64 protein-coding genes, 2 pseudogenes and 1 riboswitch (1 of these 67 running past the window's edge) are annotated in these 57671 nt (G+C 34.8%); of the genes and pseudogenes, 16 read left to right on the forward strand and 50 right to left on the reverse strand.

Annotation, left to right across the window (positions count from 1 at the left end):
* Positions 1-65: 65 nt before the first annotated feature.
* The 3 genes from K5S59_RS25050 to K5S59_RS25060 are packed head-to-tail and all read right to left on the reverse strand — an operon-like array spanning position 66 to position 1489.
* Positions 66-359 (reverse strand): putative quinol monooxygenase, encoded by a 294-nt coding sequence (locus tag K5S59_RS25050; protein ID WP_000583826.1) that lies wholly within the window; start codon positions 357-359, stop codon positions 66-68.
* 44 nt (positions 360-403) lie between these two features.
* The gene (locus K5S59_RS25055; RefSeq protein ID WP_000185376.1) at positions 404-1042 is read right to left on the reverse strand and encodes a nitroreductase family protein; all 639 of its coding nucleotides are present in this window, start codon (positions 1040-1042) and stop codon (positions 404-406) included.
* Between the two features lie 18 nt (positions 1043-1060).
* On the reverse strand, positions 1061-1489 hold the full coding sequence (locus K5S59_RS25060) for a MarR family winged helix-turn-helix transcriptional regulator (RefSeq protein WP_061676916.1): 429 nt from the start codon (positions 1487-1489) through the stop codon (positions 1061-1063).
* A gap of 264 nt (positions 1490-1753) precedes the next feature.
* Between K5S59_RS25060 and K5S59_RS25065 the strand changes: the two genes are divergently transcribed.
* Positions 1754-3697 carry an elongation factor G gene (locus K5S59_RS25065; RefSeq protein WP_212982174.1) on the forward strand — a complete coding sequence of 648 codons (1944 nt, stop codon included), beginning with the start codon at positions 1754-1756 and terminating at the stop codon, positions 3695-3697.
* A 31-nt stretch (positions 3698-3728) separates the two neighbouring features.
* On the opposite strand, the gene K5S59_RS25070 is transcribed toward K5S59_RS25065, so the two are convergent.
* The 8 genes and pseudogenes from K5S59_RS25070 to K5S59_RS25105 all read right to left on the reverse strand — a co-directional run bounded on the left by K5S59_RS25070 (position 3729) and on the right by K5S59_RS25105 (position 9013).
* A complete protein-coding gene (locus K5S59_RS25070) occupies positions 3729-4388 on the reverse strand; it encodes a hypothetical protein (RefSeq protein ID WP_000679141.1) in 660 nt (219 codons plus the stop codon).
* A complete protein-coding gene (locus K5S59_RS25075; protein WP_120450405.1) occupies positions 4375-4881 on the reverse strand; it encodes an NUDIX hydrolase in 507 nt (168 codons plus the stop codon). Before K5S59_RS25075 ends, K5S59_RS25070 begins: the two co-directional genes overlap by 14 nt.
* Positions 4882-5241: 360 nt before the next feature.
* Positions 5242-5535 carry a YfzA family protein gene (locus tag K5S59_RS25080; RefSeq protein WP_000202111.1) on the reverse strand — a complete coding sequence of 98 codons (294 nt, stop codon included), beginning with the start codon at positions 5533-5535 and terminating at the stop codon, positions 5242-5244.
* A gap of 29 nt (positions 5536-5564) precedes the next feature.
* A complete protein-coding gene (locus K5S59_RS25085; RefSeq protein WP_000933342.1) occupies positions 5565-6182 on the reverse strand; it encodes an ABC-2 transporter permease in 618 nt (205 codons plus the stop codon).
* Entirely contained in the window at positions 6170-7042 is an 873-nt protein-coding gene (locus K5S59_RS25090; RefSeq protein ID WP_000432454.1) for an ABC transporter ATP-binding protein, read from the reverse strand. Before K5S59_RS25090 ends, K5S59_RS25085 begins: the two co-directional genes overlap by 13 nt.
* Positions 7030-7419, reverse strand: a complete 390-nt coding sequence (locus tag K5S59_RS25095; RefSeq protein ID WP_120450407.1) for a GntR family transcriptional regulator — start codon at positions 7417-7419, stop codon at positions 7030-7032. The genes K5S59_RS25090 and K5S59_RS25095 overlap by 13 nt, the downstream gene beginning before the upstream one ends.
* A 437-nt stretch (positions 7420-7856) precedes the next feature.
* A pseudogene (locus K5S59_RS25100) lies at positions 7857-7946 on the reverse strand (SMI1/KNR4 family protein); the annotation flags it as partial.
* A gap of 41 nt (positions 7947-7987) precedes the next feature.
* Positions 7988-9013, reverse strand: a complete 1026-nt coding sequence (locus K5S59_RS25105) for an SDR family oxidoreductase (protein WP_000697706.1) — start codon at positions 9011-9013, stop codon at positions 7988-7990.
* Between the two features lie 169 nt (positions 9014-9182).
* On the opposite strand from K5S59_RS25105, the gene K5S59_RS25110 reads away from it, so the two are divergent.
* On the forward strand, positions 9183-9938 hold the full coding sequence (locus K5S59_RS25110; RefSeq protein WP_220784098.1) for a CPBP family intramembrane glutamic endopeptidase: 756 nt from the start codon (positions 9183-9185) through the stop codon (positions 9936-9938).
* 183 nt (positions 9939-10121) lie between these two features.
* Here K5S59_RS25110 and K5S59_RS25115 read toward each other — a convergent pair whose 3' ends face one another.
* From K5S59_RS25115 to K5S59_RS25140, 6 genes are all read right to left on the reverse strand, one after another.
* On the reverse strand, positions 10122-11063 hold the full coding sequence (locus tag K5S59_RS25115) for a serine hydrolase domain-containing protein (RefSeq protein ID WP_098257724.1): 942 nt from the start codon (positions 11061-11063) through the stop codon (positions 10122-10124).
* A 23-nt stretch (positions 11064-11086) separates the two neighbouring features.
* The gene (locus K5S59_RS25120; protein WP_120450409.1) at positions 11087-11977 is read right to left on the reverse strand and encodes an AraC family transcriptional regulator; all 891 of its coding nucleotides are present in this window, start codon (positions 11975-11977) and stop codon (positions 11087-11089) included.
* A 161-nt stretch (positions 11978-12138) separates the two neighbouring features.
* Positions 12139-12648, reverse strand: a complete 510-nt coding sequence (locus tag K5S59_RS25125) for a nucleoside deaminase (RefSeq protein WP_098257726.1) — start codon at positions 12646-12648, stop codon at positions 12139-12141.
* Positions 12649-12888: 240 nt separating this feature from the next.
* Positions 12889-13062, reverse strand: coding sequence for a hypothetical protein (locus K5S59_RS25130; RefSeq protein WP_000367555.1), 174 nt, complete (start codon positions 13060-13062; stop codon positions 12889-12891).
* A gap of 19 nt (positions 13063-13081) precedes the next feature.
* Positions 13082-13552, reverse strand: a complete 471-nt coding sequence (locus K5S59_RS25135) for a GNAT family N-acetyltransferase (RefSeq protein WP_098257727.1) — start codon at positions 13550-13552, stop codon at positions 13082-13084.
* 17 nt (positions 13553-13569) lie between these two features.
* Entirely contained in the window at positions 13570-13971 is a 402-nt protein-coding gene (locus K5S59_RS25140; protein WP_002072183.1) for a DUF3980 domain-containing protein, read from the reverse strand.
* A 96-nt stretch (positions 13972-14067) separates the two neighbouring features.
* Between K5S59_RS25140 and K5S59_RS25145 the strand changes: the two genes are divergently transcribed.
* A complete protein-coding gene (locus K5S59_RS25145) occupies positions 14068-14520 on the forward strand; it encodes an NUDIX hydrolase (RefSeq protein WP_000624010.1) in 453 nt (150 codons plus the stop codon).
* Positions 14521-14553: 33 nt separating this feature from the next.
* Here the strand turns inward: K5S59_RS25145 and K5S59_RS25150 are convergent, their stop codons facing one another.
* Positions 14554-15465 (reverse strand): DMT family transporter, encoded by a 912-nt coding sequence (locus K5S59_RS25150; protein ID WP_000832901.1) that lies wholly within the window; start codon positions 15463-15465, stop codon positions 14554-14556.
* Between the two features lie 124 nt (positions 15466-15589).
* Here K5S59_RS25150 and pdxR point away from each other — a divergent pair, with 124 nt between their 5' ends.
* Entirely contained in the window at positions 15590-17032 is a 1443-nt protein-coding gene (gene pdxR / locus K5S59_RS25155) for a MocR-like pyridoxine biosynthesis transcription factor PdxR (protein ID WP_098257728.1), read from the forward strand.
* Positions 17033-17113: 81 nt separating this feature from the next.
* Positions 17114-17554, forward strand: a complete 441-nt coding sequence (locus tag K5S59_RS25160; protein ID WP_000708776.1) for a YaiI/YqxD family protein — start codon at positions 17114-17116, stop codon at positions 17552-17554.
* 86 nt (positions 17555-17640) lie between these two features.
* Here K5S59_RS25160 and K5S59_RS25165 read toward each other — a convergent pair whose 3' ends face one another.
* Positions 17641-17955, reverse strand: a complete 315-nt coding sequence (locus K5S59_RS25165; protein ID WP_120450411.1) for a DUF3892 domain-containing protein — start codon at positions 17953-17955, stop codon at positions 17641-17643.
* A 241-nt stretch (positions 17956-18196) separates the two neighbouring features.
* Here K5S59_RS25165 and K5S59_RS25170 point away from each other — a divergent pair, with 241 nt between their 5' ends.
* The gene (locus K5S59_RS25170) at positions 18197-19069 is read left to right on the forward strand and encodes a hypothetical protein (protein WP_098257729.1); all 873 of its coding nucleotides are present in this window, start codon (positions 18197-18199) and stop codon (positions 19067-19069) included.
* Positions 19070-19187: 118 nt separating this feature from the next.
* Here the strand turns inward: K5S59_RS25170 and K5S59_RS25175 are convergent, their stop codons facing one another.
* The 6 genes from K5S59_RS25175 to K5S59_RS25200 form a co-directional block, all read right to left on the reverse strand.
* Entirely contained in the window at positions 19188-20012 is an 825-nt protein-coding gene (locus tag K5S59_RS25175) for a DUF2785 domain-containing protein (RefSeq protein WP_098257730.1), read from the reverse strand.
* A 276-nt stretch (positions 20013-20288) separates the two neighbouring features.
* Positions 20289-20831: a GrpB family protein gene (locus tag K5S59_RS25180; RefSeq protein ID WP_120450413.1), complete on the reverse strand. Its 543-nt coding sequence runs from the start codon at positions 20829-20831 to the stop codon at positions 20289-20291.
* A 43-nt stretch (positions 20832-20874) separates the two neighbouring features.
* Positions 20875-21543 carry a nucleoside/nucleotide kinase family protein gene (locus tag K5S59_RS25185; protein WP_001080547.1) on the reverse strand — a complete coding sequence of 223 codons (669 nt, stop codon included), beginning with the start codon at positions 21541-21543 and terminating at the stop codon, positions 20875-20877.
* 133 nt (positions 21544-21676) lie between these two features.
* Positions 21677-22420: a metallophosphoesterase family protein gene (locus tag K5S59_RS25190; RefSeq protein WP_098257731.1), complete on the reverse strand. Its 744-nt coding sequence runs from the start codon at positions 22418-22420 to the stop codon at positions 21677-21679.
* 13 nt (positions 22421-22433) lie between these two features.
* Positions 22434-23372, reverse strand: a complete 939-nt coding sequence (locus K5S59_RS25195; protein ID WP_098257732.1) for an aminoglycoside phosphotransferase family protein — start codon at positions 23370-23372, stop codon at positions 22434-22436.
* 14 nt (positions 23373-23386) lie between these two features.
* A complete protein-coding gene (locus K5S59_RS25200) occupies positions 23387-24184 on the reverse strand; it encodes a VOC family protein (RefSeq protein ID WP_097843644.1) in 798 nt (265 codons plus the stop codon).
* Between the two features lie 97 nt (positions 24185-24281).
* On the opposite strand from K5S59_RS25200, the gene K5S59_RS25205 reads away from it, so the two are divergent.
* On the forward strand, positions 24282-25292 hold the full coding sequence (locus K5S59_RS25205; RefSeq protein WP_120450414.1) for a sulfite exporter TauE/SafE family protein: 1011 nt from the start codon (positions 24282-24284) through the stop codon (positions 25290-25292).
* 39 nt (positions 25293-25331) lie between these two features.
* On the opposite strand, the gene K5S59_RS25210 is transcribed toward K5S59_RS25205, so the two are convergent.
* Positions 25332-25781, reverse strand: coding sequence for a GNAT family N-acetyltransferase (locus K5S59_RS25210; RefSeq protein WP_000764635.1), 450 nt, complete (start codon positions 25779-25781; stop codon positions 25332-25334).
* Positions 25782-26167: 386 nt separating this feature from the next.
* A riboswitch (Lysine riboswitch) is annotated at positions 26168-26360 on the forward strand.
* A gap of 112 nt (positions 26361-26472) precedes the next feature.
* Here K5S59_RS25210 and K5S59_RS25215 point away from each other — a divergent pair.
* The 3 genes from K5S59_RS25215 to K5S59_RS25225 all read left to right on the forward strand — a co-directional run bounded on the left by K5S59_RS25215 (position 26473) and on the right by K5S59_RS25225 (position 29162).
* Entirely contained in the window at positions 26473-27939 is a 1467-nt protein-coding gene (locus K5S59_RS25215) for an amino acid permease (RefSeq protein ID WP_120450416.1), read from the forward strand.
* Positions 27940-28052: 113 nt separating this feature from the next.
* Entirely contained in the window at positions 28053-28358 is a 306-nt protein-coding gene (locus K5S59_RS25220) for an iron-sulfur cluster biosynthesis family protein (protein WP_001026174.1), read from the forward strand.
* 33 nt (positions 28359-28391) lie between these two features.
* Entirely contained in the window at positions 28392-29162 is a 771-nt protein-coding gene (locus K5S59_RS25225; protein ID WP_098257735.1) for a DNA alkylation repair protein, read from the forward strand.
* 63 nt (positions 29163-29225) lie between these two features.
* On the opposite strand, the pseudogene K5S59_RS25230 reads toward K5S59_RS25225, so the two are convergent.
* Positions 29226-29712 (reverse strand): annotated as a pseudogene (locus tag K5S59_RS25230) (DUF2716 domain-containing protein).
* A gap of 197 nt (positions 29713-29909) precedes the next feature.
* Between K5S59_RS25230 and K5S59_RS25235 the strand changes: the two are divergent.
* Complete coding sequence (locus tag K5S59_RS25235) at positions 29910-30671, forward strand: class I SAM-dependent methyltransferase (protein WP_000817582.1); 762 nt, start codon at positions 29910-29912, stop codon at positions 30669-30671.
* A gap of 55 nt (positions 30672-30726) precedes the next feature.
* On the opposite strand, the gene K5S59_RS25240 is transcribed toward K5S59_RS25235, so the two are convergent.
* Together K5S59_RS25240 and K5S59_RS25245 are read right to left on the reverse strand one after the other, a co-directional pair.
* Positions 30727-31584 carry a PhzF family phenazine biosynthesis protein gene (locus K5S59_RS25240; RefSeq protein ID WP_098257736.1) on the reverse strand — a complete coding sequence of 286 codons (858 nt, stop codon included), beginning with the start codon at positions 31582-31584 and terminating at the stop codon, positions 30727-30729.
* Between the two features lie 370 nt (positions 31585-31954).
* The gene (locus K5S59_RS25245; protein WP_120450418.1) at positions 31955-32479 is read right to left on the reverse strand and encodes an NUDIX hydrolase; all 525 of its coding nucleotides are present in this window, start codon (positions 32477-32479) and stop codon (positions 31955-31957) included.
* Positions 32480-32661: 182 nt separating this feature from the next.
* On the opposite strand from K5S59_RS25245, the gene K5S59_RS25250 reads away from it, so the two are divergent.
* Complete coding sequence (locus tag K5S59_RS25250; protein ID WP_098257737.1) at positions 32662-33294, forward strand: cephalosporin hydroxylase family protein; 633 nt, start codon at positions 32662-32664, stop codon at positions 33292-33294.
* Between the two features lie 33 nt (positions 33295-33327).
* On the opposite strand, the gene lepB (K5S59_RS25255) is transcribed toward K5S59_RS25250, so the two are convergent.
* The 15 genes from lepB (K5S59_RS25255) to K5S59_RS25325 form a co-directional block, all read right to left on the reverse strand.
* Entirely contained in the window at positions 33328-33849 is a 522-nt protein-coding gene (gene lepB, locus K5S59_RS25255; protein WP_098257738.1) for a signal peptidase I, read from the reverse strand.
* An 82-nt stretch (positions 33850-33931) separates the two neighbouring features.
* Positions 33932-36085 (reverse strand): peptidoglycan D,D-transpeptidase FtsI family protein, encoded by a 2154-nt coding sequence (locus K5S59_RS25260; protein WP_120450420.1) that lies wholly within the window; start codon positions 36083-36085, stop codon positions 33932-33934.
* A gap of 241 nt (positions 36086-36326) precedes the next feature.
* Positions 36327-37055 (reverse strand): NAD-dependent protein deacylase, encoded by a 729-nt coding sequence (locus K5S59_RS25265; protein WP_120450422.1) that lies wholly within the window; start codon positions 37053-37055, stop codon positions 36327-36329.
* Between the two features lie 89 nt (positions 37056-37144).
* Positions 37145-37339 carry a hypothetical protein gene (locus K5S59_RS25270; protein WP_048547791.1) on the reverse strand — a complete coding sequence of 65 codons (195 nt, stop codon included), beginning with the start codon at positions 37337-37339 and terminating at the stop codon, positions 37145-37147.
* A 168-nt stretch (positions 37340-37507) separates the two neighbouring features.
* Positions 37508-38155, reverse strand: a complete 648-nt coding sequence (gene pcp / locus K5S59_RS25275; RefSeq protein WP_000859727.1) for a pyroglutamyl-peptidase I — start codon at positions 38153-38155, stop codon at positions 37508-37510.
* Between the two features lie 15 nt (positions 38156-38170).
* On the reverse strand, positions 38171-39133 hold the full coding sequence (locus K5S59_RS25280; RefSeq protein WP_001021646.1) for a DUF979 domain-containing protein: 963 nt from the start codon (positions 39131-39133) through the stop codon (positions 38171-38173).
* Between the two features lies 1 nt (position 39134).
* Positions 39135-39830 (reverse strand): DUF969 domain-containing protein, encoded by a 696-nt coding sequence (locus tag K5S59_RS25285; protein ID WP_000593387.1) that lies wholly within the window; start codon positions 39828-39830, stop codon positions 39135-39137.
* A gap of 21 nt (positions 39831-39851) precedes the next feature.
* On the reverse strand, positions 39852-40613 hold the full coding sequence (pxpA, locus tag K5S59_RS25290; protein ID WP_120450424.1) for a 5-oxoprolinase subunit PxpA: 762 nt from the start codon (positions 40611-40613) through the stop codon (positions 39852-39854).
* A gap of 18 nt (positions 40614-40631) precedes the next feature.
* Entirely contained in the window at positions 40632-41621 is a 990-nt protein-coding gene (locus K5S59_RS25295) for a 5-oxoprolinase subunit C family protein (protein ID WP_000451535.1), read from the reverse strand.
* Positions 41612-42325: a 5-oxoprolinase subunit PxpB gene (gene pxpB, locus K5S59_RS25300; protein ID WP_120450426.1), complete on the reverse strand. Its 714-nt coding sequence runs from the start codon at positions 42323-42325 to the stop codon at positions 41612-41614. The genes K5S59_RS25295 and pxpB overlap by 10 nt, the downstream gene beginning before the upstream one ends.
* Positions 42326-42339: 14 nt before the next feature.
* Complete coding sequence (locus K5S59_RS25305) at positions 42340-43092, reverse strand: IclR family transcriptional regulator (RefSeq protein ID WP_000026384.1); 753 nt, start codon at positions 43090-43092, stop codon at positions 42340-42342.
* A gap of 257 nt (positions 43093-43349) precedes the next feature.
* Positions 43350-43901, reverse strand: coding sequence for a signal peptidase I (gene lepB, locus K5S59_RS25310; RefSeq protein ID WP_000662492.1), 552 nt, complete (start codon positions 43899-43901; stop codon positions 43350-43352).
* A 23-nt stretch (positions 43902-43924) separates the two neighbouring features.
* Positions 43925-44602: a copper homeostasis protein CutC gene (locus K5S59_RS25315; RefSeq protein WP_000895076.1), complete on the reverse strand. Its 678-nt coding sequence runs from the start codon at positions 44600-44602 to the stop codon at positions 43925-43927.
* 196 nt (positions 44603-44798) lie between these two features.
* Positions 44799-45944, reverse strand: coding sequence for a stage II sporulation protein P (locus K5S59_RS25320; RefSeq protein ID WP_098257743.1), 1146 nt, complete (start codon positions 45942-45944; stop codon positions 44799-44801).
* 218 nt (positions 45945-46162) lie between these two features.
* Entirely contained in the window at positions 46163-46891 is a 729-nt protein-coding gene (locus K5S59_RS25325; protein WP_001103790.1) for an ArsR/SmtB family transcription factor, read from the reverse strand.
* A 69-nt stretch (positions 46892-46960) separates the two neighbouring features.
* Here K5S59_RS25325 and K5S59_RS25330 point away from each other — a divergent pair, with 69 nt between their 5' ends.
* Positions 46961-47431, forward strand: a complete 471-nt coding sequence (locus K5S59_RS25330) for a DinB family protein (protein WP_098257744.1) — start codon at positions 46961-46963, stop codon at positions 47429-47431.
* A 694-nt stretch (positions 47432-48125) separates the two neighbouring features.
* Here K5S59_RS25330 and K5S59_RS25335 read toward each other — a convergent pair.
* Both K5S59_RS25335 and K5S59_RS25340 read right to left on the reverse strand, forming a co-directional pair.
* Positions 48126-49337, reverse strand: coding sequence for an aminotransferase class I/II-fold pyridoxal phosphate-dependent enzyme (locus K5S59_RS25335; RefSeq protein ID WP_000350842.1), 1212 nt, complete (start codon positions 49335-49337; stop codon positions 48126-48128).
* Positions 49338-49435: 98 nt separating this feature from the next.
* Positions 49436-50638: an MFS transporter gene (locus tag K5S59_RS25340; protein ID WP_000160056.1), complete on the reverse strand. Its 1203-nt coding sequence runs from the start codon at positions 50636-50638 to the stop codon at positions 49436-49438.
* 379 nt (positions 50639-51017) lie between these two features.
* Between K5S59_RS25340 and K5S59_RS25345 the strand changes: the two genes are divergently transcribed.
* Genes K5S59_RS25345 through K5S59_RS25355 form a run of 3 tightly spaced genes read left to right on the forward strand, consistent with a single transcriptional unit; the run spans position 51018 to position 53455 of the window.
* The gene (locus tag K5S59_RS25345; protein ID WP_098257746.1) at positions 51018-51896 is read left to right on the forward strand and encodes a class I SAM-dependent methyltransferase; all 879 of its coding nucleotides are present in this window, start codon (positions 51018-51020) and stop codon (positions 51894-51896) included.
* A gap of 18 nt (positions 51897-51914) precedes the next feature.
* Positions 51915-52979, forward strand: coding sequence for an acyltransferase family protein (locus tag K5S59_RS25350; protein ID WP_098872209.1), 1065 nt, complete (start codon positions 51915-51917; stop codon positions 52977-52979).
* A 50-nt stretch (positions 52980-53029) separates the two neighbouring features.
* Positions 53030-53455 carry a YvaD family protein gene (locus K5S59_RS25355; protein ID WP_001269762.1) on the forward strand — a complete coding sequence of 142 codons (426 nt, stop codon included), beginning with the start codon at positions 53030-53032 and terminating at the stop codon, positions 53453-53455.
* Between the two features lie 516 nt (positions 53456-53971).
* On the opposite strand, the gene K5S59_RS25360 is transcribed toward K5S59_RS25355, so the two are convergent.
* From K5S59_RS25360 to K5S59_RS25375, 4 genes are all read right to left on the reverse strand, one after another.
* On the reverse strand, positions 53972-55120 hold the full coding sequence (locus K5S59_RS25360) for an acyl-CoA dehydrogenase family protein (RefSeq protein WP_120450428.1): 1149 nt from the start codon (positions 55118-55120) through the stop codon (positions 53972-53974).
* A 154-nt stretch (positions 55121-55274) separates the two neighbouring features.
* Positions 55275-55907 carry a YdcF family protein gene (locus K5S59_RS25365; RefSeq protein ID WP_000662230.1) on the reverse strand — a complete coding sequence of 211 codons (633 nt, stop codon included), beginning with the start codon at positions 55905-55907 and terminating at the stop codon, positions 55275-55277.
* A gap of 330 nt (positions 55908-56237) precedes the next feature.
* The gene (locus K5S59_RS25370) at positions 56238-56825 is read right to left on the reverse strand and encodes a GNAT family N-acetyltransferase (protein WP_000402565.1); all 588 of its coding nucleotides are present in this window, start codon (positions 56823-56825) and stop codon (positions 56238-56240) included.
* 463 nt (positions 56826-57288) lie between these two features.
* Positions 57289-57671, reverse strand: the final stretch of a protein-coding gene (locus K5S59_RS25375; protein ID WP_001289386.1) for a YjiH family protein. The gene runs 946 nt beyond the window's last position; only the last 383 of its 1329 coding nucleotides appear in the window; the start codon falls outside the window, past its right edge; it ends in the stop codon at positions 57289-57291.

Here is a 57671-nt window from a genome sequence, read left to right on the forward strand (position 1 = left end):
ATTTTATAGGGTTCAGTTCACTATAAGCTAAAGTCATCTTTTTTATTATATTATATTATATTATATTATTTTACTAACTCTCCATTATAAGCTTTTATATCAAGAGGAGCAGTTAAAAATTGTTTTACTTTACTAACGAAAGATGTGAAGTGTTCACTCGTATTATGACTCGCAACTGCCTCTGCATCTTTCCATACTTCTACCATCGTATATACATTTTCTTTTTCTGTATCTTTATAAAGGTCATAAGATACATTTCCACTTTCTTCTCTTGAACTATGAATAAGCGGACGAATTTCTTCTAAAAATGATTGTTGTTTTGCTGGATCTACTTGAAATATTGCGTGAATAATAATCATGGTGTTTCCCCTCTCATATCTCACTTATTTCTGTATTTATAAAATTACTTCCACTCAGCAACTTTTTCAATTGGAAGGCGTACGGATTGGTAACCACTGTCAGCAGCTTTTCCGATTGAAATTAACATTACTGGTACGTGACGTTCTTTATCTAATCCGAATGCTTCTGCGATTTGGTCTTTTTCAAATCCACCAATTGGGCAAGTGTCATAACCGTGAGCACGAGCTGCTAGCATAAATTGCATTGCTACAAGACCACCGTCAATTAGTACTGTATCTTTCATTACGTCTGGTGTAACCATTGAGAAGTAACCTGAAAGTTTTTTCATTTGATCTTCTTTTACTTCAGCTGGCATTAAACCGCGCTCTACTGCTGTACCGTAAATTTCTTCTGCGTTATCAAAGTTGTTTAAATCACCAAATACAGCAATCATCGCTGAAGATGTTTCTACTTGAGATTGATTAAATTTCGCAAGTGGCGCAAGTGTTGCTTTCGCTTCGTCACTTTCAATCACTAAAAATCTCCATGGTTGCATGTTTACTGAAGATGGTGCAAGTGTTGCTTCTGTAAGAATTTCTGTCATTTCTTCTTTGCTAATTTTCACGGAAGGATCGTACTTACGAATTGAACGGCGTCCTGTTAAAATTTCGTTAAAATCATTTGTTTTTACTGAGTTAGTCATAGTTGTATTCTCCCTTTTTTAAAGTTCTTTTATATTTTCTTGAATGTGATTTAACACATTTAAAAGATTATCGCGCTGTTCTTCACTTAATCCTTTAAATGCTGAAGCTGCAAAACGTTCTTTTTCCTCTTGAAACGCCTGAATTTTATTTCGTCCCTCTTCAGTAAGAGACACTAACGTAATTCTGTTATCGTCTGGATTTTTACGTCTTACTATCATTTCATTTGCCTCTAGCTGCTTTAAATGTCTTGTAATCGCAGCATTGTCAATATTCACTTCTTGTTGAAGTGCTTTTTGACTTATTTCACCTACTTCATATAACTGAAGTATAAGCTCTAATCGAGACTGGCTCATACCCGTACACCCTTCAAACTTCGAACTTACTTCTTTATTTAGAAAGTGTAATTTATATAAAATAATCGCTTCTTTTGAGCATGAACTTGTCAAACTACCCCTCCTTTACATACAAAACAAAGATGTTTGATGTATCAATAGTTGATATGTCAATTAATATAATCTATATCGATTTAGAATGCAAGCATTTTGTTTTCATTTATATTTTTCCAAATTAAGGCGCTTTGTCGCGTTACAAATAATGTTAATTGCACTATAATAGTACTAATTCAAATGACTGGAGAGTGATTGTAATGCGGCAATACACAAATAGAAATGAGGAATTAAAAATGGAAAATGAAATGAGGATATTCACATATGACAACAATAAATATAGGGATTGTCGCGCACGTAGACGCTGGCAAGACGAGTTTGACTGAGCGTATTCTTTATGAAACGAATGTGATTAATGAAATTGGCCGAGTAGATAGTGGTAATACGCAAACTGACTCAATGGATTTAGAAAGACAGCGCGGAATTACGATTAAAGCATCTGTCGTTTCTTTCTGTATCAATGACTTAAAAGTAAATGTTATAGATACACCTGGACACGCTGATTTTATCGCTGAAGTGGAGCGATCATTCCGCGTTCTAGACGGTGCAATCTTAGTTATTTCTGCTGTTGAAGGTGTGCAAGCACAAACAAAAATTTTAATGCGGACATTACAGAAACTAAACATACCAACAATATTATTCGTAAATAAAATTGATCGTAGCGGTGCAAATACTGAAAAAGTTATGAAGCAAATAAAAGAGATTCTTTCAAATGAAGCATTCCCCTTCTACTCTGCCCTAAACGAAGGAACGAAAGAAGCCCGTATCATTGCATACAAATCATATGACGATTGTATAGAACTGCTAGCACCATATAATGAATCTTTACTTGAGTCATACGTAAATAACGAAATTGTACCGGAAACACTATTAAGAGAAGAACTCATTAAACAAATAACGCAAGCAAATGTGTTCCCTATCTTTTTCGGTTCAGCTATGACAGGTATGGGAGTAACTGAACTGCTCGAAAATATTTCAGACTTAATTCCAGCTAAAAATCCGGCAGAACATGAAATATTATCCGGTGTTGTTTTTAAAATTGAACGTGAACCTTCTGGGGAAAAGATTGCATATATAAGAGTTTTTTCTGGTCGTTTACATGTTAGAAAATATGTTTATATACAGCGCGGGGAAGCTCTAGCACATAAAGAAAAGATTAAGAAAATATGTATGTTTCATAACGGAAATGCCGTTCAAGCTTCTATCGTTCCTAGCGGAGAATTTTCCAAAGTGTGGGGACTAAATGATATTAAAATTGGTGATATTATCGGTGAACGGACTCTTTATATAAGAGACATTCACTTTGCCGAACCACAAATGGAAGCTGTTATTGAAGCATTACCAAAAGAACGAATCCATGATCTATACGCTGCGCTTATGGAGCTATGTGAAGAAGATCCGCTCATTAAAGTGTGGAAAGATGATGTTCATAATGAACTATATATTCGCCTTTTCGGTGAAGTACAAAAAGAGGTAATTGAAACAACTCTTTTTGAGAAATATAATTTGCAAGTTACTTTCTCAAATACGCGTGTCGTATGTATTGAGAAACCCATTGGCATAGGGAATAGCATTGAAGTAATGGGCGAAAAAGCGAATCCATTTTACGCAACAATTGGTTTTAAAATCAAACGTGGTGAGCTTAACTCTGGCATAACATATAACTTAGGCGTTGAACTTGGATCATTGCCTTTAGCATTTCATAAAGCGATTGAAGATACTGTATTTCAAACGTTAAATCAAGGTTTGTACGGATGGGAAGTTACGGACATTATCGTCACGTTAACCCATACAGGTTATGCTAGTCCTGTTACTACAGCGAGTGACTTTAGAAACTTAACACCACTCGTTTTAATGAATGCTTTAAAGCAAGCTGAAACATGTGTATATGAACCTGTAAACGAATTTGAATTAACTGTACCGGAACATACAATTAGTACTGCAATGTATAAACTAGCTGCTATTCCAGCAACTTTTGCAGAGCCTATATTCAATAATGATTCTTACCAGTTAACTGGGTCATTACCTGTTGCGAAAACAGAGAATTTTAAACGAATGCTTCATTCATTCACTGAAGGAGAAGGTATATTTACAACGAAGCCAGCTGGTTTTATAAAACTGACGGGTCCCTTTCCTATTCGAAAACGCGTTGATTATAATCCGCTGAATCGTAAGGATTATTTGCTCCATGTTTTGAAGGCTTATTAAAGTAAAAGAGGTGCAAATTGCACCTCTTTTTTTATGTATTGATAGGTTGGTTTGTCCTAATAACTTCTTTAAGTTTTTTTATTATATTTGCTATCGCCTCAATTGAATTCTCTGTTTCATATTCCCCAACATTTACAGAATGAGTTGCATTTTTGACAACTTGGATCTGTAAATTTGTTTTATATAACGGATCGATTTGATCTGCATTATATTGGTGATCTTTATCTCCAATTACTAATAACCCTTCATGACGACTATGTAAAATCGAATCAAAAATTGAATCAAAAGTAAGCAAAGGTGTAAGTAGTATCATCTTTGACTTTGCAAACTCTTCTCTCTTCATTAAATCATTTGCAATCGGAATTGTTCCTAGTGACTTCCCTAAAAACATCGTCTCGTTGTATTGCTCACCTTTTAATACTTCCTTCATTATAGGATTAATATCATCCATCATTACTTTCGTTATTTCTTCCATTGGTTTATTCATTACTTGTTCGTCATAAGAATAATGAATATGTACTACATCTATTTTATTTTCGAGCATAAGCATCGTCGCATAATAAAATAACGGTTTATCGTAATTGTATCCCGAGCCTGAAAACATAAAGCATACTGTATTAGAACCTTTTTCAATATGTGTATACGGAATTACTTTTCCTTCTATAAGAATTTCTTTTTTAGTCCCTTTCATCCTTTTCCCCTCCCATACATTTACTTTTGTAAAATGATATGATATGTTCTGTATGAACTAATACATCCTTTACTTTCTCTTTTATAAATGATGGCTGTAAGTTATATGTATCTAACTCTTCTACCGGCACCCACTTAAAGAAATACGTTCTACCTTCTTCTTCCAAAACATATTGCTCCGCTCCATTCGCAGGTAATTGTTTCAGCTCTACTTCATAGTAAAAACTAATTTCATGAAACTTTCGTTCAGAAAGTGTAAAGAAATTTTCTACCGACCATATTAATCTCTTCACCTCAATAGGAACCGCTAACTCTTCCGCAAGTTCTCGTGTTAACGCGTCTTCACTATTTTCTAGCATTTTCACTCTTCCGCCTGGTACATACCAAAAATCTTCACCGTCACCTTGCAGAATGAGTATTTTATTATTCTGTTTACAAATTGCTCCGACTCGGTAATTAAAACATGTTTCCTCTACTTTAAATGTTAGATCCACACCATTTCCCCTTATATTTCATTTGAAAATCGCTATAAAACTATTATGTATGTACTGCACAAATAAGATTACTGATTTTTTCCATTTCTTTCAATGATTTTTTAACTTTCCAAAAACAATACACATCATTTATCATCACAAGTATAAATACATATGTCACAATCACTGCATACACTAGAGAAGCATTATGGGGGACGAATGGAAACATTGTCAATATACAAAACTGAAAAATCAAATAATTCCTAAGGAATCATTATAAAAGATAAAGTAAAACTTCAATAAATGGAGTTTTATCTTTCCTCTGTTGTTTTTAAATATTGTTAAGACATTATTAAAAAAGATGCAAGGTCAACTTATGTGCTAATTAATTTTTTTTCTAGAAAAAGCGTCTTTTATTACACTTGTTAATACATTTAGGAATAGTAAAATAGCCATAACTACCGTTAATACGTTAAATTGCTTTGTTTTATAAGGAGCGAACCATTCCGTAAAGAACTCTGAATTAACGAGACGATCCCCAACTCCTCCTTCCTTGAAGTTCGGTATCCACGAATTCATATCAAGGATGATAAAAATTAGTTGCATAACGAAAAATGCTCCAAGAGTTTTTAGCCAATTTCGTATTCGAATAGGACGCCATTTTTTTGATGTCATGTAAATGATCCTCCTTTTAGAACTTGCTATTAAAGGGCCTTGTTCTGATAGATACGAATAGATAATATCCATGAAACCCCATAGCACCCTACTGCTATGACAGCAAATATAAGAAATAATTTCAAATCTGAAATCTCTTTTAAAAAGGTCAGTACGCCATTAGCATATTTATTTAATAAATATGGAGTATTTCGCATTAAATATATAACTCCAATAGATAAAAATATAAAAACTGGTACCAGTGTTTTCACTTTAAATGCAACAAAAAATGGGATGTAAAATGCAGTAATCAGCATGACTGCCAAGAAGCCTAGGATGTAACTTTCTAAGGAAAGTTGAAATTCCATGCTGTCTAAAATGAAATATTTCCCAACCAAACAAAATGGAATGATTACTATTGTAAAAAATAAGGTTCCAACGTATTTTGAACTTATAATTTCCTTCCTAGTATACGGTAATGAGTTTACTAAAATATTAGCATTATCTTTATCATCAGATTGATATGTGTTAATTACAAAAACGGCACTACAAATGATTATGACATATGCAACATCCATGCCGGCCCACAAATAGGTAACTAAAAATAAGAGATAAGCAGGTAAAAAAGTTTTTTGTAAAATCAAATCCTTTTTAATTAAATTAAGCATCTTGACTCCCCCTTTTTCATGAAATACATAATATCCTCTAAACTTGGTTTTTCAATCACCACTTCTTTATTAAATAAAGTTTCGATAGAATTTACATTTTCAATCAATCCCTCGAAACCTGTATTTGCCTTACATACAGATATAAATTCACGCTCAGTATCAAAATCTAACATATCTAGTGGTCCTTTGACCAAAATATAATCTTCTGCAATGGCATAAATATCTTTTGTAAAAATATGCTTCCCATTTTGAATAAATGTAATATAATCGGCAATGCGGTCTAAATCCGTTGTAATATGAGATGAGAAAAAGATAGTTTTCTCACCATCCTGCATAATATTTTGTAAAACATCCAATAATTCTCTTCTAAATACCGGATCGAGTCCGGAAGTAGGCTCATCCATAATAATTAGTTCAGCATGATGTGAAAGGGCAATTGCAAGAGAGGCTTTCATTTTCATTCCTTTGGAGAATGTTTTCATTTTTTTATTTAATGGTAATTCGAACAGATCTTTATAATATGTAAATTGGTTAAAATCCCATTTTTTATAAGCAGGCGCAATAATTTTAGTAATTTCCTTTAATGTGAGTTCATCATAAAACACATTATCGTCATAAACGAAACCAATTCTTTCTTTAATTCGCTTCGCATCAGTCGAATAGTTCATGCCAAATAAGGAGACATTTCCACTATCCGGGTTCATTAGATTCATAATCATTTTAATCGTTGTAGATTTACCTGATCCATTTCCCCCAATAAAACCCGTAACAAATCCTTTTTTTACTTCCATCGAAAAATTTTTAATTTGAAATCCTTTAAAAGATTTACTGACATTTTGAAGTTCTATTACGTTTTCCAAGAGTTTTCCTCCTCGTATAAAATTGTAAGCATTTCTTTTAGATCATTTAAAGAAACATCCATTTGTTTAGCATTTTGAATCGCTTCACACAACTTTTCTTCAACTGTCTTTAATTTTTTTTCTTTCATAGTTTCAATGTTTTGTTCTGCTACAAAGGACCCCCTTCCGACAATTGAATAAATAAAACCGTCTTTTTCCAGTTCTTCATATGCTCTTTTCGTTGTAATAATACTTACTCTTAAATCTTTTGCTAACTGACGCATTGAAGGAAGAGCATCTCCTTGCCTTAAATCACCTAGTAAAATAAGTTTTTTTATTTGGACGCCAATTTGTTCATAAATAGGTTCCTTTGAAGTGTTCGTAATAACGATTTGCATGCAAATACCTCTTTTTAAAAATATTGTATATATACTTTATATACAATATATACTATCGCATATTGTAAATCAACAGAAAATTTCCAAAATATAGTCACAAACACAATCTAATAATAGTAATTCATACAACTTATTTATACGGGGCTTCCTCATATTTGCTCGACTTTGAGGTGGAAGTCTTACGCGGTATAAAGACTACGTTGTGTTTTAGGCACAGCCGGTAGTGTGAAAGCAATAGAGTTTGAAACAGAAGAACAATCTGAGGGAGTTGATATGAAGTTAGACTGGACTGGAATGAAGATGACGAAGAAGGATTAAAAAAGATGTTTCCTAAGTTATAGGACATGTACGGGGAAGAATCGATAGAGTGGTAGATTTTTTAATTGCAAAAAACGCCTTGTTTCTTTCGTAACAAGGCGTTTTTCATGATACTATGTTTAAATTGTTATCTTCCCACTTTCCCACCACTTCATGAAAGTTTCTAACGAAGGAGCAACCCAAGTTCTACTATTATTTTTATGATTCCATCTTATGTGCAATCAAGTATATTCAAAGGGCTCATCTAAATTTATTGATACCACTTTTCTAACAAATCTTTCTCCCTCTCGCCTGAAATACCTGCTTTTAATTCCCATTCGTCCACACTCTTCATCCACTCATACACATCTGTAACTGTATGTTCTAATCTTCTAAAAGTAAGCCCTTCTTTCACAGCACTATCTATACTAATAGAAAAACCACCTTTCCACGGCTTCGTCTCACCTTCTAATGAAAAAGTTTCTGGAAGCCATAGTGGCATCTCTGTCCAAGGCTGTACTTTATGTTCATTCATAAATGATTCATCTACCCAAACGAATGCAGCATCACTACTCGTAACCTTTTTACACGTATTTAATAGCTCTTCCATCGTCAATTCATAACTTGGACCTGTAACATTGAATATACCTGCTTTATTGTTTTCTGCCATGTTTAGTCCCCAGTTTGCGACGTCTTTTATATCAACTACCTGCACTGGGCGGTCTTTTCTTCCTGGAACTAACACTTCTCCTCCCTTTGCTACACGCCCAATCCAGTATGGAAGCCGGTCTGTATAATCATACATACCTGAAAGAAGTCCTGCTCTTACGTGTAGAACACGCCCCGGCCAATACTTCTCTGCTTCTTTTTCACACAATACTTTCAGCGCACCATAATACTCATAAGGAGAAACTTCACCATTCTCCACAGCCTTTAATTGATCACCCGTAGGTTCAGCTTGTAATATATAATCTTCTTTTATTTGATGCGGAATCCAATCTTTATATACAGAAAGACTTGAAATGAATATATAATGCTTTATATTATCCCGTAACACTTCTCCAACATTTCTAATATGATGCGGAGAAAATCCACACGTGTCGACTACCGCATCCCATTTTCGATTTTCTAAACTTGAAACATCATTATTTCTATCACCAATTAACTGCTCTACTTCAGGAAAAATTTCTTTATTCGTTCCGCGATTAAATAATGTAACTTCATGCCCTCTTTTTAATGCCTCTTCTACAAAAGCTCTTCCTAAAAATCGTGTACCACCTAGAATTAGAATCTTCATTGTTCTCCCCCATTCGTGATTGAAAATCCTTTCTTTTGTTAAACGATTTTTTGCTGTGTAAAGTTACGGGGTTAGTCTAACTTTTTCTACAAGTTCAACATATGTAATTTCCATTTCATATATAATTAAAATATCGGATATTTGATTAATCACTTATACATGTAAGTAGGTGAAAAATATAAATAGAAACATAGTTTATCATTCAACATTATGTATGTATTGCCTTACATCGCTTGTATATATCATCTTACTGAACATAGAAAATGGTCGTAATTACTTAGGGTTTACGATGGTTATTCCGCTTTTAGCTGCTATTTTATATCAGAAATTATATAAGAAACAAAAAATAGTTCATACATTTGGAATTTCACGTCCAAAAATAAGAACTTTGATTTTCTCCATTTTATTCCCAATACTTCTAGGGCTATGTCTGCATTTCTATTTTTATATTTATAATATAAAATTCTTATTTAATTATTGTAATGAATTAGGATTTCTCCTACTCATTGGTCTTACAATTGCTGCTTTGTCTGCATTTTTAGAAGAAATCATATGGCGTGGAAATTTTCATTACCATTTACGAAAAAAATATTCATTAAAACAAACAGCAATCATTACTGCATCGCTTTGGTCTTTATGGCATTTACCAGTATCAATCTTTTATAAAAACTATGGATTATGGTTTGTAGGTATATTAAGCTATCTCTCGTTATTATTTATTTTATCTATAATTTTGACGTATACGAAAGAGTATAGCCGTTCTGTGATAACACCTGCAATTTTACATGGCATGTTCAATGTATTTTATTTAACAGATGGAGTAGAAACAAAATGGGATATTAGCCTAATGGAATTAATTAAATTTATCTTGCTGGTAATTGTGTTTGGCATGATGTATCTAATACATCAAAAAGTTAAAAAATAGTTAAGAGTACCTAAACAAATTATAAAGTACTTCAACACCTTGCAATTATTCAATAATCGTATAGGTGTTGAAGTTTTCTAATCTTAGTTGCTCAACTTAGTTAATACAACACTTTTTTCTATCATGAAGAACAAAACAAGTTTAACTAAAACTTTCATTCTTATTTTTATAAAAATAACCATATTAATCTTTTAAATAAGGAAATATGCACTCTTTAATTAACTTCCATCTATCCCCTGCATTCGGTATAACCTCAGAAGCAATCGCCACCACCAGTTCCTTCTCTGGTACGCAGCAAACCACATTCCCACCATCGCCCATTGCACAGTATGAAAAGATTCCATCCTCTTCTCGTAACCACCATAAGTAACCATATTGATTTTGGTTCATTGTTGTCGATTCTTTTATCCATGATTTTGATAGTATCTGTTTTCCATTATGAATACCCTCATTCAAATATAGCTGTCCAAACTTAGCCATATCTTTAACTGTTAACGTTAGTCCCCAGCCGCCTATCGAAATACCATTTGGATCATGAACCCATCCCTTTACATCTTTTCCGAATAAGTCATCAAATCCAAATGCTTTCATATTGTAGTTTGGAATTTCTCTCATGCCGAGTGGCTGAAATAAGTATTCATTCGCAAATTCACGGACACCTTTTCCTGTTGCGCTCGTAATAATTGCTGATAGTACATGAGCTCCTGCAGATGAGTATTTAAAAGATCCGATTTCTCCGCCATTCCCCATTCTATTAAGTGTATACTGTACCCAATCCTCTTGCGTACATAATTCTTCTAACGGTTCCTGCCAGTCTACGAAAGGATGTGGAGCTGTCATCGTAAGAAGATGACCTACTGTTATTTCAGGTGAATGAACGTTATATTCCGAGAAAAATTCTATTACTTTTTGATCAACACTTTTTATATAGCGCTTATCTATACATATCCCAATTAACGCAGAGATTATCGTTTTTGTAACTGACGCTACATGAAACGCATCATCTGGACTGTAGCCATTATAATAATTTTCAAAAACAACATTACCTCTCTGCACTACTAACATACCATTAATATTTTTGTATTCTTCTTTTATAATACAGTCTAGCTTTTCAGCAGTTTGCATTGTTCTTCCCCCTTAATCAACGATTAAAAAGGTTCGATAGGTACATATATATCAACTATATGTTTCTTTTCCGGGTGCTGCCTTGGGTCATTTTTATACATTTCAAAAGGATATGAATCCCTCGGTTTATATCCGCTATTTGGAAGCCACTCACCATATAAGAAATCCCATGCTCCTTTATATTCATCTTGGAATATTTCAAAATGACCTACCGCATACTTTCCAGAAGGTATTACCATTATTCCAATGTCGCTCGTTTCTACTGCGGATTCATTCGGAATTGTTATACATAAACTAGTTCGTAAATGATTGCCCTCAGTAAATTCATGATGATCGTGATAAATGGTTAATACTTTCGTATGCTCAAATACATGACAGTTTTCCTCCGCTGCGTAATGAAATAATTTCTCTATCATTTTTGGAAAAGCAATCGTTAACTCTTCATATGTACCGATATGTCTTTTGTATGCGACGTTTATATTATCCGCTGTTACAATTTCAACATTTCCTCGAACCTTCTTACACTCATTGTATTGAGAAGTTTCGCTTACGTCTTTGCAATTCTTGCTATTGTCGTTTCGATATTGAGATGGACTTATTCCGTAATGACTTTTAAATGTGCGGGAGAAAACTGCTGAATCTGTGAATCCGAAGTGGTACGCAATATCTGTAATTGTCATATCAAAACGGTATGTAAGTAAATTTGTTGCTCTTTCTAATTTTAATCGGTTTACATACCGTGATAATGGTTCGTCTACTATCCCTTTAAAAATACGATGAAAATGAAACTTTGAAAATCCTGCTACATCCGCTAACTCTTCAATTGAAAGTGAATCATTTATGTGTGATTCTATATAATCTTGCACTTTATAAATGCGTCGTAAGTACTCATTTCTACTTTGTTTACTCTCCATACTTTTATCTCCTCACAACAAAAAAGAGCCATCCTAGAATACTTTTAGGACGGCTTTCTATTAGTAATAGATTCTCCCATATTTTATTGTTAAATTGATATAATTTCACTATATTTTTTAAATTGATGGTAATATGGCAGTATTTTAATTTAAAGAAACAACTATTTTTTTATTGCCTTACGTAAATTAACAACATTGTTTGGATTTAGCTCCCATTGTCTCATAAGTTCTAATTGTCTCGTTTTTAAATCTTTCAATGGTTCTTCCACCATTTCGATTTTATTAAATTTCCCTTCGAATACTAAAGCGTTTTTTATCTTTTTATATCCACCAAAACCTAAGTCATCATTTAGTAACCAGACTACTCTCTGTATTTTTGCAAATAAAATACCGCCTGTACACATTGGACACGGTTCCAACGTGCTATAAATAGTAAACTTCTCATTGTTTATTTTTGCATCAAACATTGCTTGGCCTGCATTACGAATAGCGTCTATCTCTGCGTGAGCTGTTACGTCTCTTTGTGGATGCACTCTATTTCTTCCTCTTGCAATAACACTATTATTTTCATCAACAATAACTGCTCCTACTGGATATGTATTTTCTTTTAATGCCATTTCAGCTTCTTCCAATGCCATCTCTAAAAAATATCTATCTCTTTCAAAATGCATATAAATCCCCTCTTTTGATGAAATTATTTTACAGAAATTGCTTTTGACACCCCACTCGCTTCTATCAAATTAACAAAACAAAAAAGGATATCATTATGTCTGCAACAACGGGACAAGAATGGTGTTTTAATATAAACTTAATTGAATAGAATTTGTGATACAATCCCATCGTCATTAAGCTAAGAAAAACAAATACTCTAAAACGAGAAATTTTGAGGTATCATAAAAATTTTCAAATTTTTAATTCTTGTTTTGACGTTTCTTTTGTATGCTCCCTATAACTCCAAATACAATCGCTACTGCTAAACATACGATTGAGAAAGTTTGTAATACGTTTGTCGAAAAATAGCCTACCCCTAACACTACTGCTAAAACGATTCCTGCTACTAACATTCTTCGTTGCTGCATATCCATGCAATCATTCCTCTTTTATTTACACATTTTTCAAAAACAAAACTCTACTACCGCCGTTCCCATCATAATTTGTATGTACCGATACACCCTCTACCTCATTATCCCCAGCCTCAATTCGAAAACCAATTTCTTGATGAAACAGTATCGACTTTTTGTTAATTGGTGACGTAATTGCTTTTACAACTTTACGATTATTTGCACGAGCGATATCAAAGAAATAAGAATACAATGTCGATGCGATTCCTCTTCTTCTATACTTCGGATTTACACCGATAAAATGAACGTATGCTTCATCTTTATATGTTTGTGAAAAGAATCCGCATAAGAAACCTAACGTTTCGCCATCTTCTTCAATGATAAAACTCGTTTCTTGAAAGTGAACGAAAAACAATTTTGGCAACATGTCAGCCATGTCTCTCCCGCCCCACCAATCATTTAAAACAGAATGAATCTTTACATAATCTTCCCCTTGGATGTTTCTTACTTGCATATATTTCTCCCTCTCACTCACTTCATTTTTTCATATATTTTAATTACGGTTTCTACTAATAGAATGAATACCCAAATCCCGCAAAATACTAGAACAGACTGGAATATCGATCCAATTATCATAACACCAACTGCACCTGTTATTGAAAAAGATATTCCACCAAGCCCTGGATCCTGTATAAATGCTCCAGCAGAAAAAGCGGTTATAATTGATACTATTAAATAAATAACACTCATTATTTTTAATATTTTTATAGAAAGATACGAAGTTTGTTTTTCTTCCACTTGTGATAATTCGATTTCTCCGCTCGCAATTCCTTTTTGCAAACAGTCTTCACATAGAAATTCTTCCTTAATTTTTTTACCACCATGCAATGTACCTGTTATTTCTTTACATCTTGCACATTTTCGATTTATCATGTTGTTACCACTCCAATCTATTAAGATTATACTTATATCACTCTTCATTTACCTTAATATCCCTTTTATGTATTTTATAGAGAAAGGTCGTGTTTTATGATTTCGAAACTTACATTTGGCTCGAAAAAATCTACTGTTCATTATGTATTAAGACCTAGTTGTTATGCGATTATTTTCCATTCATCTTCTTCAATGATTGCTGTTATCCAAAAAGGAGACCGTTACTTTTTACCTGGTGGCGGTATGGAAGGTAATGAAACAAAAGAAGAATCTTTGCACCGTGAACTACTAGAGGAATTAGGATGGGCAATTGAAATTGATCAATATATCGGTAATGCCGCACGATATTTTTATGCAGAAAAGGAAGATACATATTATTTGAATGATGGTTTCTTTTATATTGCGAACATGGTGCAGAAACAAACTGAAAATTGTGAGGAGGATCATGTTCTAAGGTGGATGTCTCCTTTACATACTGTAGAGCTTCTCATTCATGACCATCAAAAATGGGCTGTTGAACAAGCGCTGTTATTACGAAATAAAAAATGATCTCCTTCTATATGAAGGAGATCATTTTTACTACTAACTTACTTTTTTCAAATTGAGAGCAGGCTTTTTCATTCCACCTTTTTTTACAACATATAAGCCAATGAAAATAATAAGTCCGCCAACGAGTTGCATCATATTAATTTGCTCCCCAATTGTTACTGCCGCAAAGATAACTGCGAATAATGGTACGAGATACATATAAACCATTACTTTTGTTGAGCCTATTTGACTAATACCGACATACCACATTGCTAGTCCGAAGATGGTTGCAAAGATGATTGAATATGCTAGTGATCCCCAGCTTGGCGTATCTACTGGCCACGTTAAAGTATTTACGTTGAATAAACAGTATATAACTAGTGGTACAATTCCAATTAAAGTAGACCATGATGTGACTCTCATTGCGGAGTATTTTGTAATAAGAGGTTGCGCTAAAATTGGATACCATCCCCACGCAATTGCTGCGACTAATCCAATTATATTCCCAAGCCACGCATACTCGTAAGTAGCTCCTCCTGTATGTCCTGTTAATAAAACGAATGCTGCACCAATAAACGCTACTATTGAACCAATTTGTACTTTCATCGAAAAACGTTCTTGTTTGTGCAATACTGCTAATATCCCTGTAAATATAGGTGACATCGCAATTAATAATGAGGCGTTCGTTGCTGAAGTATATTTCACAGATAGCATAAACATCGTTTGATACATTGCCGTACCAACGATACCGACTGCTACTAGTCGTAACCAATCTTTTCTTTCAATACGTAATGAGCGTTCCATTAAAAATGTAATAAGTAATAATACCGGAGATGCTACTAAAAATCGTAAACTATTAAATTGAATGGATGACATATATGCCACGCCATACTTTCCAATTGTATAATTCGCTCCCCATACTAATGCTACTGATACTAGGAGCCACTCCATTTTCCATCGTTTCATCCGAATCTCCCCTTCCATATTTAGCATAGTAAAATTGGCTGGATATAGCACCGTCCAATTGGCTGTTTTTTTCCCCAGCCAATTTGTTATACTTAATGTATATAAGAGATGCGGAGGCGTTTGTATGGAATGGAAGCTAGATAACGACAGTAAAATCCCAATTTATCAGCAAGTAGTTGACTTTATTGAGAAACGTATTACATACGGAGAACTTCCTCCTGGAAGCTTCCTCCCTTCCGAACGGAAATTAGCTACGCAGTTAAATGTAAACCGAAGTACGGTAACGACTGCTTATAATGAACTACGTGCTATGGGGATTGTGGAAAGTACGACTGGTAAAGGGACACGTGTAAGTACACATATGTGGGGCGTTTCTCCAACATTAACTCCGAACTGGAGAAATTTCGTAGAAGGCGGTACTTTTTTACCAAACTTACCGTTACTTCGCCATATTCGGGCAGAAGTACAACAAAATGAAAATATCATTGATTTCGCAAACGGCGAGCTCGGTTGTAACCTTTATCCTCACGATCAACTACAGACAATTTTACGAGAACAACCGTTAACGCATTCATTAAGTTATGATCATCCGCAAGGCTATCTCCCGCTAAGACAAGCGGTCGTAAAATATATGAAAGAATATTTAAAAGTTGAAGCGACTGAACAATCCATAATGATTACATCTGGCGCACAGCAAGCACTTCACCTTATCGTTCAATGTTTATTAAATCCCGGTGATGCAGTTGCTTTCGAAAGCCCTTCACACTGTTATTCCTTACCGTTATTCCAATCAGCAGGTATCCGTATTTTCCCGTTACCTGTCGATGAACACGGTATTAATCCAGACGATGTGCAAGAATTATATAGAAAGCATCGTATTAAAATGATTTTTTTAAATCCAAACTTCCAAAATCCTACGGGCACAATGCTTCATCCTAACCGTAGAAAAAAACTATTATCACTTTGCGCAGACTTACGAATTGCGATTGTTGAAGATGATCCTTCTAGTTTACTTACGCTAGAAAAAAAACAACCTTGCCCTACTTTGAAATCAATTGATGAAAATGGAACAGTCATTTATGTACATTCCTTATCTAAAATGATTGCACCAGGCTTACGAGTCGGCTGGCTTGTCGCCCCGCAGTCTGTAGTAGAAAGGTTATCTGACGCAAGGCACCAAATGGAATTAGGAATGAGCATATTCCCGCAGTGGCTTATGCAACAATTTTTCGAAACTGTACCATTTCAGTCTCATATCGTACCGTTACGAAAACAATTAGCAGAAAAAAGAGACATTATCGTTCGCGCCCTAAACGAGCAACTTCACGATAAAATCTCTTTTTCAAACCCGACCGGCGGTATATACATATGGGGAAAATTAAAAGAACCGATAAACGAAAAACAACTTATTATGCAAAGTTTAAAACAAGAAATTGCATTTATGCCTGGGAGTATTTTCGGCGCGAAAGATGGTTATATTCGTTTATCTTATGGAAAAGTGAATATTGATCAAATTGAGGAAGGTATTTCTCGTTTGCGTGAGGCTATTTTGGTTTGTGAAAAATAACATGAAATAAAGCTATCTCGTTTGACAAAACCTAAATCTACCATTATTATCAACTCGAACCTAGTCATAGGAGTGATAAAAATGAAAATTTACGTTGATGCAGATGCTTGTCCTGTAAAAGATGTGATTATTTTAGAGGCTACGAATGCAGAAATCCCTGTAACCCTCGTTACTAGCTTTTCTCATTATTCTAATGCAGAGCAGCCAAAAGGTGTGGAAACAATTTATGTTGATTCTGGAGCAGATGCTGCAGATTACCGAATTATGCAGTTAGCAAAAAAAGAAGATTTAATTGTAACGCAAGATTACGGTCTTGCTTCGCTTGCATTAGCAAAAGGCTGTATCGTTCTACACCATAAAGGCTATAAGTATACGAATGATAACATTGAACAATTGTTACAAACACGATATTTAAGTGCAATGGTTCGAAAAAGTGGTAAGCGCACAAAGGGACCGAAACCATTTACAGCAGAAGATAAAGAGAAATTTAGAGCGCTCTTTAAAAGTATGATCGCCCATTAAAGATGAACCTTCTTTTCGCAAGGAAAACTTCGCAACACAAAGAAGAGAATACCCAAATGAACATTCTCTTCTTGAGGTTTACCCGTTTAAAATGAAGGTAAATTATCTAAGTTATTTTCTTTTATTCCATCTGCTTCACTACCTATAATATCTCTACCATACTTATGAAATACGTCCACATGAGCTAACTTCCCTGATTTCGCTTCGCTAAGAGCAGTCATATAATCTAACTCTCTCCCGCTACTTGTTTTAAACGCTATTAAATCCCCATCATCATTTTTACGAACCGCGACAATTTGTTCTGCTCCTGAATTGACTTCATGGTCTACTTCAAATTGAGCTTGCTCTTCTCCTTGATGCAAGTAATCATTATAAACTTTTTCAAAGTCTTTTTCGTCCATAGCCTTCACCTCCAACACATTTTTTTAGTATGGTTGGGAGGTGTTGGTTTTATGTACCTTTTTATTACTTTAACAAGATTATACTCCTCCAAATAAATCATACAGATCATACTTTTAGCCTAATACAAATTTATTTTATAAATCCTTTACTTCATTTAATATAAATTTAAGTGTTAATATTTTCCTGAAAACTTTATAATTTAATATATCGAAACGAACTTTGAAATGGAGAATGGTTAAGATGAATATAGATATTAATCGTTTAACTGATATTTGTTTAGAGTATCAGCAATCTAGATTTTATGTTACTAGAATCCCTAAAGATTTCTTATCAATTGCCCAGAAACGCTTTTCTATACCCACGGATGATCAAATTATTGCTTTTTTAAGTTGTAATTTATTTGGATCTGGAAAGTATGGTGTTTACTTTACGAGTTCGGGTTTATACTGGAAAAATTGGTTATTAGGTAAAGGAAGTTTGAAATGGGATCAATTAAATGAAGTGCAACAAATTGAAATTGATAAAGATGGTTTCTTATCTTTTGATGCACAAAAAAGTTTCAATATTAACGGGAGTGATTATCCCCCACTGTTATTTAAAGAATTACTTATAGCTCTTACGAATTCATTCCAAAATTCAAAACAACATGATATACATCCAGTTATCAAAATGGATGAGATAAAATCAATTTGCTCATTATTTGAAACGCATAATGAATTATTAGAATCTGATAACGGATTATTTGTAGATACTCATATTTCAGACAAAAAGTTAATAGCAATTGAGGCACGATTTATTGTTCCAAAAGAAGAACAGATCATCGCTTTTTTAGATACATCTGTCCTTGGGAATATTGGGAAAGGATCTGATGGAGTATTAATTTGTCAATCAGGTATATATTTTAGAGAAACCTTTGTACACTTATATTTCCCATGGCATATCTTTAAAAATATCCCTATTACTTTGACCTCAGATGAATTTGAAGTTGGGAAAGGAAACATATTTCATCTTCTACATGCTAGAATGCCTAGTGAAGATATTTTATTATTCATCAAGAATTTAAAACAGTATGTGAATAGTTTATATGAAGAGAATCCACAATTACATATTTAATACACTCGTGTATAGTTAAATTTAATAATTCAATTCAACTAAAAAACCGATTATTTTTGTAGAGGGCCTACAAGTATAATCGGTTTTTTAGTCTTATTCTTTTCTTATATTCCCTTTTTTAATACCTACGCAAACCCTTCAAAGTCTCCAATATATCATCTGTAAAGGCTGTACTACCTTCTGTCTCTAAAGCTCTGAAATAAAAACTTCTTAGGAAAGTTCTAATATTTTGTACTAAAATAGCATGCTGCGGATGTCGGATGTCTTCAACCGTTGCTATACTATGTAGCCAATTGCTCCACTCTTCTTCAGTTAAAAGATTTTGGTTACGTAACGACATAATTGGCGCTACTAATCTCTCATCTTCAAAGTGGACATATACGTAATCACTTAATCGAACTTTCTGGCGAACAGCAGCTAATATCGCATATGAAAACTCACGATTTTGTATAGTACGTGCTAAAGCATCGAGTGCATCTGCTGCATGCGCCGTAGAATGTGCCCAGCCTTTTCCTTCTACGTAGCCTCTTACATCTTCTTCTAAATATACATATTCCAGCACTTGTTCTGCTACACTGTACAGTTGCTCTTCCGATAACAACGGTTCTCTCTCATGAACAGATAAAATAAGTGGCGGAATTAATACGGAGAATGCACGTTTAAATACAGAGTCTGTGCCTTTTTCACCAATTTTATAAAATAAATAATCAGGACTAATTGCTTGTAACATTAATCCTCGTAACTCTTTTTGTCTAAATACATCATTTGTAATCCATGTGTGAAGCGTACTATAAATTAAATCATCACGTAATTCCGCATCAGGTGAACCGATATAATCTAGCATCCACTGTGCATATGGATATGCATCTACGTCTTCTGGTACGGCATAATTATTATTTTTAATTTGTAGTAGTTCTTCTTTTAGTTCTAGTACTTCATTCATTATATTTCTTGTCCCCTTTTTACTTTATTAACATATTTTCGCCTTATTCCCTTTAATTTTTTTCATAAAATCAAGTCGATTTTTAGAATCGTTTTTATACCTATCTTTCTATGAACTTGATTCAATTATATATAATTTATCCTGATAAATAAAAGGAAATACATTAGAACATCGCAGTCTTTCACTTGGTTTACATGCATTTCCTGTCAGTTTAAGTTATAAAATACAGTATGTTTTTTCTTTTATATTCAAACGTATTTACAATCAAAAATTAAATCATTTTAGAACTTGTTTAATAAAATCTGTTTTACCTTTTGTATAGGCTTCTCTATCTTCGTTAAATCTTTTAGCTAAATCTTGTTTAAGATTTGAATACTCATAAACTAATTGTGGATTTTCTCGTAAGCGGTTGCGAAATAAAAGTTGTTGCTCCCATCGCTCACTTCCTTTAACCACCAAATGCAGGTGCGCTACACGCCTATTATTCTTAACTTTCACAAAGAACCTTCTCCAAGGTCTTTCATCTAATTCTGGGCTTACATAATGCCAACTATACATGGCCAATTTCGCTGAAATATGTCGTACTCTATCAAATGAGTCTATTTCAGCCATTAAATCAATGATAGGTTTTGCAGGTAAACCAGGTATGGACGTACTTCCTATATGTATTACTTTGCTTATACCGAGAGGAGCAAGCAGTTCATATAGTTGCTGCTCTTCACATCGGCCTTTATCTTGCCAATCAGGATTTGCATTCACTATCTCTACTGACTCATTCGCCCATACAGGCCAATTGTTCGGATTCTCTTTTTTATCCATCCAAAACATCTCCTTTCACGAATTTTTTGCTGTATAAACAATATTAAATTTCTTTAAACACAACTACTGGATCATCAAAGTTATTATTCCGAAATACAACATCCGCATAACTTTTTGGATTATGCTCATCTATATACATCTTACAGGCAGCATGATATCTGTTTAAAAACATTTTCTCTGCTTCTTCATAACTTCCAAAAGCCTCAGTCTCGCGCTTTGCACCACGTTTTCTCGCAATCTCAAAATCTGTATCTACAAAGATTTTGTAATCAAATAAATGCTCAACATCTTTTTTCAATAGAAACGTTCCATCTACTATTAATACCATATTGGATTGAGCCATTAACGGCTCATTATGTACAGGGATATCCGTTTTTAAATTATGAGAAATCGTTTCATATTGTAAATTCCCGTCTGGTCCTAAAGGCTTTAATAATCTTTCTTTAAAAGCTGTATAATCGTGTGCATCTTCGTAATACCCTCTTGCAGACTCTTTTCCTTTTGCATAGCGAATCACTCTTGGATTATGAAAATCATCAATGCTGGCGCGTGTTACTGGTAATCCTCGTTTTTTTATTTCTTCCGCTAGCTCGTTTGCAAATGTTGTTTTTCCTGACGCTGTTATACCACTTACTCCAACTCTTGTTGGATGGGTTACATTTAATTTTAAAATATGATCTGCAATTTCTTTGATTCGTTGTTTTCGGTTCATGGTATTTCCTCCCTACAATCAGTTTACATAACATTATTATGAGTAAGAGTGTATGTCACTATTTGTCGGTAAGTCGATATCCTTTGTCGAATCGTCGATATATCGAAAAAATCGTTGATATATTATGATTGGCTTACTTTCCCTTAAACCCTCGATATAAAGCAGTCCGTAATTCTTGTTTGTATTCTTCAATTTCTGGCATATCGAGTTCTTCTGCTAGCCTGATGGCTAATTCAATATCATACGGTACACGTACGAGTTGAATGGAAAAGCTTGCTGCTTCTTTTTCATTGTAAGTTCCTTCGAATATTAAATAGGAAGCTTGTGTAATTTCAAGTGGATTGCCTACACTACCAGCATTACATAACGTTTTCCCGCTGAAATTTTGAACGAACGCTTGGTGAACGTCACCGTAGCAAACGACATCTGGTTTTCTTTCTCCTTCTATATTCTCTGTAAGCTCACTGTTTTCGAACATACTAATCCGTTCTTCTCTTGAGGCATGTGGTTGAATTCTTTCATATAAACTTCTCGGCGAAGCGTGGAACATACGAATGAGTTTGCCGCTCATAAAAAATTCGATTGAAAATGGTAAGCTTCTTAAATAGTCATTTTGTTCTTCCGATAGTTGTTTTTGATGCCATTTTAACGCCTCAAATTCAGTCGGTTTTGTAATAAAATCATCCCAGTTCCCCATTACAACTCCATCACATTCTTTACGAATGATTTCAATCACTTCGCTAGAATGAGGACCTTTTCCGACTAAATCTCCAAGACAAATGATGTGCTCAATTCCTCTTACTTTAATATCTTTCAGTACAGAATCTAATGCCGGAATATTACCGTGAATATCTGAAATTACCGCTATTTTATCCATATAAATCCCTCCATTACTTATTGTTTATTATATCCTCATGTTGTGATTGATACCATTTTGGAATATAGGATGAAAAATGATTATGATCTTCTAAAATTCCGTTCAATCTTTCCTTCATATCATCTACTAAATGTGGCGTACTTCGGTTTGTCCATACGATATCAGCTGGGAATGTCATTGCTGCATATAATGAGTACAGTCGCCAAAAATGAAGCGATGGTTCGCCTCCGCAATATCCGTGAACTTGTCCAACCGCAAATGGTTTACTTATTCTTGTAGTAAAAATCGCTACGTTATAAAAATCGTGTATTGGGTCGCCAAAATCATATCCTCCAAAATCGATAACGATAAATTCCTTATTATGAATCATACTATTTGCTGGATGGAAGTCATCGTGTAAAAATGTGATTGGACGATTCTTCATTAATTGTTTATGCTCCCCTACAAATCTTAATACTGGTTTCAAATCAAGGAAATCTATTTCATAGTTTGCTAACGCTTCTACGTATCTTTCGTATTTATTCCATCGAACCGTTTCCCATTTATTACTTGCACTTTCTCTTTCAATTGAGTGAATCTTCTTTAATACTTCCCCTGCTTTTCTTCCCGCATTATACTGTTCTTCCACCGTTAACTTCCCTAAACCTTCTTCACCATTTACACCTTGGATCCATTCAAATACTTGAATACATTTATTTAATTCCTCAAGCTTTATGAAATGAATTAACTTAGGCGTTGGAATATGTAATAACTCTAATTGTTTCATATACGTATATTCTTCTTGTTTGCGTTCAAAATGAACAGCATCACATACTTTCACAAAATATGTTACTCTGTTTTCTAATTCTATTTTATATTTCTCTTCATGTGAAAAACCTTTTGAAATAGCTGTACACTTTGCAATACGAGGCCATTCTAGTTTTCCCTCTATCTCTCTAAGCATTTCTTGCACAACGTTCACCTCTATCAATATATGTACAAACTACCTAGCACTTCATGCTCTCGTTTATTTTCACCTTTAAACTCCACTGCAAAAGGATATTCGCCATGATGCTTCAAACGTTCTAGTACTAATCCTTCTCCAATTGGTTCACAAAACTGTACATGAACATCACCAAACGATACACTTTGACACTCCGCATTCCACTCTTCATTTTTCACGGCCTGGCTTGCAGTTAGTCCCATTACTTCTTTCCACTTCCGGACTGTTTTTCGAACATCTTTCACTGCGTAATGAATCGTTTCAATTTGTTGTACTTTGTTTTTATGTGCAGTGATTGTTCCTATGTTACGTAAATCGTTTCTTCTTTCTTCATCCGTTTCATTCCACTGTATAAAGAAAGGCAATTTCGGCCCGTTCTCTTCTTGCTTTACAAATAACATTTTCCACTCCAAAAGGCGACCATCTTTTCTCATTCGTTTCCCTTCAAATGGTCCTATCGTATGTAATCCATGTTTATTAAATTTAACTACTAGTTCTTCAATTGCATCTGTTCGAATGGCGATTTGTAACATTCCTTCTCCATCTTGTAATTTCACTACTGTTTCTTGTACTAATGGATTGTCTGCTTTCTTCGCTTTTTCTTCATGCTGAACTGCTAAAAATTCTATATAGGATAAATCAAAATAACATAAACTATTCCAAGTACCCCAAGTAGTATGCTCTCCGCCTACTACAGTATGAAATCCATGCTCCTGCATTTGGTTTGCCGCTTCCTCCGGTGTACCATGTACTGCGTGTACGAGATGATCAAATCGTAACATGTCTTTCTCCCCCTTCTCTCCATCCTTTTATTGTATATTTTATTTTTCTTTCATTCAATTCAAAAACTTTAAAACCCAGTTGATTTATACGATTAATATGTATTATAATAAAACAAATTTAATTATTGCTGATTGGAAAAACCAAAGGCACTTTTCTCATACGGGAAAAGTGTCTTTTTCATTTATTATTACAGGGGGATTATTTATGCAGAAATTAATTGTCTTTGCTATTATCGGATTTTTCGCTCAATTAATCGATGGAGCGCTTGGAATGGCGTACGGGGTAACATCTACCTCACTTTTATTAATGTTTGGTATTGCTCCGGCCGTTGCATCTGCATCAGTTCATTTAGCTGAAGTTGTTACAACTGCTGCTTCTGGTGCATCACACATCAAATTTGGAAACGTGGATAAATATACCGTTTCCAGGCTTACATTACCAGGAGCAATTGGCGCATTTATTGGGGCATGTTTTTTAAGCAATTTACCTGGTGATGTAATTAAACCGTACATTTCCATATTTTTATTTACTTTAGGGGTTTATATTTTATTACGATTCATCATTCAAAAACAAATTGTCACTTCAAATAAACGTATGTCAGCTAAACAGCTTGTTCCGCTTGGCTTATTCGCAGGATTCGTTGATTCAACAGGTGGAGGTGGCTGGGGCCCAATTACAACACCTGTGCTTTTGGCAAGGGGAAATGAAGCTAGAAAAGTTATCGGATCTGTAGATACGAGTGAGTTTCCTGTTTCACTCGCAGCAACAATCGGCTTTTTCATTTCACTTGGCTGGGAACAAGTAAGTTGGGTTTGGGTATTTTCTCTCATGCTTGGTGGCATCGTTGCAGCACCAATCGCTGCATGGTTAGTACGCATCGTTCCTTCTCATTTACTTGGCGTATTAGTTGGGGGCCTTATAATCTTTACAAACATTCGTACACTGCTTACTACATTTAAAGTGGATCCAACTATTATTTCACTTTCTTACGTGGCAGTTGGTCTTGTCGTTATTATTTCTATTTTCATTGCTGTTCGTAATCATTCCAAGCATTCTAACGCACCGACAGCCGGATATCCGAATGATCAAAAACAAATGCTACCATAACGATAAAAATACCGCCTGATATACTTCGGGCGGTATTTTTTATTTTTCTATTTTCCAATTAATCATCGTTTCTGTATTGCTAATTCTCTTCATATGTAATTTCTCTAATACACGAATCGAGCTTTCATTTTCAAGAAGTGTCTCCGCGATAATCATTTCTACCTCTCCTGTTTGAAAAGCCCAATTTATTAGTTCACTTACAGCTTCTGTCGCATATCCTTTATTCCAATATTTCTCAATAAATCCGTAACCAATTTCTACTGTATGTTCCTCATTTGGTTTCCCTTTAAACCCTATATCACCTAGAACGATGTCATCTTCTTCTCGAATGACATACCACGCTCCCCAAGGTAATACATCCTTATCTTTTTTTACATTTTCTACATGCCCTACAATATGTGGACCACTATTATATCCTTGCTCGTTAGCAACTTGCATACTCTCTTCTGTACACGGCACTATATAGAGTCTTTCTGTTTCTAATTTCAAATTGTTTTCCCCTTTTCAATTAAACACTATCTCAATTTTATCATAAACATAAAGAATATTCATTCTATTCACCAGACTTATACATATTCTTTGAAACAAATTTAAGGAATAATCCTCTTTTGTTAATTATGTCGAATTATATTTTCTGAATTTTCTTTTAATTTTAAAGGGTTTTTCAATATTTTTTGCGAAACATTTGTATAACAATTTGTTTCTTTATTTTTTGTTACATAACAGTAGGTTCGGGTGGAATTTTGCAAGCGCTTCCTATACAATAACCGATATTTTTTGACTTTTCCTAACAAAATATCTTGCAATATATTCAGAAAGTCATTACAATTGCCATATATTAAAAATCTTAGCAATATATCAAATCCTCATCAATCCGATGAGGTAGAGGTTGCGACTTTTAAGAGTAAAACGGACGAGACATAGAGAATGTCACCGACTCCGTTTGAAAGGAAAAGTTGCCGAAGTTTATATTTCTTCTCTAGAAATATGAGCTGGGGCTGTCTCCGAAAGGAACAGAACTGTCACGTTTACAAAATTACCGTGTAAATGTGGGGTGCTATCTTAACGGAAGGGTATGATGGGGTGGTTATTTGTGAAACGTTCCGCCAAATTCCTTTGGCGGTTTTTTGTATTTTTCTCCCCCGTTCCTTCCTATCTTACAAGAAAAGGAGTGTTGAACATGAATAGCGCAACAAATCAAACTACCTCTGAAACACAAACTACAAATGGAAAAGGTGAATTAAAACGTAGTTTAAAATCAAGGCACCTTACGATGATTTCTCTTGGTGGTACAATTGGTACCGGACTATTTCTTGCCAGCGGTGGTGTCATCCATTCAGCTGGTCCTGGCGGTGCACTAATCGCATACGCTGCAATTGGAATTATGGTTTATTTCTTAATGACAAGCTTAGCCGAACTCGCAGCTTACATGCCTGTTACCGGATCTTTTAGCACATATGCAACAAAATTTGTTGATCCGTCCCTTGGCTTTGCACTTGGATGGAACTATTGGTATAACTGGGCCATTACAATCGCTGCTGAACTAGCGGCTGTAACATTAATTATGAAATTTTGGTTCCCAGATACCCCTTCTCTTATTTGGAGTGGATTATGTTTAGCTATTATTTTCCTTTTAAACTACTTATCTGTTAAAGGGTTTGGTGAATCTGAATATTGGTTCGCACTTATTAAAGTAGTTACTATTATTATCTTTTTAATTGTCGGCTTCATGATGATTTTTGGAATTATGGGCGGCGAAACTGTTGGCTTCAAAAACTTCACTGTTGCAGATGCACCATTTAATGGCGGTATCATGGCAATTATCGGTGTATTTATGGCAGCTGGTTTCTCATTCCAAGGTACTGAATTATTAGGAGTTGCTGCTGGTGAAACATCTGATCCAGAGCGTAATATTCCGAAAGCGATTCGTTCTATCTTTTGGCGTATTCTTTTATTCTATATTCTTGCGATTCTCGTTATCGGTTTATTAATTCCTTATACAACAGAAAGCCTTGCTGCAAGTGATGTAACAGTAAGTCCATTTACACTTATTTTTGAAAAAGCTGGCGTTGCTTTTGCTGCTTCTGTTATGAACGCTGTTATTTTAACGGCAGTACTATCTGCTGGTAACTCTGGAATGTATGCATCAACTCGTATGCTTTGGGACTTAGCTCGCCAAGGAAAAGCACCAAAATTCTTAGGCAAATTAGACAGCCGCGGTGTACCTGTTAACGCATTAATCGTAACGTCAATTGTTGGTAGTATCGCTTTCATTGCTTCTTTATTCGGTGACGGCGTTGTATACATTTGGTTATTAAATGCATCTGGAATGTCTGGCTTTATCGCATGGGTCGGAATTGCAATTAGTCATTACCGTTTCCGTAAAGCATATATCGCACAAGGAAAAGATTTAAAAGACTTACCATATAGAGCAAAATGGTTCCCGTTCGGTCCAATTTTCGCATTTGCACTTTGTGTCATCGTCATTTTAGGTCAAAACTACGGCGCATTTATGGGCGAAGCAATCGATTGGAACGGCGTACTCGTTTCTTACATCGGTTTACCACTCTTTTTAGTACTATGGTTAGGATATAAATTTACGAAAAAAACGAAAGTGATTCCACTTGATAAATGTGAACTAAAATAAAGTAAAACGAGCAAACAAATTTGTTTGCTCGTTTTTTATTTCGATGCTTCTCCCTTCCCTATTGCTCCTGTTTTTGCAATAATAAAGGAAATATACATAAAGGTTGGGATACCATGAACATTCGCATTACTGATGAAGCAAAAGCAGCTATACATAGATTAGAACGTGAAGACAAAAAGATCATTCGCATTAGAGGGACAATGACAAACTCTTGTAGTATTTTCGTTGATGTGGATTTAATTTGGGATACATATGATGCAGATGATGTTGTATATGAAGATGCAGACCTTATCGTACAAATGGATTCATTCACGAAAGACTACACTGGTGATACGATGAAACTTGATTATAAGACGACAGGTTTTAGTATTACGACTCCGAGTGAGACTTTAGTTTATGGGTTGTCGATTAAAAAATAGAAATTGTTTTCAGCTGACAATTGGGGTGAAAAAATGGGTAAATATGTTCCGTTAAAATTTTTATTTAATGAAGAATTAGCAGAAAAAATGGCTGATTCTATTTGTAAACACGATCCTAATTTTCCGAAAAGAAACTTTGTATCTTCCGTAACATGTAAAGTTGAAAATTTAGAGTTAAAGCAACGTATAGAAGTAATAGCAGATGAATTACACGATGCATTACAAAAAGATTTTAATGAGGCAATACATATTTTGCTGAAAACATTGGGACCAGAAAACACTACAGAAGTAGGCACATTTACTAACGGATATATGTACATGCCTATTGCAAAATACGTTGGAAAATATGGGCTTAACAATTTTAAAACCTCATTCAACGCCATGTATGAAATAACAAAAAGGAATACTGCTGAATATGCCATTCGGCCTTTTCTTGAAGCATACCATGAAGACTCACTACACATATTACAACAATGGATTCATGACGAAAACAGCCACATTAGGAGATTAGTTTCAGAAGGTACAAGGCCCAGACTTCCTTGGGCTAAAAAAATAGGAGCTCTAAAAGGTGACTTTAAGAACAATTTACAGCTTCTTAAACCTTTAATGAATGATCCTTCTAAATATGTCCAAAAATCAGTAGCCAATCATATTAACGATATTACGAAAGAAGATCAAGAACTCGTTTTTCAATGGTTGCAGCAATTACGTGATACACAGCATCCGGTTAACCCTTGGATTATAAAACATGGGTTAAGAACGGTGATTAAAAGTGGTACTTTGCCAAAAGATTTTTCTTTTTAAGTATTTTAAACAAAACCGCTTATGCTTCAAGAATGAAGTATAAGCGGTTTTCTCTTTCAAACATTACCCTTTCCTTAAAATATTTTGAAACATTTCCGGCTTATTTTGTTCAAAACTTTCTATTAGTTCTTTTCCAAATATCGTTATACTCTTCTCCCAAGGGTGGCCTAAATAGCCCCACTTAAAGTCCTTCTGAATAAAGAAATAGTAATCTCCATTCGGAAATACGGGTATAATCCAATCATCAAATTCATTTCTTTCAAACTCTAAATGTGGATCCACCCAATAACACTCATGTTGCCCAGTGCCATGATATATTCATTCGATGCTGTATTCTTTAAAAAGCTTGTAACGCTTTATCTTCCAGATCAGCCAGTACATTTAACTCTATCGACTCTCCAAAGTATTGAGAAATATCATATGTTACAAAAGGACTTGCTACCTTAAAAGATGGAAATGTAGAATCACTTGGTGAAAACTCAATCTCACTATATAGCCTGTCCCAAATTTGACCATCCTCTTTGTCTGTAAACTCCATCCAGTTTTCCATTAAACAACTACCTTCCCTTATAACTTCAAAGGATTTCCACTCGTTTATCCCGAATATATAAATTACCATTCTCACAAGGAGCGAATTTATATGAATCTATTCGAACATGAAACGTAAAACCGTTCCACTTTAATAAGAGGTCCTCCTTTTTTCTTTTCTCATCATATCATTTACTTACAAAATAGGAGGATACAATTATGAAACGTGATCCACTATTTTTAACTTTATTAGAAAGTGCTAATACAAATTTTAGCGGTTGGGATTTCTCATTCATTTCAGAAACGGGTCGAATAAAGAGCGAGCCTTTATCGTGGTCGTACGGCAGCACTGCTTTCCATCTTATGCAGCATGCAGAATCCATGCTCGATATGGGGACTGGCGGCGGGGAGTTTTTATCTATGTTACAACCGTTTCCGTCAACTATTTATGCGACTGAGGGCTATGCTCCAAACGTGCCAATTGCTCGGAAGAAATTAGAGCCTTTAGGGGTTACAGTTATAGAGGTAACGGATGATACTGCTTTACCATTTCAAGATGGTCAGTTTGATTTAATCATGAATCAACATGAATCCTATACTGCCTCTGAGGTAAACAGAATCCTTTCTCCAAATGGAATTTTCCTTACACAACAAGTTGGTGGTCTCGATTGCTCGGAACTAAATGAGCAGTTTAACACGCCGCTAAATAACGAATTTGCAAGTTGGTCGCTCGAAGCAGCTTGCATTGAGTTAAAGCAAAATGGATTTACTATTTTAGAAGAAAAAGAAGAGTTCCCTTTTCAACGCTTTTATGACATTGGCGCTATCGTCTATTATTTAAAAGCGATTCCGTGGCAAATTCCAGATTTTACTGTTGAAAGGTATTATGAGGAATTATATCGTATACATGAAATCATCTTACAAAAAAGTTATTTTGATGTGAAGCAACATCGTTTTATGATTAAGTCGATTCGTAGCTAATCATGAAGCATATGGAAATGAAAAAGAGATGGATCTACCATCTCTTTTTTTATTTTCACTCAATGTTTTCTATATTCAAACACTTCGTTTCACAGTAATAGCCTTTGCCACCAACATAAACTTTTTCTATTTTATTATTGCTATTGGTTGCTAATTTAACTAATATTTCGGAAGGCGAGTGTAAAGAATAACCCTGTTCAAATACATAGACTTCTTTTTGTAAGTAGTTCTGTTCATAAAGGTAGCAAGCTAATGCACCGTTTGAAGTTCCAGTCGCCGCTTCTTCATTGATGTCGTATAGTGGAGCAAAGTTTCTGCATATAATTCGATTGTCATTAAAAGTATATAGATGCATCCCGACAACATTATAATACTTGCTGATTGCTTTAATTTTTTCAAAATTAGGTTCCAGTGTATGTAATTGTGTTTCGCTTTTTATAGGAACTAAAATATCTTTTAAGCCCGTAGAGACAATTTGAATTGGGTATGTATTGTCTATATCTTTAATGTCAAAGCAGTCGATAAACTCATTTGGAGATATAACATCATAGAATATCGGTTCGTTTTGTTCCATGAATATGACGTCATCCTTTATGGTAATAGTAAGAACACCGCTGTTCGTTTCAATCGTATAGCAATTCTTGAAAAGTTTATTTACATGCATCAGTATGGCGAAAGAGCCAATTGTGGCATGACCACATAAATCAACTTCCTCTTTTGGTGTAAAATACTCAATTTTATAATCAGCAACTTCAGATTCTGATATAAATGCGGTTTCCGCATAGCCCAGTTGTTTGGCTATTGCCATTTTTTGAGTAGTGGTCAATGTATTCTCCATAAATACCACTCCTGCTTTATTTCCGCCTTTATGATCCTTGCTAAATGCACTTGCAACATAAACAGATATTTTCATAAGACACCTTCCTTCCTCACTTATAGTAAATTGTAGCATAGAACGTACTACATATATATATTGTTGGATAAATTCTCCATAAAGCAAGAGACAAACTATTTTTTAGCATCTGAACTCTCCAAACATAGTTTATCTACAGTCTGAGAGTTGGATCTACCATCTCTTTTTTCCCGTTTATTTAACAAAAGTTTGTGGTGCCTTCTAGATTGTTAAGTAAGTTCACGCCTTGCAATCGCATCAGCTAATGCGATAAATTGCTCATGCGTTATCTTTCCTGTTACCTTTACTTTAATAATTTTTTCCATTTCTTTTGTAATAATCATACCCTCTATTTCTACTAGAGTATAAGATTGATTGTTTTCATATTTTTCTATTGAGAAACAAGTTGTTTTTCATACCGTTTGTTCGCATCATCTTCCATTAAACATGCAGTTGTGTAATTAATAATATTCCGGTTATCATATGTGAATATATGCTCTAACTTATTTTCTTCATTTAATATTATCGATAAGTATTTTTGTAAATTGCTAACTACACCTCTATTATCATGATTCAATATCCAATCAATTTCTTTCCATTCTAATAATCCTTCCACCGTACTTAATGGTGTATTCATTTGTACTGCATCTGGCAAATCAGCAAGGAATACATACATTCCCTCACTATGCCAAGACTCTTCTTTATGTTTAAAAATAACATTCCCCTTATACGTTACACTTGGAAGCTCTATTCCCGTTTCCTCAAACGTTTCTCTAATAATTCCTTCGTATGGCGTTTCATTCTCTTCTATTTTTCCTCCGACACCATTCCACATTCCCATATTCGGCTTTTTATTTCTATTCAATAAGAGTATTTCATTTCCTTTTCTAATGAAGCAAATTGTGTACTTATACATACGTTCCTTTTCCCCTCATCTACATATTTAAATTGCATTTTGATTAGAACTTGCTGAATTAAGTTTTTTATTATACAGACAATTGGTTTTTAATGAGGTATTTTGCTCATTTTTATTAAAAAACATTCTCCTTATAATTATATTTCACATATTATATTGTACAACTTTCGTTTCAGAAAGGAGTGTTCAAAATCGATAACATAAGTAGCGAGTTTTTAAAACAATATTACGATAGTCGAGTCTGGTTATATGATACACATTGGCTTGGTGTCCCCATTCTCAAACTTCCCACTGATCTTTTTTTGTATCAAGAAATTGTTTACGAATTAAAACCCGATTTAATTATTGAATGTGGTACTTGTTATGGTGGTAGCGCACTATATTTAGCTTCTTTATTAGATTTAATTGGAAAAGGTCATGTACTTACTATCGATCTATTCCCACAACCAAATCGCCCATCTCATGACCGCATTACGTATGTAACAGCTTCTTCCGTTTCAGTAACTGCTATACAGACCATATTAAGTATGCGAAAACCTGATGATGTGATTTTAGTTATTTTAGATTCTGATCATAGTAAAGAGCATGTAGCAAAAGAACTTTTACTTTATAAATCTATCGTTACTACTGGTAGTTATATTATTGTAGAGGATACATCTATTAATGGAAATCCTGTTTCTCCCGATTGGGGCCCTGGCCCCATGGAAGCTGTTGAAGAGTTTTTAGCTAAAAATAACAACTTCATGATCGATGAATCTAAACATAAGTTTTTCATATCATTCAATCCAAAAGGTTTTTTAAAGAAGATAAAGTGAACCTTTAATAAGTGGGGTTTTGTATAACCCCACTTATTCTACGATCTTCATTTTTGAAAAAGGATAATATACAAATTCCACTTTGCCTATTATATTATCTTCTTCAATATATCCTAAACCATTTCGACTATCTCTACTAAGTTCACGATTATCTCCCATTACAAATAACTTATTTGGCGGGATTTTTGTCTTTTGAAAGTTGTAAAACACTTGCGTATTATTGAATAAATCTTTATTTGTATATGGTTCTTCTTGCTTTTTATCATTCACATATACTGATCCATTCGTTATGCTAATTACGTCACCAGGAAGCCCTATTACTCGTTTTACATAATATTTCGACTCATCCTCTTCCTTTATAATGACAATTTCTCCGTGGTCTAAATTAGAAAAATGTACTGCTGCTTTATTTACAAATACGTAGTCTTCTTCATATAAAGTCGGTTGCATCGATTTCCCTTCCACTTTACATAAAGTAAAAGAATGATAGGCTACTACCAAAACAAACACGAAGAGTATGTATTTCCCCCAACCTCTTTTAATCTCCTGTTTCATATCCATTCCCACCTTATTTAAACGCTTTTTAACTCAAAAAATATATCACTGCACAATATGTCTCCATGCAGTGATACTATTTTTACTGGGCCTTATTCGGCTGTTCTACTGGGATTGGATTTCCACCCGCTCTTTTTGCTTTCAATTCAAAATACGCATCCAAAATCTCTTTACCAATCGCAGAATTAATTCCCGATTTGTCATCATTCACCCATGGTACAACAACTGAAAAAGCTACTTCCGGATCAGCATCATATGGTGCATAACCGGCAAGAGTTAAATTATAACATTTTTTTCGGTTATTGTTTTCATCTCTTCCAATATCACTTTCTCCTCCATATACGGTTTCAGCTGTTCCTGTTTTTCCAGCTGGTTTATACGGTAATCCTTTAAACGTTGCAGTACCTGTCCCGTCAGTTTCTTGAAAAACTCTTCTAAATCCTTCTTTTACATGATTAATGTATGAAGTGTCCATATCCACTCGATTTAAAATAACTGGTTCAATAGACCGAACAACTTTTCCAACATCCTCTGGTCTATGTGGTTGCTCTCTCACTTCTTGTACAATTTGTGGTTTCATTCGGTAACCGCCGTTTGCAATTGTTGACATATATTGAGCAAGTTGAAGCGGCGTATATGTATCATACTGTCCAATCGCGTAATCAAGTAAAAAACCAGGTATGTCATCTGTTCTACCCATTTGACCAATCGATTCATTCGGCAAGTCAATTCCAGTCGGTACACCTAAGCCAAACTGTCTAAAGTAGTAGCGCATTTTATTAAATGTCTCTTTTTTAATGTCTAGCGGATTGTTTGGCACATAGTTTATACCTGCCATTTTTAATGCTGTATTAAACATATAGACGTTTGATGAAACTTGTAAAGCTCTTAAATCATCAATATCACCAAAATCTTTCCACGATTTCTTTGGCTTAGTACTTCCTTTAAAATACATTGGTGCATCGAAGAAATGCGTATACGGCTTAATTGTTTCAGTTTGATATCCGGCTAATAACGTAGCCCCTTTCACAGTTGACCCTAACTCATAAGAACTTGTCATCGTTCCTAAAGCGAAGTCTTCTATTTGCATGCCGCCATCTTTATTTACAATTTTCTTTCCTGCCATTGATAAAATTTGGCCGTTTTTCGGGTTCATCATTACAACGAACGCGCGATCCATCATCGGCTCTGCAGAATGGAATGCTCGTAAATTCTTTTCAAGACTTTGCTCTACTTTTTTTTGTAACTCCATATCCACCGTTAGCATTAAATTATTTCCACTTTTTCCTTCAGTCACTTTTTCTGTCCGAATAATATTTCCTGCTTTATCCGTAATATTTTTAGACTGTTCTTTCGTTCCATGTAATGCATCTTCGTACTGTTTCTCGATGTAGCTCTTACCAATACGGTCATTTCGGTTATAATCACGCACTAAATAATAATCTAACTGTTCTCTTGGCAAGCCCTCATTTTCAGTAGAAACGCTACCAAGGATAGAACGAAGTATTTTATCATTTGGGTATTCACGTTCCCAGTCCACTGTCGTATCCACTCCTGGCAAATTCGCCAATCTTTCACTTACGACTGCATATTCATTTTGACTTACATCTTTTTTAACGATTTGTGGCGTCATTTTATATCCCGCATTCATCTTACTTTTAATTGCTAGTACTTCTAGATCCTCTTTTGAAAGTTCGCTTAATTCTTCTTGCGTAATCCTTTCCCTGCGTAACTCTTCTACTTTTTTATCTAATTCTTTCCCTTCTATCTCTTGCTTCCTAAATGTATTCTCATCTTCTTTTGTTACTTTTGCAGCTGCTCGCTTTTCATTTAACTGCATCCAAAAATCTTTTTTATCTGTTTCTGTCAACTTATCTATATCTTCTTGTGACATTTCTATTAACTGCGCTAACTGTCTTGCTACTTGTAAAACTTCTTTCGAATCTACTCCTTTCATTTTCGTATATGTAACGGTTCGTAGCGGTTTGTTATTTACAATCACTTGACCTTGCCGATCAAACATTTTCCCTCTAGGAACAGGAGTGCTTACCGTTACATCTTCCTTTTTGTTCACTTCATTTCTATACGTTTCTCCATCAATGATTTGTACTTTACCTAATTGAATTATAATAGCTGAAAATAAAAGAAAGACGATAAAAAATAGTACATTTAACCGAAAAGGAATATGAGTCTTTTTCTTTTTCGATTGTTTTTTCTGCTCCTTTTTCTGTCTCATTTCGCTCCCTCGCTTCATTCTATTAACATTTCTACATAGAACCATTATGTATCAAATTTATTTATATGATATATATAGAATTTTATATTAATTACTAAAGAAATAAAAGATTTAATTTTCAGTTTTTTAATTTTATAACCTATTTATTACCATTCCCCTTCATACGTCATAACATGAATTTTATTCAAACAAAAAACTGAGGTGTTCTCTATACACCTCAGTTTTCCATAAAAATAATAACTTATTTAACCGACGATACCCCTTCAACAAACTCACCAATCTTATTTTGAAAAACAAAATCAAAGTTATATTCTTGCCCTGTTAACTCTTCATTTACTAAAATTGTTGTTGCCCCGATTTCCCTCTTTGCGATTTGTGGGAATGAAGCGACGGGTTGTACTTTTAATGATGTTCCCATAACGATAAGTACATCTGTTTCATATAAACGTGTTATCGCATTTTGATATTGCGGCAATGTATCTCCGTATAAAACAACATCTGGATTTAAAATAAAATTACACTTCTGACAACGAGGCACTTCATGATCAATCATATACTGTAAATCATATCCCGCTTTACACTTCGGACAATGTGCTGTTTGAAGTGTTCCATGTAAATCAATGACATGTTTACTACCACCTAGTTGATGTAAACCGTCAATATTTTGCGTTAAAATCGTAATATCTTTCCCTTGTTCTTCTAATTCAGCTAAAAAGCGATGCCCACGATTTGGTTTATATTGATGGAACGTATTAATTTGAAAGATTTCTTTATAATGCTTCCAAAATTCTTTCGGACTTCTATTATAATATCCTCTTGATAAATACATCTCCACATTCGCATCAGCATACAATCCATTTGCTGAACGAAAATCTGGAATACCACTTTCCGTACTTGCTCCTGCGCCTGTTAACACTGTAATTTTCTTCGCTTTTTCTAAAATTGAACGTACTTCTTCAAATTGTTGCACAAAAATCACCTCTATGTATTTTCCTATACTTATTATACCAGTTGTTTTCAGGAGGTGTTGTCTTTGTATAAAGAACTCTTTAAACTTCCTTATTTTATATAGTTTTTCTTGATGATATCTTTTGCATTATTGTACAGGAATACAAGGAAGATAACTGCTAGGATACCGTTTACCCAGTAATATGTATTTCCAGAAGTAAACCTATTATAAAAGGATTGAGCATTATAATATAATAGCCCTGCTGAAAGCACAGTAGAGAATACTAACATACCAAAACTTTTCAAGATATCCACCCCAATTTCAAAAATTCCAATTTTTACAATAATTATACATGAAAATGGGCGAATTTAAAATATGCAATGTACCCTATCATTATCAAGTTAACGATATCCCCTTCTTCCAAACAAAAATAACAACTACATACTCACTTCGGTACTACTTCAGAATCTTACTTAATGCGTCGTGCCCCCAACTTCCACAATATCCACCTCTACTGTCGTCGTTACCTCAACTGCCAATTCTATCCCTTTACGAATAGTAGAAAGTGACATACTCGGTTGACCTGGATAGTTACTCGCTTGCTCTGGTAAAAACGGAATATGAATAAATCCGCCTTTTATTTCCTTATCACGTTTCACTAGTTCATGCATGAGACCATAGAATAAGTGATTACAAACGAATGTACCTGCTGTTTGGGAAACGGAAGCTGGTATGCCTTCTTCTTGCAGTCTTTTTACAATTGCTTTCATCGGAAGCGTAGACCAATAGGCAGCCGGTCCTCCTTCTACAACCGGTACATCTACCGGCTGATTCCCTTCGTTATCAGCAATTCTTGCATCATCAACGTTAATTGCGATACGCTCTATCGTAATATCTGGTCTGCCCCCAGCTTGTCCGATACATATAATCATTTCAGGGTTTAGTTCTTCTATATACTCTTTTAATACTTGTATTGATTTATGAAATACAGTTGGTACTTGTTTACTAATAATCTTGTATTCTCCGATTGTTTTTTCGTGCAAACTTTTTGCGACTTCCCAAGCTGGATTGATGCTTTCTCCGCCGAACGGATCAAATCCTGTTAGTAATACTGTTTTCATAGTTTTCCCTCCTAATTAGAAACGATATACAAGGCCGTACATAATAAACATATTGATGATAAAGATTGAAAGAGCAATTGGTACTTGCGCTTTAATAACTGCGTTCTTATCTTTTAGCTCTAAAAGCATGGCCGGAACGATATTAAAGTTTGCTGCCATTGGAGTAAGTAGTGTTCCGCAATATCCAGCAAACATGCCGAGTGCTGCCATAATCGCCGGATTTCCTCCGTGCATTTGAACAATTAAAGGTAAACCAATTCCGCCAGTAATAACGGCAAACGCTGCGAATGCATTTCCCATTACGACTGTAAAGAGCATCATTCCTAAACAATACGCCATAACAGCTACAAACGGATACTCTGTCGGTAACACTTGTCCAACTAAATCAGAAACGACTTGTCCAACGCCAGACTTTGCGAAAATACCGCCAAGTGCCGCTAACATTTGTGGTAAAATAACAGCCCAGCCGACAGCTTGTAATAGTCTGCTTCCTTCCTGTACAGGCGTTGTTATTTTCGATTTTGTAATACGCATCGCCGCAACAAATGCAAGTAATGCCCCTAGTGCTAATGCTACTAGCGTTACTTTATCTGGATCAACAAGGGAAACATTTCCCCATTTGATTTTCCCTAACGTTAACGTACCGATAATTGTAAAAATAGGAATTAATAGTGCAGGCATAAAAATTTTATTTTTTAATTTCTCAGCATGTTTCACACGTTCTTGTACTGGTACTTCTTTCTCCTCTGATTTTGTTACTTTGTTTAGTGAAGCTAACACGACCATAGCAAGCACAATACAACCAACATAAAACGAAGGAATTATATTTCCGAATAAAAACGTAACTGCAAATAACGCCCAAAATAAGCTAGAACCAAATCGATTTGGATGTTCACGATCAAATGCAATACGAACAGCGATAAAGGCAACGATTATACCTAATACGTAATAAATTGTATCCATTGTGATGATGTTCATTTTATATTGCCTCCTTCTCTTCTTTTTCTTTTGATTTCATCGTTTTTGCTATATATTTATCAAATCTTCTAAATCTGATCCAGCTTACAATAAGTGCTGATATTGCAGTTGGAATACCCCAAAGCGCCATATCCCACACACCGACATGCATACCTACTGAATCGAAGAATCCTTTCATTAATAAAATTGCACCAGTCGCGATAAATATATCCTCTCCGAAAAACCAAGCTGTATTTTCCGCAGCTGCTGCATTTGCCTTAATCTTTTCTCTTAACTTTTCAGGTAACTTACCATATTTACCTTGCGCAGCCCCTTCTGCCATCGGTGCAACGAGTGGTCTTACTGTTTGTGCATGACCACCAATATTCAGTCCAAGTGCTGCTGATGATTCTCTTATCGTAAAATATGACATTAATACTCTTCCAGTTGTTGCGCCTTTTGATTTCGTTATTAGTGCTTCTGCTCTTTCTTTTAAACCGTAACGCTCTAAAATACCGATTACCGGTAAAGTTAATATAATTGGCATAGACATATATCTATTTTCTATGAAAAATTTACCGAACATGCTAATGACATCATAAAAGCTTAACCCTGAAACCATACCAGTAACAATACCTGCAACCATAACTACTAATAGTGTATTTAATCTAAATAAAAAACCAACTGCAACAAGTAGTATCCCGATTAATTTAATCATTCCAGCACTTCCCCCTATTTTTTATTTCAGTGCACAAATAGAAATACCATTAAGTTCGAATGTTCTGTATATTTTTTCCGCAAATTGGACTGCTTTCTCTCCATCACCATGTAAACAAATTGTTTGTGCTTGAACTGCTACTTCTTCTCCATTCACCGCTTTTACATAGCCTTCTTTCACCATTTGTAGCACTTGCTTTATCGCTTCGTCTTCATTTTTTATGAGTGCATTTTCTTCTGTCCGGCTCGTTAATGTCCCATCTTGCTTATACGTCCGATCAGCAAAAGCTTCTTGGACGAGAGTGATATTGTATTTTTCCGCAGCCTGTATAAACGCCTCACTATTTGCTAATCCGTAAAGTAATAGACTAGGATTACTATGATAAATTGCCTTTGCAATTGCATCTGCAATTTCCGGATTAGTCGCCGCCATATTATATAGAGCACCGTGTGGTTTTACATGATGCATTTTCCCGCCTGCTGCTTTCACAAAAGCATCTAATGCACCGATTTGATACAATACATAGTCGTATACTTCATTTGGTGAAACGTTCATATTTCTTCTTCCAAATCCAATTAAATCAGGAAAACCAGGATGCGCACCAATTGCTACGTTGTGCTGCAGTGCCTTTTCGACCGTTTTCCTCATTACAGTCGGATCACCCGCATGAAAACCACAAGCAACGTTTATAGAGGAAACGAACGGAAGAATTTCATCATCATTCCCCATTTTATAAGCACCAAAACTTTCTCCTAAATCACAGTTTAAATCGATTATCGTCACGATATTTCCCTCCTAATCTCAGCTTCGTAAAGCGATGAATCTCTTTAATAGATTCATATTCATTTCTTGTTCTATGTACAATTGTTCCGCTTCTTCAAGCGTAATTTTCTCAAAAGAAACGTAGTCCCCCGGTTTTAATTGAGCAAGAAGTGGTAAATCTACTGAAATAATATTTCCCATTCTCGGATAGCCACCTGTCGTTTGCCTATCTGCCATTAATATAATTGGCTGTCCACCATTAGGAACTTGAATGGTCCCAAATGTAACGGGACTTGATAAAATCTCTTTTTCTTCCACTCTATTTAAAACTTCTCCTTCAACCCTATAGCCCATACGATCAGCGTAATTAGATACTTTATACTCTTTCGTAAAAAACGCCTGTATACTTTCTTCTGTAAATTGATCATATTCAAAATCAGTTATGACACGCAGCTTAGGGTATTTCTTATACTTTGGCAGTACGCTTCTGCTAATTGCCCATTTCGTTTTGATTCGCTCATCTTTTTGTAAGTCTTGAATGAAACGACTCGCTAATTCTGAGTGCGTACCAATTTGAAAATAATCTCCTTTTTTCAGCATTCTCCCTTCTATACCGCCAATCGCAGCACGTATGTAAGTACTTTTGCTTCCCATCGTCCGATCAATCTGTATACCACCTGCAAAAGTCACATACGCTCTGCAACCACTTTTCACTTTCCCGAAGCAAAGCATGCTACCTTCTTTCGCTAAAATGGGGCGCCATAACGGAATACGCTCCCCATTCAGTAAAGGTTCCATATCTGCTCCGCCAATCGCAAGTAAAGTCGTTTTCTTTATTAACAATTTAGGTCCCTTAATCGTCATTTCGAGTCCTGCTTCATTCTCTTCATTACCGACTAACACATTAATCATCCGAAGTGCACTTAGATCCATCACCCCGCCAACAGGTACACCGTATTGTTGATAGTGAGATCGCCCTAAATCTTGGACTGTTGTAAACATTCCCGCGTGTAAAACCTCTACTTCCATTCTTTAGCCCCCTCAAATGATAGGTACTCTTCCTTCGTTATTGGGATAAATCGTAAATACATACCGCTTTGAATATAAGTTGGTGTTTCTTCTTTCGGATTAAATAAGGAGATTGGTGTTCGGCCAATAATATTCCATCCTCCTGGTGTTTCAAGAGGATATATACCTGTTTGATTTCCGCCAATACCTACCGAACCAGCAGGTATTTGTAACCGTGGCGTTTCTTTTCTAGGTGTTTCTAGTTCTTTTGATAGTCCTCCTAAATACGGGAATCCTGGTGTAAAACCTAACATATACACAAAATATGTTGTTTCACTATGTATGCGAATGACATCCTCCGCTCGTAATCCTCTATACTGCGCGACCTCTTCCAAATCAGGTCCATATTCTCCCCCGTAGCAAACAGGTATAGAAATATGCTTCACCTCTTGATTCACTTCTTCTTTATATGAATTACACAGCTCTTTTATATATTGACAAACGTAATGATACGGACCTTCACTTCTCCCATTTTGCTTCCATACTTCGTATACATTGTAGTAGACAGCTAATGAAGTAAAAGATGGCACACACTCAACCATTCCTACAAATGCATGCCGTCTCAACGCTTGAAACAATCGCTGCACTTTTTCGTATGTCTCCATCCCAATTTCTTCACCAAATGTAACAAGAATTGCTTGATCCCCTAATGCAGAAAATTTCATCCCACTCCCTCTTTCTATGCCAAAAAGCCGAGTTCTTTAGAAATGCGATGTGCTGTTTCTTTCACCTTCGCAATAAAATATGAAATGTTACTTTCGCTGTACTCAATTGCTAATCCCGAAATACTAATCCCCGCTACAACCGTTCCATCACTTGCAAAAATGGGTGCTGCTATAGCGGCTGTATGATTTTCTAACTCAGAGTAGCTAATTGTGTGTCCTTCCTTTTTCGCCATTTGTAACACTTCTAGCAATTGTTCCTTATCCACAATTGTTCCATCCGCAAACTGTTTTAAATCCGTTTCCTCTATGTATTTCTGCTTCTCTTCCTCAGAGAAATACGATAGTAAAATTCTCGGACATGCACCCGCATAAAGTGGAGCTCTTCTACCAACCGCTGTATACACGCGTACAGGCTGAGCACCTTCCATCTTTTCCACATAAATCGCATCATTACCATCTTGAATAATTAAATTAACTGCCTGCCCTAAACTATCTCTAAGCTCTTTCATATAGGGAATCGCAATATTTCTTACTGATAATCTTTGTGAAACAAGTTGACCGAATCGTAAAAAAACGACTCCGAGACGATATTTCCCCTTCTCGTTTTTTTGTAAAAACTCCATTTCTTCTAACGAGCCAATTAAACGATAAACAGATGTTTTCGGCATACTCGTAAGCTGAACCATCTCTGTTAAACTTAGCTCTTCATGCTCATAAAACAACTCTAAAATATCCATTGTCTTAACTGCCGTTTTATTTATACTCATTCTATCTCCCTCTTGTTCCGAATTCCGGAACTTAAATTCCGTATTTCGAAACAAATATATAATTTAAAATTATAAAATATTCTTTCAATTCTATCAATATATTTTTCAGCTACTTAACCTTTATGTAAGATGAATACAAAATAAAATTTAGAAATAATGATGCTTCTCTTTCAAAAGCTCAAGTTATAGCAAAACCAAACGTTTAAATAAATAGGCATAAAAAAAGTATGGAAGAATATTTCTCCCATACTTTTTCTTTATAACGCTCTTACTTGTTTCAACGGCCAGAAAACAGCTTGTCCTTTTCCGACAATCTCATCTTCTGAAATGAATCCAAACATACGACCGTCTTTCGAAACTTCACGATTATCTCCTAAAACAAACACTTGGCCTTCTGGCACTTTCGTTTTTCCTGTGATTTGTTCTAACGTAAAGTCTGGAGTTAATACACGGCCTGCTGCTTTTTCTTTAAACTCTTTTAAATATGGTTCTTCCATCGCTTTTCCGTTTACATATAAAACATCGTTTTTATACTCAACTGTATCGCCTGGTACACCAATTACTCGTTTTACTAAATCGTATCCTTCTTTACCGTGGAACACGATAATATCAAAGCGATCTAATCCACTTATACTATAACCAATCTTATTCACAAGAACTCGTTCGTTATTTTCTAAAGTTGGCATCATCGATTCGCCTTGTACTAATGAAGGTGTAAATAAAACACCACGAATAATAGCGATTAATACAAGTGTAAACCCTATCGTTTTAGCCCATGAGAATAATTCTTTCTTCGTATTTTCCTTCATCGTTTCTCCTCTTTCTTACGTGTTTATTGTATGATTTGAACTAATTCTTGTACTAAATTAGGATCAATTTCAGAAAAACATGATTTCCCTTCTCTTACCGCTGTACCGACATGAGCTTGCGAAATTCCAGTTTCATCTAGCAAACGCTTTATATTTTCTTTCGTCACGCCAGCTCCAGCAACAAGTTGAATTTGACCCTCGCTTACCTTTTGCATTTGTGTAAGCACTGGAATATTCTCTACTATATTTCCTTGTCCACCTGAAGTTAAAACGTGAGTCACTTTATGAAACTTCTTTAAAGTTCTCATCGCTTCTACTGGATTTTCTATATCATCTATCGCACGGTGGTACGTTACATTTATTCCATCTACAACAGATAGTAAATCCGCTAATTTCTCTTCATCCACTTCATTTCGTTCGTTTAATACGCCTAATACAACACCAGCTGCACCTAACTTCTGCGCAACGATAATATCTTCCTTCATCATTTCAATTTCTTCTTCCGTATATGTAAAAGACTTCGCATGCGGACGAATCATAACGTGAATCGGTATATGTACTGCTTCTACCGCTTTTTTAATAAATGCATAACTTGGCGTTAAACCGCCTTCTGTATAAGATGAAATTAATTCAATTCGCTTCCCGCCAGCTCGTTCAATTCGTTTTACATCTTCTAAACATGTTGCAATAACCTCTAGCATGAGATGACCTCTTTTCGTGCTTTTTTCTTATTATAACATTAGTAAAAATAAGAAACCTAGCTTTCTCCTATAAAACTATAAAAAGAAGAATGAAAAGAAAGATTTTTTCAATTGTTGACGTTTATTGATGATTTTATATTCTACAAAAAAAGAGTAATCCCCTAGCACTTCTGATTGGGTATCACTCCTTTTTATTTTAGTTATTTTTCTTAGTCACTCCATTATAATAGTGGCTAAATGCTTCTACTAATGCATCAACTGACGCATACAATTCTTCTGGTGTATTATCTACCCCTCCCATTTCAATAAGTAATGCATTGGGAGAAAGATCTTGATTATATACTCCGTTCCCACTTTTACGATCTTTAATAAAAATCCCTCGGCTTAAACCGTAATACTTCTCGTCTAAATATGAGTTTATTGCCGTCACTATTTTTTTATTTTTTTCAAAGTTAGGATTTTCTCGTCCTAAAATGAAATAAAGCCGAGCATAATTCTTTCCGTTAATATTTTTTGTTGTAATATTTTTTCGTGCATCATCTCTATGAAGGTCCATCGGAAACATAATATTTTTATCTTGTGCCAATTTATCTTGTAATATTTGACGGGACCCTTTATAAGATTGGGCCCAATTTAAATTCTTATTTCGCAGAAAATCCCTCATATTTGTCGTATCATGTGAAACACCTATTCCTTTTTCTTCTAACTTTTGTTTTAAATAGTTTCCAACAAACGTAATATTCACTTCATTATTTGTACTGGAAGCATCATCAGGTATCGAAGCTCCTGGAATAAGAGGAATAAACGCTTCCCAACTATGTGTATGATAAATAAAAACTTTATTTTCACCGTTATTTTGTGTATTTGACTTTTCACCAGTAGAATTGTTTTCTTTCCCACTCTTTGGGTGTTCAATAGCAGTACCTTTATCTTTAATTTTATCTAAAGGAATGCTGGATTCTTCCGGAATGTTCGTATAATCTGTTCCTTCCCCAGCAATTAATATTTCTGAATAAAATTGATTCATGTTCGGAAGTTCCCGGGTTAATAAACTTCGAAGATCATTTACATTAATGTTTGTAGAAAGTGACAGTAAAAAAGATTCCAAAGACGCTCGTCCTTTTTCTTTATGGAATTCTTCTGCAAAATAACGATTTTCACTTCCTATCATATACATAAGGCCTTTAGTAGAATTCGTTCCCAATAATTGATTCATATAAAATGATTTAAATACGCTGGAATTACTAGAAATGAAGAATGAAGTGAGGATACATATAATAGTGAATAAAATACATATCACTACATACCTTGCATTTAATACTTTCAGTTTAATTTTATTCATTTTATATCTCCCTTCATTTACTATATTCTTACGCATAATTTTCAATGAATATGATTACTAATTTAATAGAATTGCCTCAACTACTATGTTTTCATTTAAGCTCTTTCCATAAAGCAAATGAGGTTAAAGTTGCCATGCGCAAATATTATCAAAGATTTTAAAAGAAATGAAATAACCTGAGTCTATATAAATATAGAACTCAGGTTATTTAATACTGCTTACTCGACAGGAGGCACTGCATTTTGATGGACTTTCTTATTGTCCATGTCAATGCCTAATTGGTCCTTCAACAATTTCGTACCTTTTTTTGTAAGATGAACAGCCCGATTCTTATCCGTTTTTGTAATCCATTCCTGTTCAAAAAATAGTTTTGCTATTGCAGATCCTAACCAACCAGAAATATGGTAGCGTCGTTCACTCCAATCAAGACAAGGTTTTGCAAATACCCTTCTCTTTATATCTGCCGTTTCAACATTTATTCCAAAATTCAGAAACCACACCTTACCTTGTTCCGTTACAATGTATTCTCCTTCCTTTAAAATTATAAATTCCCTATGTAGTAATTTTTCAGTTATCTCTACACCGAGTCTGCCTGCAAGATGATCATAGCAAGTTCGAGCATAACGAATTTGTTTTAGTTGATCCGATTGTTTTAAAGACCGAACTTGGACTGTTGGTGCAATTGTTCCTAACTTTTCAAGAACTTCTGCTATCTCTTGATTAGCAAGTCGATAGTAACGATGTCTACCATGTTGTTCAACTGTAAGTAGATTCCCCTCTACTAATTTAGAAAGATGAGAACTAATCGTTGGATGTGACACTTTTGCCTTATAAGCCAATTCGCTAGCAGGTAGTGCCTGATTGTTCATTAAACAATCTAAGATAATTGCTCTTGTAGGTTCAGCAATTAGTTTAGCTATATATGAGATATTCGGATATACATTCATATTTCGATGATACCCTAACTATTAAACTGATACAATTATTTTAAGTTTAATAGTAAAGGAGAATGTATTATGAATGCAATTGATCTTAGTATATTAAATTTGAAAGAAACGAGAAGGCGCTCAGAAAAATTATGGAATTCTCTTCCCGATAATTTTCTTAATTGGAAGCCTGATCATGAGGCCATGTCCTTTGGTGAGATGATTCGTCATGTTTGGACCTCAACTTTTTACTATCATATGATTTTAAAAAACAACGGCTCAATACATGATATACATTTCCCGTATGATGACGAGCCAATTACTTGTGTAAAAAAAGAAATTGAATTGGCACAATCGTACTTTACTGACTTTATAGAATATGTTCAATCCATAAGCATAGCTGAGCTAGATTCAACCCTTATTGATCGAAGCGATGTTGGCTATCAAAGATATTTAGGCGACATGCTATTACGAATTGCCTACCATGATGCGGTCCATGCAGGTCAATTTTTACAATATTTGAGAATGATAAATTTGGAAAGGCCCTTGATTTGGGATTAAATTTAGTACGTATTTAAAAGGTTCCAAACTGGCATTACATTGAAATATTTTCCGTCAAGCAACATTCACCAAATCATGATAATCATTTAAATTAAAACGCTATATTTCAAATATGGAATAACTCTGTGGTTATAGAAGCTTAAGAAATAAATTGAGCTTTCATCAAACTCTTTAGACTCCATGTATCGAATAATATTATTGATACATCTGTTCCTTGGACCTTTGTAAAATTCTTTCGCAATCATGGGTTCATCTTTTCTTGCTGATGATTCAATGACTAGTGCTATACGGTCTGTCATGTGTTACCCCTTCTTTCGATTAGTTTTCGAGATTATACTCTAAAAACCGATTTATACAATATACTTTGATCATACAGAACAATCCTATCTAGTATCTTACTTAATCCTAACAAATTCCTTATGTTTGAAATTAACTGTAAAAAATCAGGACTTCCATATGGATATATGAATTTACTTAAGTACCGTATCTCTGAATAATCACATCATCTAAATGAGAGATACAAAATCTCCTTAAACAAAAAAACTAGAGAAAAAGAATTCTCTAGTTTTTCGTTACTACTATGAAGTAGTAGGACAAGGTAATTATCATTTTACCAGTAATTTACATATGGTTCAATGCGTTTTCTAGGGAAATCACTAATTTACCCATATACGTCTGTATGAGGTGATTTGCATTAGTTGGTGGATAATGTACCTACTTTATTATTAATTATGTTAAATTCGCGTCCAACCTTCTCAAAAATATTTAGGATCTCGTCAACTTGGTCATCTGTATGGGTAGCCATAAATGATGTACGTAGTAATTCGGTCCCTTCCGGTACTGCTGGGGAGATAACTGGGTTTGTAAATAAACCATTCTGCATTAAGCCTCGCCAATACGAAAATGCTTTTTCGGTGTCTCTTATAATAATTGGTATAATAGGTGTTTCTGTTTCACCTATATCGAAACCTAATCTTGTTAATTCACTGCACACTTTGTTAGTGATTTGCATTAATCTTTCGCGTCTTTCAGGCTCAGTTTCCATAATATCCACTGCTTTTATTGTGGCAGCTACGCTAGATGGAGTCATACTCGCACTAAAGATCATACTTCTTCCGTTATGCTGAATAAAATCAATAATGTCAGCATCTCCAACAACAAATCCTCCTAAACTACCAAAAGATTTACTGAATGTACCAGTGATAAGGTCAATATCAGATTCAACACCGAAATGCTCACATGTACCACGGCCATTTTCACCAAGTACTCCGATACCATGCGCATCATCCACTAATAAACGTGCACCATATTTCTTTTTCAATTGTACGATTTCCTTGAGCTTTGCAAGGTCACCTTCCATACTGAATACCCCATCAACGATAATTAGTTTACCTGCGTTTTCAGGACAACTTTTAAGTTGTCTTTCAAGGTCTTCCATATCATTATGACGGAAGCGTTTCATTTTTCCATAACCTAGACGTATACCGTCCACAATAGAAGCATGAACTGTTCGGTCTATAATTGCGTAATCGTTTCGTCCTAGCAGAGGGGCAATTGCTCCTAAATTCGTCTGAAATCCTGTTGAAAACACCAATGCTCTATCTCTTTTTAAAAATTTTGCTAGACGTGACTCTAATTCTTCATGAATAGATAAAGTTCCGTTTAAAAGCCTAGAACCAGATGAAGAAGTACCGTATCTTGTAGCTGCTTCCACGGCTGCCTCTATTAAGCGGGGATCGTTAGATAATCCTAAATAATCATTAGAACCCACCATCAATAACTTATTGGAATTCACAACTATCTCTGTCCCGAATTTATCTTGTATATTTTGAAAATAAGGATACATATCATTTGCTCGTAATCCTTTTATGAAATCGTAATCATAACACTTTTTAAATATGTCCATTGTTATCCTCCATTTATGCCTGCTAACCTACATTTTTTAATTGCTTTTTCCATTTTCTCTAAAAAGAGATTAAAAAACTAAGTTAACAGGCTACTTTATTATAAAGAATTTTTATGTTCGGTCTTTTTGGGTTTACTCTTCATTATTCTTAGCGAGATGCTGTAACAGACCAAAAAGGCACTTAAAATATAAAGGGCGATTGATACATTAAACATGTCTGCAAAGAAGCCACCGAATATTGGACCAATCATCATTCCGACTGAATACGCAACATTAAATACGGCAAAGGCAGTAGCATATGCTCCTCCACCTAGGCGGTCAACGGAATTTGCTAGTTCCGGTAATGTAGGTGTTAAAACCAAACCAGCCGCTGCCCCTAAAAAGAATAGTACAACCCCTTCTAATACCAAAGTGTTAGGGATTGTTACGAAAGGTAAGCATACAGCCAAAATGAGTAAACCTATCATCATAATATGGAATGTCCCACTTTTATCTGATAGCCAACCAGCTATTGGGCTTGCTAACCCATATGCAAGAGTTGTAATCCCAAACAGAAAACCTATATGTACTGTACTTGCGCCTAGATTTTCCATGAGATAAATAGGTAAGGTTGGTTCAAGGATACTGATTGCTGAAGACCCAAGTAAAACAACACCAAATATTTTTAACACTTCAAAGTCCTTAAATATTTTCGCGATGTCTACACTACTTGTTTCTTTATCTTTTGGTGGATCTTCTAGTAAAAACATCCTTGCTAAACCATCTAGTAAAGCAATACCTGCTGCAAGTAGAAAAGGTAATTGATAGCCTCCCCATTCATATAACAATCCACCAACAGGTGCGCCTAAAAGCGTTCCAGCAGACATGAAAGTTATTACGGTACCTAAAGCCTTCCCTCTTTTATTAGCTGGATATAAATCAGTAATAAGGGCTAAACCAGCCGTCCATGTGGCAGCAGCAGCAATTCCCTGTAATAACCTTGCGAGAATCAGTATGTACATGTTATTTGCAAAGGCGAACATTAAAGTACTTGCTATTAGTACTACCATTCCCCATAGCATAGAACCTCGTCTCCCGAACTTGTCAGAAACAACTCCTAAAATCGGGGTAAAAAATATAAAAGTGAAAGCATAACAACTTATCAAAATTCCAACAGTAGTCTGCGAAGCTCCAAATTTAGAAACGTATAACGGGACGATAGGAACCACTAAACTATATAAAAGCATATCTATAAATACCGCCATAGCGATTACAAGCAAACCAGTTAGTGGATTTTTTTTCAGCCTTTGAAACTTTGTCACTCAGAATTATCCTCCTTTCCATTTATTTTTCGGAAATAATCGACGTTTTTGACTCGTCTGAAAATTATGATATGACAACATGGTATTATCTGTCAATTACTTCTAGTTTACTAATTAGAAAAATGTAATATTACCCACAGTGATACGTGTTGAATACATCTAATTAGTGTAATTGTTAATCTTGCAATCTATTTTTCGTGAAATATTAGTAAACTTTTTAGTTAAATAAATCCAACTTGACGAAATTTCCTCACAGTGATAGCATAAATTCTGGAATTTAATTTCCGTTTATTTACAAATGTCATATCATTAAGTAATCCTAGTGTCGTTAGTACCAAACAGTTTTAAACACTAATCAACTATTTACGGAGGGAATTTCATGTTAAACAAAGTAAAATTAGCAGCAAAGGTTGCTTGGTTTAAAGTTTCAAATCAATATGCAGATAGCTCCAAAGATTACGATAAAGCTAGTGATGATTATGATTCTTTCTTTTCTAGTATAATGGGACAACATTCACTAGATTTACTAAATAAAATGGATATACAACCTGGGCAACACGTATTGGAACTGGCATGTGGAACAGGTTTTATTACTGAGGAAGTAGCTAATCGACTAAATGGTATAGGGACTATTTCCACTGTCGATCAATCTGCTGGAATGCTAAATGTTGCACGAGATAAGATATCTAAATATTCTGGACTAGAAGTAAATATGCACCAAGGTGATATGGTGGAATTTTTAAAACAAATACCTAGTTCAAGTATAGATACAGTGGTGTGCGGTTGGGCTATTTGCTACACGAATCCAACTATCTTTCTTAAAGAGATTCATCGAGTTCTGAAGCCTAATGGCCAAGTTGGAATTATAGAAACAAGATGTGATTCTGAGGAAATTCTGATGAAGGCGTTTGATCAAGTTCTTAATAATCATCCAGAATATTTGCAACGTTATATTAGTATAAATTTGCCAATAGATTCTCTTGTTCTTCAAAAATGGTTTACTAAAGGTAACTTAAATACAATTGATCGCTGGGAAGGAGAGCAAATTCTACCTTGTGAAACTGCTGAGGAAGCCATGGAATGGGTTTTCCGTTCTGGTGCCGCAGCTGGCTTTTTAGATGTACTTGATAGAGATAAAGAAGAAGAGATTTTACAAAAAATCACTGACCAAATTAATGTTTTTATTCAACAGGGCAATGAATTTAAATTAAGTCATACATTTGTTGCAGGTATAGCATCTAAAGGTAGCGGTGTATGAAAGGCGGAAGATAAGTAAATGAGCAATGGAAAACTCCATTATATAAACAACTTGAAAGCTTTTCTTGCTGTTTTAGTTGTCTTGTTTCATACAAGTAGCGCCTATGGTGGAGCTGGAGGATGGTATTATATAGAGCCATCGGATGATGCCATCTCCATATCGATACTTACTCTAATAAATGCGCTATGCCAAAGCTTTTTTATGGGTCTCTTCTTTTTTATCGCAGCATATTTCTCACCAAGGTCTTATGACAATAAAGGCTTTTCAAAATTTTTGAGAGATAGAGTTCCTAAACTACTTATCCCTGCTTTTGTTTACTTCTTTGTGCTAAATCCCATAAGTATCAATCTTGTAAAAAAACAAAGTTATCTCTCATCACTAGGATTTTATAATTTATGGTTTGTAATGGCGTTATTCTACTTTACTGTGGCATATGCAATTATCAGAAAGACTACGACAATAAAAATGCCGCAGATTAGTTTCCCCGGCATAAATAAAATATTCTGTTTCATTTTATTTATGGGTATCTGTAACTTTATTGTTCGATTACTCTTTCCGACTGATCGATTATACATACATGACTTCACACTTGGGTATTTCCCTCAATACATAGCATTATTTTTACTTGGAGTCATTGCATACAGGAATAGTTGGCTGAATCAAATAAGTGAAAGAACGGCATCGGTCTATTTTAGAATTTCAATAGTTTCTTTCATAACAATGCCTATTGTATTCCTCTTTAATGAAGGGAACGTAGATAACTTCTACGGTGGGGTTACTCTAGAATCACTGTATTATTCTTTTTGGGAACCATTTACTTTTGTAGGCATAATATTAAAGCTGCTAGTTCTGTTTAAGAAGAAATTTAACTTTACTACTCCTCTACTTAGTACAATTAGCCGTTCTAGTTATTCTATATATATAATTCAGGGACCTATTATTGTTGCGTTACAACTTATGTCTAGTACGCTTGAAATGAATATTATTTTGAAAACGATTTATGTTACAAGTTTGACGTTTGCTTTATCACTTGGAATTAGTGTTTTATTACTCCGGATTCCTAAGGTAAACAAGATTATATAATTCACATCATTATTAAGGCATAATAAAAACTAATTTTTTAGGAGGAAAGAATGAGATATTTAAAACCGTTTTTCTTTGTAACTGATATTGGATTTATTATTTATTGGCTGGTAACTATGTTCCACCTTATCCCCGAAAGTTGGGCATTTAAGGATTATGATAATCCAATCATCGTGGCATGGAATTGGTCCTTTTTCCCTCTGGATATATTTATCTCTATCACTGGCCTTACCAGCATATATTTATATAACAAAAAACGTCCATCTTGGAGTTACATTGCTTTAATATCGCTGATTTTAACATTTTGTTCAGGTTTACAAGCCATCGCATTTTGGGTTTATAGCAATGATTTCGATGTCACTTGGTGGATATTTAATGGATATTTGCTTATCTATCCATTATTTTTCCTTAAAACTGTTATTTCTCCAAAACAAGAAGATAATTTCTTACAGTTTTCAAACAATCACAAAATGTAATACCTATAATCCGCTAGAAAAATGGATTAATAAAGGAGGAGCGGAAATGACTGCTCCTCCTTTATTGTATGTATTTTTCAATTGAAACTTATTGTTGCTGAAATAAGAAACCAGATGCAATAAATGCATCTGGTTTTATAAATTATACTAGGCCACTACTGGCAGTTGTAATAATAAGCGTCTATAGAATTACTAACATTTAGTTGATTCTATCACTTTAGTCGGAATTATGAAATTAACATAACGAATCAAGCAAATCATAAAGGTTCTATTCACAAAATTGACCGATTTGTCATTCTATCCTTTGATCCATTCGTTTAAGCGGTCAATCACCTTATTGTCGGAAATTAAAAAAGTCATTGTATGAAAATAAGGGGCATTTCGCTAAAGAATGCATTTAGGATGGCAAACAAATAAAAAGCACGTGTTCGATTACTAATCAAACACGTGCTCTCAAAACAACTATATCGGCCATAAACAATAACATTTAAGTTCATAAGACCCATCCCTAAAACATCACGACCGAAACGCCGCATCCGCTAATATAGATAATGTTGCATCATCCATCGGCGGATTGTGCAATCCTGCTCTGACATTTAAATAGTACCGGTGAAGCGGATTTTTTTCTGATAAACTTTTTGCTCCTACGATGCGCATTGCTTTATCTACAATAGATATTGACGCATTTGTTACAGCATATTTCACTGCCGCTAGTTCGGCTTGCAATGATAGTTTATCCTCTGCCTCATCGTACTGTTTCGCAATTTGATATAAAAAGACGCGAGCTTGCATAAGCTCAAGTTCTAATTCTCCAACTAATCTTCTAACATTCGGCAATAAACTAATAGAATGATTTAAACTATTTGGCTTGTATGATCCCGCAAACTGAACTGCATAATTTCTTGCTGCTTGTGCAATTCCTAAATAACATGCTGGTATATGTAGCAACCAGCCAATACCCTTTTGTTTTACTTTCCCGCCCAATACATTCGTAAAAAAGCGACTTTCTATCTCTACATTTTGTAAGACAAGGTCATGACTAGCAGTCCCTCGCATCGCAACGCTATCCCACGTTTCTTCAATGGATACACCGAGCGTATTTCTTGGAATGACAAACTCACCAACTTCTTCTCGGCCTTCAATACTTGCTGAAATAATAAAATAATCAAGTATTGGCGCCATCGTTGTAAAAGTTTTTCTTCCATTTATAACCCACTTCTCGCCTTGTTGAACCGCTATCGTTTCTGGCTTACCGCCACGCGTCGGACTCCCTGTTTTTGGCTCTGTTGCTGCCCGGTTAAAGAGTGCACCGTTACGCACTTCTTCGCAAAACCATTTGAACATCTCATCATTCCAAGAGCGATTTTCCGCTAATTCTTTCACAATACCAAGGTGCCAGCCAATCGATAATGCCGTGGCCCCACAGCCTTCCGCGATTTTCTCTTGAAATAAAACGAAGTCATATAAAGAAATCGCACTACCACCAAATTCTTTCGGTAACGTTAATTTCGTATATCCGATATCTTTCAAATCACTTATATTTTCATACGGAAATGATCCTAATTCACTTAGTTGATGCTCCCTTTCCATGAACTTCGGAATCAATTTATTTATTTTTTCAATAATGAAAGATTGTTCTTCTGTTTCAACAAATGAGAGTGCCATACTATAATCTCCTTTATGTTCGATTCATCAACCGCTCACTTTTTCATTATGATTATATGAAGCTACCTCTCTATTGTTTCACTATTCCGATAAAAATACAATGTTTTTGACCAATAAGAAAAGTTCCTATTTTAAGATAGGTTCTTTTCTTATATTAGTCTCCCTTCAATGCCTTTAATGGCAAGGAGGTTACATATCCAATGTACGAGAATAATTCTTTAAAGAAGAATGGTATTTCTGTGTCTAACGTTTTATATGCTGATGTCGGCGTTGGTGAAGCATACGCTTCAATATTAATATGTTTTGCGATTCTCATTGCGCGTTTCATATGAAGTGGATCACTTACAATCGTGTATGTGCGTATTCCGTTCTCTATTCCAACTTCCTTCGCATTCTTTAAGTTTTCTTCAGTGAAAAGGGATTTTGTTTCAATTAAAATATCTTCGTCTTTTACACCTTGTTTCATTGCATATACTCTTGCAGTACGCGCTTCCTCAAGTTCTGCCTCGAACTTTGTACCACCTGTAAAAATAATCTTTTTAATATTTCCGTTCTTATATAAAGAAATCGCATGATTAATTCTTTCTTTAAATACAGGGGATGGTTTTCCGTTCCAAGAAGCCGCTCCTAGTACGATACCAGCATCCGTTTTCACACCATCATTTGTTTTAAAACGATAGCTCCAAATATCGTAAGCTGCATAACTTACATATAAAATGGCAGAACAAATCATTAGTAAAAATACTTGAAAGATTCGTCTTTTCTTACTCTTCTTATTTTCTTTCATTTGTAATTGCCTCCGTACATCATCCATACTTCTATAAAAAAACATTTATATCAAATCGTTTTGTTTGAGTTTATTTAAAAGAAGGAACTTTACTTGTTATTTATGTATAAAAGGGTTTTCATTTAAAATTGAGGATTATCAATTCATTTTTATTTGCGGTTTTCATTACATGTTTTAAATTCATAAGTTTATTACCATACAACTACATTGTAACGAATTTTTTCTCAGAAGGGAACGATGAAACAAAAGGAATTAAAATAAAGTAGCATTTTGTAAGAAAAAAGGTATATTTTTCATACATCACGAACAATATACCTTTCAAAACACGAATTATAACTTTTCTTTATACAACTCTAAATTTTCTAATAAACGTGCTTTCACAACTGGCCATTCATTCGCGATAATGCTGTACACAACCGCATCTCTCACATGTCCACTTGGCAATTTTCTTTCATTTCTAAGCACACCTTCTTTAACTGCACCTAACCTTTCAATTGCTCGTTGTGCATTTTCGTTTCTTGCATCCGTCTTAATTTGTACCCTCAGCATACGCAGTTTTTCAAAAGCATACTGGAGAAGCATATACTTACACTCTGTATTGATACTCGTACGTTGCACACTTGGATGATACCACGTTTGTCCTAACTCGACTGTTTTATCTTCTACTGAAATTTTATATAGACGTGTACTTCCTACAATCTTATTCGTCTGTTGATTCACTACAACGAAAGGGATTTGAGTACCCTTTCCATAACCTTGTATCGCTTTTTGAACGTATTGCTGCATATCTTGAACACTATCCATTTTAGAGATTAAATACGCCCAAATATCACGATTTCCTTCTACAATCGAAAACAAACTTTCGACATCATCACTATCTATTATCCGTAACTTTGCTCTTTCGTGAATGATTTCCATTTGAAAGCCCCCCTTTGTTGTTACTATATCATAAGATATAGTAACGTTTTATAAGAATAATAAGATATTTGAAAAAGAATTCCTTTTCAAATATATTCTTCTCGTATAAGGTGGAACGGCTCATCAATAACCTTTAAAAAGGAAAATTTTGATAATTACCAATAAACACTATATAATGATGAATGGGAGGGGATAAAAATGCTAGATCAAATTACTTGGGGAACGCCAGGCAGCTTATTATGCTTAGGATTCTTTTTTGCAGGACTAGGAATCTTCTTAAGAAGCATGACGTCATATTCAAAAAATAAATAAAAGCATCCCAAAAACAGAAAATAGTACATTTTCATGTTTTAGGATATTTGATTTTCTTAGCTTGATAGTGATGTGGGAATATCCTGCTTACAAACAAAAGAAGCCTTCTGTAAAAAGGCTTCTTTTGTTATAGCTTTATCTTTTCAAAACTTTAAAGCAACAAATAAGCAATCGGTGTAATAATAAGTAACGTCAATATCGTTCTTTGCACATAGAGAATAATAAGTTCCGATACTTTTAACGGAATGTCTGTCGATAAAATACAAGGAATAGAAGCTGAGAAGAACAATATAGATGATACCGAAACAACCGCAATGACAAACTTTGTCACAAGTGGCGCACTTACAACTAAAAGAGAAGGTAAAAACATTTCTGCGATACCAACGGATGCCGCTTTAGCAGCTAGTTCTGCTTCTGGTAATTGTAATAGCCATGTAAAAGGATAAAAAATATAGCTGATCCAATCAAATATTGGCGTGAATTTCGCTAAGACGATACCAATTAATCCTACTGACATAATAGATGGCAAAATTC

Origin of the sequence: Bacillus sp. BML-BC051 (genome assembly GCF_019656175.1) — a bacterium.
GTDB lineage: Bacteria > Bacillota > Bacilli > Bacillales > Bacillaceae_G > Bacillus_A > Bacillus_A mobilis.

Bases quoted from the DNA above. Each gene is read 5' to 3' on its own strand.
- K5S59_RS25050 (WP_000583826.1), bottom strand. From the start codon at position 359: ATGATTATTATTCACGCAATATTTCAAGTAGATCCAGCAAAACAACAA.
- K5S59_RS25055 (WP_000185376.1), bottom strand. From the start codon at position 1,042: ATGACTAACTCAGTAAAAACAAATGATTTTAACGAAATTTTAACAGGA.
- K5S59_RS25065 (WP_212982174.1), top strand. From the start codon at position 1,754: ATGACAACAATAAATATAGGGATTGTCGCGCACGTAGACGCTGGCAAG.
- K5S59_RS25070 (WP_000679141.1), bottom strand. From the start codon at position 4,388: ATGAAAGGGACTAAAAAAGAAATTCTTATAGAAGGAAAAGTAATTCCG.
- K5S59_RS25080 (WP_000202111.1), bottom strand. From the start codon at position 5,535: ATGACATCAAAAAAATGGCGTCCTATTCGAATACGAAATTGGCTAAAA.
- K5S59_RS25085 (WP_000933342.1), bottom strand. From the start codon at position 6,182: ATGCTTAATTTAATTAAAAAGGATTTGATTTTACAAAAAACTTTTTTA.
- K5S59_RS25095 (WP_120450407.1), bottom strand. From the start codon at position 7,419: ATGCAAATCGTTATTACGAACACTTCAAAGGAACCTATTTATGAACAA.
- K5S59_RS25105 (WP_000697706.1), bottom strand. From the start codon at position 9,013: ATGAAGATTCTAATTCTAGGTGGTACACGATTTTTAGGAAGAGCTTTT.
- K5S59_RS25115 (WP_098257724.1), bottom strand. From the start codon at position 11,063: ATGCAAACTGCTGAAAAGCTAGACTGTATTATAAAAGAAGAATACAAA.
- K5S59_RS25120 (WP_120450409.1), bottom strand. From the start codon at position 11,977: ATGGAGAGTAAACAAAGTAGAAATGAGTACTTACGACGCATTTATAAA.
- K5S59_RS25125 (WP_098257726.1), bottom strand. From the start codon at position 12,648: ATGCATTTTGAAAGAGATAGATATTTTTTAGAGATGGCATTGGAAGAA.
- K5S59_RS25130 (WP_000367555.1), bottom strand. From the start codon at position 13,062: ATGGATATGCAGCAACGAAGAATGTTAGTAGCAGGAATCGTTTTAGCA.
- K5S59_RS25135 (WP_098257727.1), bottom strand. From the start codon at position 13,552: ATGCAAGTAAGAAACATCCAAGGGGAAGATTATGTAAAGATTCATTCT.
- K5S59_RS25140 (WP_002072183.1), bottom strand. From the start codon at position 13,971: ATGATAAATCGAAAATGTGCAAGATGTAAAGAAATAACAGGTACATTG.
- K5S59_RS25145 (WP_000624010.1), top strand. From the start codon at position 14,068: ATGATTTCGAAACTTACATTTGGCTCGAAAAAATCTACTGTTCATTAT.
- K5S59_RS25150 (WP_000832901.1), bottom strand. From the start codon at position 15,465: ATGAAACGATGGAAAATGGAGTGGCTCCTAGTATCAGTAGCATTAGTA.
- pdxR (WP_098257728.1), top strand. From the start codon at position 15,590: ATGGAATGGAAGCTAGATAACGACAGTAAAATCCCAATTTATCAGCAA.
- K5S59_RS25160 (WP_000708776.1), top strand. From the start codon at position 17,114: ATGAAAATTTACGTTGATGCAGATGCTTGTCCTGTAAAAGATGTGATT.
- K5S59_RS25165 (WP_120450411.1), bottom strand. From the start codon at position 17,955: ATGGACGAAAAAGACTTTGAAAAAGTTTATAATGATTACTTGCATCAA.
- K5S59_RS25170 (WP_098257729.1), top strand. From the start codon at position 18,197: ATGAATATAGATATTAATCGTTTAACTGATATTTGTTTAGAGTATCAG.
- K5S59_RS25175 (WP_098257730.1), bottom strand. From the start codon at position 20,012: ATGAATGAAGTACTAGAACTAAAAGAAGAACTACTACAAATTAAAAAT.
- K5S59_RS25180 (WP_120450413.1), bottom strand. From the start codon at position 20,831: ATGGATAAAAAAGAGAATCCGAACAATTGGCCTGTATGGGCGAATGAG.
- K5S59_RS25185 (WP_001080547.1), bottom strand. From the start codon at position 21,543: ATGAACCGAAAACAACGAATCAAAGAAATTGCAGATCATATTTTAAAA.
- K5S59_RS25190 (WP_098257731.1), bottom strand. From the start codon at position 22,420: ATGGATAAAATAGCGGTAATTTCAGATATTCACGGTAATATTCCGGCA.
- K5S59_RS25200 (WP_097843644.1), bottom strand. From the start codon at position 24,184: ATGTTACGATTTGATCATCTCGTACACGCAGTACATGGTACACCGGAG.
- K5S59_RS25205 (WP_120450414.1), top strand. From the start codon at position 24,282: ATGTATTATAATAAAACAAATTTAATTATTGCTGATTGGAAAAACCAA.
- K5S59_RS25215 (WP_120450416.1), top strand. From the start codon at position 26,473: ATGAATAGCGCAACAAATCAAACTACCTCTGAAACACAAACTACAAAT.
- K5S59_RS25220 (WP_001026174.1), top strand. From the start codon at position 28,053: ATGAACATTCGCATTACTGATGAAGCAAAAGCAGCTATACATAGATTA.
- K5S59_RS25225 (WP_098257735.1), top strand. From the start codon at position 28,392: ATGGGTAAATATGTTCCGTTAAAATTTTTATTTAATGAAGAATTAGCA.
- K5S59_RS25235 (WP_000817582.1), top strand. From the start codon at position 29,910: ATGAAACGTGATCCACTATTTTTAACTTTATTAGAAAGTGCTAATACA.
- K5S59_RS25240 (WP_098257736.1), bottom strand. From the start codon at position 31,584: ATGAAAATATCTGTTTATGTTGCAAGTGCATTTAGCAAGGATCATAAA.
- K5S59_RS25245 (WP_120450418.1), bottom strand. From the start codon at position 32,479: ATGTATAAGTACACAATTTGCTTCATTAGAAAAGGAAATGAAATACTC.
- lepB (WP_098257738.1), bottom strand. From the start codon at position 33,849: ATGAAACAGGAGATTAAAAGAGGTTGGGGGAAATACATACTCTTCGTG.
- K5S59_RS25260 (WP_120450420.1), bottom strand. From the start codon at position 36,085: ATGAGACAGAAAAAGGAGCAGAAAAAACAATCGAAAAAGAAAAAGACT.
- pcp (WP_000859727.1), bottom strand. From the start codon at position 38,155: ATGAAAACAGTATTACTAACAGGATTTGATCCGTTCGGCGGAGAAAGC.
- K5S59_RS25280 (WP_001021646.1), bottom strand. From the start codon at position 39,133: ATGAACATCATCACAATGGATACAATTTATTACGTATTAGGTATAATC.
- K5S59_RS25285 (WP_000593387.1), bottom strand. From the start codon at position 39,830: ATGATTAAATTAATCGGGATACTACTTGTTGCAGTTGGTTTTTTATTT.
- K5S59_RS25295 (WP_000451535.1), bottom strand. From the start codon at position 41,621: ATGGAAGTAGAGGTTTTACACGCGGGAATGTTTACAACAGTCCAAGAT.
- pxpB (WP_120450426.1), bottom strand. From the start codon at position 42,325: ATGAAATTTTCTGCATTAGGGGATCAAGCAATTCTTGTTACATTTGGT.
- K5S59_RS25305 (WP_000026384.1), bottom strand. From the start codon at position 43,092: ATGAGTATAAATAAAACGGCAGTTAAGACAATGGATATTTTAGAGTTG.
- lepB (WP_000662492.1), bottom strand. From the start codon at position 43,901: ATGAAGGAAAATACGAAGAAAGAATTATTCTCATGGGCTAAAACGATA.
- K5S59_RS25315 (WP_000895076.1), bottom strand. From the start codon at position 44,602: ATGCTAGAGGTTATTGCAACATGTTTAGAAGATGTAAAACGAATTGAA.
- K5S59_RS25320 (WP_098257743.1), bottom strand. From the start codon at position 45,944: ATGAATAAAATTAAACTGAAAGTATTAAATGCAAGGTATGTAGTGATA.
- K5S59_RS25325 (WP_001103790.1), bottom strand. From the start codon at position 46,891: ATGAATGTATATCCGAATATCTCATATATAGCTAAACTAATTGCTGAA.
- K5S59_RS25330 (WP_098257744.1), top strand. From the start codon at position 46,961: ATGAATGCAATTGATCTTAGTATATTAAATTTGAAAGAAACGAGAAGG.
- K5S59_RS25335 (WP_000350842.1), bottom strand. From the start codon at position 49,337: ATGGACATATTTAAAAAGTGTTATGATTACGATTTCATAAAAGGATTA.
- K5S59_RS25345 (WP_098257746.1), top strand. From the start codon at position 51,018: ATGTTAAACAAAGTAAAATTAGCAGCAAAGGTTGCTTGGTTTAAAGTT.
- K5S59_RS25350 (WP_098872209.1), top strand. From the start codon at position 51,915: ATGAGCAATGGAAAACTCCATTATATAAACAACTTGAAAGCTTTTCTT.
- K5S59_RS25355 (WP_001269762.1), top strand. From the start codon at position 53,030: ATGAGATATTTAAAACCGTTTTTCTTTGTAACTGATATTGGATTTATT.
- K5S59_RS25360 (WP_120450428.1), bottom strand. From the start codon at position 55,120: ATGGCACTCTCATTTGTTGAAACAGAAGAACAATCTTTCATTATTGAA.
- K5S59_RS25365 (WP_000662230.1), bottom strand. From the start codon at position 55,907: ATGAAAGAAAATAAGAAGAGTAAGAAAAGACGAATCTTTCAAGTATTT.
- K5S59_RS25370 (WP_000402565.1), bottom strand. From the start codon at position 56,825: ATGGAAATCATTCACGAAAGAGCAAAGTTACGGATAATAGATAGTGAT.